Genomic DNA, 55,447 nt, shown 5'->3' on the forward strand with positions numbered 1-55,447 from the left:
CTTCGCCGAGGAGCCCTGCGCCTGCGGCTCGCCGCTCCGGGCCGTGCGGGCCATCCACGGGCGTCAGGACGACATCTTCGACCTCGGCGCGCTCGTCACGCCGGACATTTTGCGCAACGCCGTCGTCGACGCCGACCGCCGCATTACGGATTTCCGCATCCTCCAGACCGGGCCGGGCGAGGTTGAAGTCGAACTGGACGCCGCCCTGGCCGAGGCGGCGCCTCGCGTGGCCCGGGCGCTGATCGAGGCGATCGTCCGGGCGGGCGGCGAGGCGGTCGTCCAGACGCGCCTCACACCCGCCTTCGGGCTGCCGACTGACCGAAAGCTGCGCCGCGTCGAGCGCCTCTGGCGACCCTAGCCGATCGTCCCGGCCCGGATGTCGTAAACGATCGCGCGGTCCTCGCGGGACAGCCGCTCCGACAGGGCCGTGTCGACTCGGGCCGCCTCAGGCGGCGGCAGGGGATTGAGCAGCACCCGTTCGCACCAGCGCGCGCCCGGCGCCGCGGCGCCCAGCACCGACCGCCAGATGGCGGCATAGAGCTCCGGCCCGGTGTAGGACCCGAAGTCCGACAGCGAGAAGGCGGTAAAGCCGTGGTCCGCCGGCAGGTCATCCAGGCCGCCCTGGCGCACCTCGATGCGGTCCAGCCGCGTTCGGATAGTGTCGAAGGCCTGTGGTTCCAGATGCAGTGGAAGGGCCTCGGTCGAATGCCGCCCTCGCAGCATCAGCCAGGCGAAGTCGCTCTGCGAGAACAGGAAGGTCTGGGACGCCCTGACAAACCGCTCGCGCAAGATCCGCTCGCACTCCGCCGCAGACGGCAGGAGTTCGCCGCCCGGTTCGCCGACCCATCGCCACAGGGGCTTGGCGGCCAGCAGCTGCAGCGCCGGCGGCCAGATGCCCCGGTCCCAGCGCTCGGCCCAGAAGCGCGCCTGGTCCTCGACCGTGGCGCAGGCGAACAGCTCACGGATGAGCGCGCCGCGCGCCAGCCCCGCGCCGCGCGCCAGGGTTCGCAGCGTCTGCTCCCACAGGCCGGCTCGCCAGACCCCGTGGCCGATCACGCCGCTGCGCCGCCACCCGTCCCGGTCCTCGTCCGACAGTCGCGGTTCGACCCGGGCATGCAGGGCCAGCCGGTCGGGTCCGTCCGTCACGCCCAGCCAGTCGAGCATCTCCCCATGGTCGAGCGCGCGCCAGGCGGCGATCTTCAGCCGCATCAGGCGGCACTGGGCCGGATTGACGTCCAGCGCCACGACGTGGCCCGGATCCCCCAGCAACAGGTCGAACACCCGCGCGCCACTACCGGTCAGGCACAGGACGCGGTCTTCGGGCCCCAGACGCAGCGCCGCCAGTTCTGTGCGGCCGTCCTCGTTGGCCGAGGTGAAGGCCAGTCGGGAAAAGAAGCGGCTTTCGCTCATGGCGCCCCGTCAACGGGGCGCGGCGCCCCCGCGCCCTGTGTCCCGCACTGGCGGCCGTCTGGCTAGTGCGCCAGAAGCAGGGAAGGACCGTCCTCCGCCTCAAGCAGGGCGCGCGTCACCCCGCCCAGGACGAACTCGCGGAGTCGGGAGTGCCCGTAGGCCCCGGCCACCAGAAGTCCGGCCTGTTTGGTCTGGCAGGCGGTCAATATGGCCGTCGCGGGGTCGTCGCCTGCGAGCGCTAGGATGTCCGCCGACCCGACCCCATGCAGCTTCAGGAAGTCCGACAGCTGGTCCATCGAGGGTCGCGCCGGATCGCCGTTGTCCCCATGCCCGACGATGTCGATGTCGGAGCAGCCGCCCAGCAGCGGCAGGGCTGCCCGCACGGCGCGGGCCGCCTCGATCCGGCCGTTCCAGGCGATCACCGCCCGGCCGCTTAACTGGTCGGGCGAGCCTCGCGCGATCAGCAGCGGCAGCCGCTGGCGCATCAGCACCTCCTCGACGAACTGGACCGTCCGTTCGTGCTCCTTGCCCAGGATTTCGCCGGACACGACCGCCAGGTCGGCGAGGACGCAGGCCCGCTCAAGGCTCGCCCAGACGCGGCGCTCGTAGGGGTGAGAAATGAGGCGGGGGCTTTCTTCGCCGGCCCCCAGCACGATGTCGGCGCCGGCCGCCGCGGCGAAACAGGCCGCGTCGATGCGGGACTGGTTCTCCTCGGCGATCTCGGCGGCGGCGTCGAAGGCTCCCGGAGGAGCCGCCCCCCCGAAGGCGGTGGCCGTGGCGGCGAAGTCGGCCGCGAGGTCGGGATAGACCGGCAGGACGTGGGCGACCGCGTCGTGCTCGGCGGCCAGCCAGGCACCGGCGTGGATGGCCGGCTCGTCATGGCGCCCGAGCGCCAGGACCAGGATGGACTTGTAGCTCATCGGACCCTCCTTGAGGGCCCCAACCTGCGCCGGTCCGCGCGGGTTGCGCCTTGATTTGCCTCAAGCCGCGGCCACACCGGGGGGGAGAATCCGGTGGCGCCCGCGTCGAGGTCTGAAATCCTGAACGAAACCGCCCCGGAGGGCCCGCTTCCGATGATCTGGCTGACGAGCCTGGGATTGGCCGCCACGGCTGCCTTCACGGTCGCCCACGATCCGCACGGCTGTCCGGAGGTTCCTCACGACTATCGCGTGCCGTGCCGCTGCGAGCGGCTGCCGCCCTACTACTATCCGCGGCCCTTCTACTATCACCCCGGCGACTATCCACGCCGGGACTACGAGGTGCGCGGCTATGAGCGTCGCGACTATGTGGTCCGGGGCCGGCCGGTGCGCCGGCCGAGCCCGCCGGTCTACATCGAAGGCCCGCGCATCTACGTCGACGCCCCGCCGGTTTATGTGGAGCCGGCGCAGATCTACGTGGAGCGACCGGAGATCATCGTGCGGCCTTCGGAGGTGATCGTCGCGCCGCCGGAGGTGCATTTCGAGCCCTGTCCGCAAGGCGCACAATGCGTCCAGGAGCCGGCGACGCCGCCTCACTGAGTCCGGCAGAAGCCCTGGGATTCGCGAGCGAGCGCCAGATAGCCGCCACTCAGCGCATGCGCGGTCGCCGCCTGGCACTGGCCCTGGCTGATCAGTTCGCCCACACGCTGCCGCGCCGCCTCATAGGCGCGGGCCTCATCCCTCAGCCGGCGCGCCTCGACGCGCTGGGACGGAAAGCACAATGAGATCCAGCGCGCCTCGGCGCAGCGGGCGACGAGTTCGGATTCCGACTCGGACAGCACGCCGGGGTCAGTGCTGGTCGTCGGCGCCGAGGGCAGGGGAACCGGCAGGGTGACCGGCGCGTCCGGCGGTTCGCTCAGCAGTTGAATGTCCGGAAGCCGGTAGCGGCACACCCAACGCTCGTCGACGAACTCACAGCTTTCCAGCGTGGCGGCTTGCGGCTGGGCCACCAGGGCGGCCGCGAGAATCAGGCCTGCGTCCCACATGTCAGCCGTCCGGCGGTGGTTGGGATCTCACCCTAACAGGCGGAGGCGGAACGAAGAACAGGCATGCGACCTTAACCCTTGCATTCGCGCGGCAGGAGAAACCTGTCGGCTTCCGTCGCCGAGGCGCTTCATGTAGCGTTGCTATTCGTTAACCATAACGAGCTGGGGAGTTTCGTGCATGTTCTGGCTATCTAGCCTTGTCCTGACGACGGCCCTGTCCGCGACCGCGATGCAGGACGCCCACGGTTGCCAGGAGCGGCCGCACCATCCCGATGATCCGTGCATCTGCACGATCGAAGTGGACTTCTACCGGCCCGGCCCGCCGCCGCCGCCCGTGCGCATCCAGGCGCCAGGCTATCGCGTCATCGGCCGCCCGATCCACGTTCAGGGCCCGGTCGTGCACATCAGCGGCCCGCCGATCTATGTCGACGCCCCGCCCGTCTATGTGTCACCGGCCCAGATCTATCTGGAGCGGCCGGAGGTGCACGTCCGTCCGTCGGACGTGATCGTGGCTCCGCCGGAAGTTCACGTGCAGCCCTGCCCCAACGGCGGCAGCTGCCCGCGCTAAGGCCGGTTCTGGTCTGATATTCCCCGGGGGGCGGGCCCGCGGCGACGCGGTCCCGCCCCTTGGCATGTGCGATGCACCGCGCCCGGTGAGCCATCCGGCTCTGTCTCGGATTGGTACGGGCGTTTAGCTCAGACGCGCAGAGCGGCGGCCCCTTAAGCCGCAGGTCCGTGGTTCAAGTCCACGAACGCCCCCCAGTCCGAGACGGCCGGATCGCCGGCGCGTCGGAGTAGGAGGCGGCTGTGTTGGACGGATCTTTGGAAAACCCACTGGCGGCGGCCGTCTTGGTCGCCGCATTTCTCGTCCTAGCGCCGTTGTCGCTGACCGTGCTGCGCGAAGGCCGTTCGGGAGACCCCTTTACCTGGCTCGAAGTGCTCGGCCGCTATGGCCTGATCGTGACCTGGGCCTTCGTGGCGCCGCTCGCGGTCGCCAACCACTTGCGTCCCGAGACCCTGCTCTGGCTGTTCGGTCCGGAGGTCGGGGACGGCGGGCTGGCCGAATATGCGACCGTGGCCGCCTGGGCCTGCGCCGCCATTCTCGCCGCCCGGCTGGCGCTCGTCACCCAAGGTTGGGAGCGGGCGCTTTACGCGCTGGCCGCCGCCGGCGCCTTCGTCCTGTTCGGAGAGGAGATCAGCTGGGGCCAGTGGCTGTTCAACTGGGGTTCGCCCGCGTTCTTCGCCGAAAACAACCTGCAGTCCGAAACCAACGCCCATAATTTCTTCCCTCCCGAGGTCTTCGACGCGGCCTATGCGATTGCAGGCCTGATCATCGCCGGCCTAGTCGGGATGCTGCGCTTCGGGCGTGGGCTCGGCCCGATCGTCACGGCGCTGCGACAATGGCCTCCGGCGCGCTGGATCGGCCACAGTCGGCACGGCGTGCCCCTGGCCTTCAGCGCCGCGGTGCTGATGCAGCACCACATGTTCCAGGAGGTGGCCGAGATGGCCCTGTCGCTGGCGGTGCTCTACGCCCTGTGGTGGACGGTCTCGCGCGCCGCGCTAGGGCGCCCGGTCGAGTTCGCGCCAGCCTAGCACCAGAGCCGCGCCCATGGTGACGAACAGGGTCCATTCCCCGTCGTGATAGTCGAAGGTCGGCACCTCGGTGAGGCTGCGCAGGCTGATCATGACCAGCAGCGGCAGCGCCAGATAGGCCCCGGGATGCCGATAGGCCGCCCCGATCGCCTGGCCCATGACGACCAGCCAGTAGAGGCTCCATAGCGCCAACCCGACCCAGCCCAGCGCGAGCCACACCTCGATCCAGCTGTTGTGGGCGTGTCCCGCGATGAAGCCAGACTGGTGCGCGATCCACGCGCCGGGATAGAAGCCGCGCATGTGATCCCAGAGCACGCCATAGCCATAGCCCCACATCGGCTTGAGCTCGCCCTGACGGATCGCCGCCTCCCAGATTTCGGTCCGGCCCGTCAGGGTGGCGTCCTTGCCGAGCAGGTCGAAGAAGAATTCGGGCGCCAGCACGATCGCGCCCGCCAGACCGAACACGCCGACCGCCGCAATCCAGGTGAAGGCCACCGCGCTGACCGGCCCGCGCCGCACGATCCACACCCAGCCCATGGCGGCCAGTCCCAGGGCCATGGCCACGAGTGCGGTCTTCGACGTCGAAAGCAGGACCAGCAGCAGGCAGAGCAATACCGAGGCGATCCAAAGCAGCCGCCGCCGTGGCGCCAGAATAGCCGAGGCCACGGAGACGCAGACGCCCAGCGCCATGATGCCGCCCAGCGCATTCTTCTCGGTGTAGACGCCTCGCCACGAGCCGGGGAACAGTTCCTCCATACGGCCGTAGGCGGGCAGCAGGGCTCCGATCAGGAAGCTGAGCACGGCGAGCAGGGCGATGTTGCCGGCGATGAGCTCGGCCACGGTCCGCCAACGCCAGCGCGCCGCGATCACGAATCCGGCGAGGCAGGTGAAAAGAAGGGCCACGGATCGGCGGAAGGTGGCTTCCGAGTCGATCGACCAGAAGGTCGATGCGAAGGCCAACCCCACGAGGACCAGCAGGGGCGCCGACTTCATCAGCGCGCGCAGGGTCTCGCGCCAGCTCTGGGCCAGCAGGACGAGTGTGAAGCCGTAAGCCGGCCAGAAGGCGTTGCGCAGCAGGGCAGAGTTCTCGGCCGTGAGCGACCATCCGGTGAGCGGCGCGCTCCAGCCCTGCAGAAGGATGAACAGGGTCATGAAGCCCGTTGCGAGCGCCACACCCTCGCTGAGCGTCAGCCGTGCGTCCTCGCGCCGCGAGGTGCGGGCGACGTCAGGGTGCAGAGCGGGCGAGAGGCTGGACATGAGCCGAATGACCGGACGGACCCATCCTTGTGGACCGCAAGAGTGCGAACATGCCCTTAAGACGGCTTGGCCGGGGCAAGCTGATAGCTCCCGCACGTCAAGCTTCCTTAGGGATTGAGGCATATCCCGGAACCATGTTCGACGGCTCGATTGAGAACCTTCCGGTCCTGGTGGCCTTCGTGCTCGCCTGCCTACTGGCGGCGCCCGTTTCGGCGGCGGCGCTGTTCCGGCCGGGGCGTTCTGTCCTCGCACCCAGCAAGGGCGCAGACCTGGCCGGCGCCGGTGTGCTGGTCCTGCTGTGGGTCGGGCTGATTCCGCTGAACGCCTGGGCGCACCTGTCGGGCCAGCCATTCGAATGGGTTTTCGGCTCCGAGACCTTCGACGGCGGCTTCGTCGAGACCCTGACCTTCGTCGGCCTGATGTTTGTCGCCTGGCTGTCGGTGCGCCTGGCGCTGCGGCGCGAGGCGCCGCTCGCGGTCCGGGTCCTGGCCGTGCTGTTCGCCGTGGGCCTGGTTTTCGTGGCGCTTGAGGAGGTGAGCTACGGCCAGCACTGGTTCCACTGGCGCGCCACCGGCGCCTTCGCTGAGGCCAATCTCCAGCACGAGACCAACCTGCATAACTTCGTCGATCCGCGCCTCTACGACTGGCTCTACGAAATCATCGGCGGTGCGGCCCTGGTGGCCGCGCTTCTGGTTCGGGTTGGCCTGATGCGCGGCCTCCTGGACCGGCTCGGCCCGCTCGGCGAAACCGTGTCGCGGAGCCGTTACGCCCTGGCCCTGACGATGACCGCGTCGGCCTTGCTGCTGCACGAAGTGTTCGAGGAGCTGTCCGAATTCGCGGCCGTCTCCGCCCTCGTCTATGTCGCCATCGTCAGCTTCGAGCTCTGGCGGACCCGGCTGGCCCCGGCCGACGATGCATCATCACCGGGCTACGCGCCCCACCGCGCCTGATCCCACAGCACCCGGGCTTGGAGCCCTTCGGCCTCCGTGCGAGACATTCCGCTAGGGAAGCGGGAGAGGGTTAGCATGCTGGGCTGGACGGGGCACGTCGACACCTTCGCGCGGGACAGCCTCCCGCCCGCCGACCAGTGGCCCGACATTCGGCTGGGCGGCTTCGACTATCCGGAGCGGCTGAATGCGGCCGTCGAACTGACCGACCGGCAGGTGGAGCGGGGCTTCGGCGACCGCACCGCCCTGATCGGCAATGGGCGCCGGCGGACCTACAAGGAGCTTGCCGACTGGACCAACCGGCTGGCCCGGGCGCTGGTCGAGACCTATGGCGTCAAGCCCGGGAACCGGGTGTTGATCCGCTCGGCGAACAATCCGGCCATGGTGGCCTGTTGGCTGGCGGCGACCAAGGCCGGCGCGGTGGTGGTCAACACCATGCCGATGCTGCGCGCGGGCGAACTGTCCCAGATCGTCGACAAGGCCGAGATCGGCCTGGCGCTGTGCGACACCCGGCTGATGGACGAACTGGTCGCCTGCGCCAAGGACAGCCGCTTCCTCAAGCAGGTCGTCGGCTTCGACGGCACCGCCAATCACGACGCCGAGCTGGATCGCGTCGCCCTGAACCAGCCGGTGACGCCGCTCGCGGTCCAGACGGGCCGCGACGACGTGGCCCTGCTCAGCTTCACCTCGGGCACGACCGGCTCGCCCAAGGCGACCATGCACTTCCACCGCGACCTCCTGATCATCGCCGACGGCTACGCCAGGGAGGTGCTGCAGGTCACGCCAGACGACGTCTTCGTCGGCTCGCCGCCGCTGGCCTTCACCTTCGGCCTGGGCGGACTGGCGGTCTTTCCGCTCCGCTTCGGGGCGGCCGGCATCCTGCTGGAGAGCGCCACTCCGCCGAACATGATGGAGATCATCGAGACCTATCGCGCCACGGTGGTCTTCACCGCGCCGACCGCCTACCGCGCCATGCTGGCCGGGCTGGAGGAGGGGGCCGATCTGTCGTCGCTCAGGGCCGCGGTCTCGGCCGGCGAGACCCTGCCGGCGCCCATCTTCGAGGCCTGGACGCAGAAGACCGGCAAGCCGATCCTGGACGGCATCGGGGCGACCGAGCTGCTGCACATCTTCATCTCCAACCGGCTGGACGACGCGCGGCCCGGCTGCACCGGCCGGGCGGTGAGCGGCTACGAGGCCCGCATTGTCGGCGAGGACATGGCCGAGCTTCCGCGCGGGGAGGTGGGGCGGCTGGCGGTGCGCGGGCCGACGGGCTGTCGTTATCTCTCCGACGACCGCCAGAGGTCCTACGTCCGCGACGGCTGGAATCTGACGGGCGACACCTTCGTGCAGGACGAGGACGGCTATTTCCACTTCGTCGCCCGGTCGGACGACATGATCATTTCCGGCGGCTACAACATCGCCGGGCCCGAGGTGGAGGCCGCCCTGCTCGCCCATCCCCACGTCGCCGAATGCGCCGTCGTCGGCGCCCCGGACGAGGCCCGCGGCCAGATCGTCGAGGCCCATGTCGTGCTGGCCGAGGGCGTCGAGGCCTGCGACGCCGAGCGCCAGATCCTTCAGGACCACGTCAAGGCGACCATCGCCCCCTACAAGTACCCCCGCTCGGTCCGCTTCACCGACGCCCTGCCCAAGACCCAGACCGGCAAGATCCAGCGCTTCCGCCTGCGGGGTTGAGCGATTTCCTCGCCCGCGCAGCGGGAGAGGAGGGCCCCGCCCCGCTGAGCGGCACGCGAAGCGATTGGGTGGGAGGTGAGGGTTATGTCACCGGCCTGAGCCACAACCCTCATCTTCCGCGCGGACCTTCGGCGCGAGGCGCCTCCGGTGCGCGGAGCCTTCTTCTCCCCTGACGGGGCGAAGAAATCACTCCGCCTTCGACGGCACGAAGGGCGAGAACGTGATGATGGTGAAGGTGTCGCGGATGTGCGGCCGCGTCTGGACGTGCTTGGTCACGAAGCTGCCGATGTCGGCCCCGCGCGCCAGGTTGAACTTGGCCAGGAGGTCGTACTGGCCCGAGGTCGAATAGACCTCCGAGACGTTCTCGACATTGTCGACGATATCCGCCGCCACGTCGTTGGCGTGGCCCAGCTCGCATTTGATGAGGACGAAGATGGGGGTCATCATGGCGGCGGTTCCCGGGGCTCTAGGCGCCTCTGACTAACGGAGGACGGCGTGGCGCAAAAGGGCGAAGCGGGCTTGGACCTCGAAGCCGAGTACAACAACCGCGCCCGCTGTCCCGATCATCCCGCCGTCATGGCGCGCTGGAAGGCCTCGGCCGAGGCCGCGCGGGCGGCGCATCCGCCGGTCGAGATCGCCTATGGCGACGGCCCGCGCGAGCGAATGGACCTGTTCCTGGCGGGCGAAGGACGGCCGATCGCCGTCTTCCTGCACGGGGGCTACTGGCAGGCGCTCGACAAGAACTGGTTCTCCGGGATCGCGCCGGCGCTCCTGGCCAACGGCGTGGGGCTCGCCGTGCCGAGCTACGACCTGGCGCCGCAGGTCAGGCTCGGGCGCATCCTCGACCAGGTGCGGACTGCGCTTGACCGGCTGCGGGAAGAGACCGGCGCCCTGCCGGTGGTGTTCGGCCACTCCGCCGGCGGCCACATGGCCGCGGCCATGCTTTCGGAAGGTCGGGCGAGCGCTGGCGTGGCGATCTCGGGCGTGTTTGACCTGCGGCCGCTGATTCCGACGAGCCTCAACGCTGCCCTGGGGCTCGAAGAGGTCGAGGCCGCGGCGCTCTCCCCCATCGACTGGCCGGTCCCGGCCGGGGCAGTGCTGGACTGCGTCGTGGGCGGAGCCGAAAGCCCGGAGTTCATCCGCCAGAGCCGCGACATGGCCGATCGCTGGGGCAAGGCGGGAGCCGAGACCCGGTTCGAAGCGCTGCAGGCCCTGGACCACTTCACGGTGCTCGATCCGCTGTTCGACGCCGACAGCGCCCTGATCCGCAGGATCGCCAGCTTGGCCGACGGGTTGAACGCACGCATTCTCGCGAACGAAAACGTGCTAGATCAGGGTCTTGGCCAAATCTGACCGCAGGTTCCGCAGCGCTGGCCTCAGCGGCCGTAAGCTGCGCCCTCGGTCTTTGACATCGATATAGGCAGGCCTTGAACGTCGCGGGGGTGTCGCTGTGTCGCGGTGTCGCTCTTCCATCAGCGACACACCTGAGTCCGCGAGATGTCGCTCTGTCGCTGTGTCGCTCCTTCCGGAGCGACAGCCCGATCAGTCTGGCACCACCGCCGTCGCCTGGATCTCCACCAGCGCCTCGTCCTCGATCAGACCCGAGACCTCGACCACGGCCATGGCCGGGAAGTTTCGGCCCATGGCGGCCTTCCAGGCGGCTCCGATCTCCTTCAGCGAGGCTGAGTAGGCTTTTCGATCAGTGACGTACCAGGTCATGGTCGTGATGTGCTCGGGCCCGGCGCCAGCCTCGGCCAGCACGGCCAGCACGTTTTCCAGCGTCTGGCGCACCTGTCCGGGCAGGTCGTGGATCTCGAAGCGGCACTGGCTGTTCCAGCCGATCTGCCCGCCCACGAAGACGGTCCGCCCGCGCGCCTCGATCCCGTTGGCGTAGCCGACCGGCCGGGCCCAGCCTTCGGGCTGCAGGATGCGGTGGGGACTGTCGCTCATCGGGCCTTCCCCTCCGCCGCCTTCATCAGCTCTCGCCCGATGATCAGCTTCTGCACCTCGGTCGCTCCCTCGTAGATCCGCAGGGCCCGGATCTCGCGATAGAGCCGCTCGGTGATCTCGCCCGAGCGCACGCCGCGGCCGCCGAACATCTGCAGGGCCTGGTCGATGACCCACTGGGCGTTCTCGGTGGCGGTCATCTTGGCCATGGCCGCCTCCTTCGTCGCGTTCAGCTTCTGCACGTCGCGCCGCCAGGCCGTGCGCATGACCAGCAGGGAGGCCGCGTCGATGGCCGTGGCCATTTCGCCGAGCGTGCTCTGGGCGGTCGGCAGGTCCGCCAGGGTCGCCCCGAACATCCGCCGCGAGCGGGCGTGCGCCACGGCCTCATCCAGCGCCCTGCGGGCGAAGCCCAGCGCTGCCGCCGCCACTGACGGCCGGAAGATGTCGAGGGTCCGCATCGCGATCTTGAAGCCCTCGCCCGGCTCGCCCAGCAGCTGACTGGCCGGCACGCGGCAGCCGTCGAAGCGGATGTGCGCCAGGGGATGCGGGGCCAGGGTCTCGATACGCTCGACCACCTCGAAGCCCGGCGTGTCGGCGAAGACCACGAAGGCCGATATGCCGCGCGTGCCCGGCGCCTCTCCGGTCCGGGCGAAGACCGTATAGACGTCCGCGATCCCGCCGTTGGAGATGAAGATCTTCTCGCCGTCGAGCACATAGGCGTCGCCGTCGCGCCGGGCCGAGGTCGACATGGCCGCGACGTCCGAACCGGCCTCCGGTTCGGTCAGGGCGAAGGCGGAGATCAACTCGCCTGCGGCCACCTTCGGCAGGACGCGCGCCTTCATCTCGTCGGAACCCGACAGGCTGATCGCTCCCGTGCCCAGCCCCTGCATGGCGAAGGCGAAGTCGGCCAGGCCGTCATGCCAGGCCAGCGTCTCGCGGATCACGCACAGCGCCCGGCTGTCGATCGCCTCCGAGGCGCCGCCGTGGGCCGCAGGCACGCAATGACGCAGGACGCCCGCGTCCCCCAGCCTGCGGACCAGCGCCTTGCAGGCCGCGTCCGCGTCGTGGTGATCGATCTCGCCCAGGCCGCCGCCCGCGATGAAGGCGTCCAGATCGCGCGCCAGCGCGCGGTGCTCCTCGCCCAGGAACGGCCAGTCCAGATGCTCGCGCGAGGGGCCGGTCAGCATCGGCTCAGTTCCCCTCGAACCGGGGCTTCTCCTTGGCCGCGAAGGCCTCGAAGGCGCGGCGGAAGTCGCCGGTGGCCATGCAGATGGCCTGGGCCTGGGCCTCGGACTCGATCATCTCCTCGATGCCCATGGACCATTCCTGGTCGAGCATCTTCTTTGTCATGGCGTGGGCGAACCACGGGCCGTCGGCGAGGTTGCGGGCGTAGGCCCGGGCGGCCTCCAGCAGGCTCTCGCGCGGATGCAGCGCATTGTAGAAGCCCCAGGCGTGGCCCTCCGCCGCCGTCATGGCCCGGCCGGTGAACAGCAGGTCCGCGGCCCGGCCCTGGCCGATGATGCGCGGCAGGATCCCGCAGGCGCCCATGTCCGCGCCGGCCAGGCCCACCCGAGTGAACAGGAAGGCGGTCTTCGCCTCCGGCGTCGCCATCCGGTGGTCCGACGCCATGGCGAGGATGGCGCCCGCGCCCGCGCAGACCCCGTCCACCGCCGCGATCACCGGCTGCGGGCAGGCGCGGATCTGGCGCACCAGGTCGCCCGTCATCCGGGTGAAGGCGATCAGGTCCGGCATGGCCATGCGGGTCAGGGGCTCGATGATCTCGAACACGTCCCCGCCCGAACAGAAGTTGTCTCCGGCCCCGGTCAGGACCACGGCCCGCACGTCGCTGGCCTGACCGAGCGCCCGGAACAGGTCGGTCAGCTCCTGATAGCTGTCGAAGGTCAGGGGGTTCTTCTTGTCGGGCCGGTCGAGCGTGATGGTCGCGACCCGCCCGTCCTCACTCGTCTCGAAGCGGAAGTGCTCGGCTCGGTGGTCCTTGAAGGCGCGGCGCTTGGCCTGCATCGGATTGGTCATCTTCGTTCCTCAGCCCGCCATGACTTCGCCGCCGGCGACCACGATCGCCTGGCCGGTGATCGCCGAGGCGCCCGGCCCCGCCAGCCACAGCACTGTGTCGGCCACTTCCTCGGGCGTGACCAGCCGGCCCTGCGGATTGCTCCGCGCCAGCCCGGCCCGCGCCTCGTCCGCCGAACGGCCCGTCCTGGACGTGATCGTCTCGACCGCCCCGTCCAGCAGCGGCGTGTCCGTGAAGCCCGGGCAGACCGCGTTCACGGTCACATCCGTCTTCGCCAGCTCCAGCGCCAGCGCGCGGGTCAGGCCCACTAGCCCGTGCTTGGCCGCGCAATAGGCGGTGACATAGGCGTAGCCGGTCAGGCCCGCCGTCGAGGCGATGTTGATGATCCGTGCCTCGCCCGCCCGCCGGAGCGAGGGCAGGGCGGCCTGGGTCGTCAGAAAGGCGCCGGTCAGGTTCACGCCCAGCGCCCGGTCCCACGTCGCCCGGTCCGTCCGTTCGAACGGCGCCGAGGGCGCCTCGCCCGCGCAGTTCACCAGCACCGCGATGTCCCCGAACCGCTCGATCGCGGCTGCGATGCCGGCCTCCACGGACCCCGCATCCGTCACGTCGAAGCCGGGGGCGACGAGGCAGTGCTCAGCGCCGATCTCGCCTGCGACCGCCTCCAGCGGTTCAGCCCTGCGACCGGCGAGCGTCACGGCGTGGCCCGCGCCGGCCAGCGCCAGCGCGATGGCCCGGCCGATGCCGGTGCCGGCGCCCGTGACGAGGGCGTGGCGTCGTGTTGCGGTCATGAGCGCGCTCCCTCTCCCAATGGGAGAGGGCTTGAGCCCCCGAGAGCGCGCAGCGCGATCGGTCGGGCGAAAGGGTGAGGGTCGAACGGCGCCAGGTTCGGATAGGGTCGACCCTCATCCGGCCCTTCGGGCCACCTTCTCCCAATGGGAGAAGGGAACTTGGTTGCGTCTCGGCTCATCGCGTTCCCTCGGCGGCCCGCACCAGGTTGGTCTCGTACTGCCGCCGCGCCGACAGGTACTGCTTCGGCCAGGCCACGCCTCGATAGCCGATCCGCGCCGCCTCGTGCAGCACCCAGGAAGGATCGGCGAGGTGCGGCCGGGCGATGGCGCAAAGGTCCGCCCGGCCCGCCGCGATGATCGAGTTGGCGTGGTCCGCCTCGGAAATGGCGCCGACCGCGATGGTGGCCACATCGACCTCGTTGCGGATCCGGTCCGAGAACGGCGTCTGGTACATCCGGCCATATACCGGCTGGGCCTCCTCCACGACCTGGCCCGAGGAGCAGTCGATCAGGTCGGCGCCCGCCGCCTTGAACAGCTCGGCGAAGATCGCGGCGTCCTCGGCCGTGTTGCCGCCCTCGGCCCAGTCGTGCGCCGAGATGCGCACCGAGATCGGCCGGTCGTCCGGCCAGACCTCGCGGATGGCCCGGAACACCTCCAGCGGGTAGCGCGCCCGGCCCGCGTGATCGCCGCCATATTCGTCCTCGCGGACATTGGTCAGGGGCGAGAGGAAGCTCGACAGCAGATAGCCGTGCGCCGCGTGCAGCTCGAGCATGTCGAAGCCGGCCTCGGCCGCCCGGCGCGTCGCCGAAACGAAGTCGGCGGTGACCCGGTCCATGTCCTCGCGCGTCATGGCCCGCGGCGTCTGAAGCCGCGGCAGATAGGGCAGGGCGGAGGCGGAGATGAGCGGCCAGTTTCCCTCATCCAGCGGCTCGTCGTCGCCCTCCCATGGGACCCTGGTCGAGCCCTTGCGGCCCGCGTGACCCAGCTGCATGCCGATCTTCGCGTCCGTCTCGCGGTGGACGAAGTCGACCATCCGGCGGAAAGCCTCGGCCTGGTCGTCGTTCCACAGTCCTAGGCAGCCCGGCGTGATCCGCGCATCGGGCGAGACGCAGGTCATCTCCGGGAAGACCAGCGCCGCCCCGCCCATGGCGCGCGCGCCGATGTGGACGAGGTGGAAGTCGTCGGGCACGCCGTCCGTCGCCGAATACATGGCCATGGGCGAGACCACGATGCGGTTGGCCAGCTCCATCCCGCGCACGCGGTACGGCGTGAACATCGGGGGCGGCGGCTTTTCGCCGGGAGCGACCTCGACGCCCGCCCGCCGGGCGAACCAGCGCTCATAGCCTTCCAGCCAGACCGGATCACGCGGCCGCAGGTTCTCGTGGCTGATCCGCTGCGAGCGGGTCAGCATGGAGTACATGAACTGCTCCGGCTCGAACTGGTCGGCGTAGCGCCGCCCGACTACCTCGAACCACTCCATGGCGTTGCGCGCCGCGTTCTGGATGCGCACCACGCCGATGCGCCGCTCGGCCTCGTAGGCCTCCAGCACTTCGGGAATCCGCGCCGCCTCGTGGCCGAAGGCGTCGAACTGGCGGGTCAGTTCGATGGCGTCGTCGATGGCCAGCTTGGTGCCCGAGCCGATGGCGAAGTGGGCCGTGTGCGCGCTGTCGCCCATCAGGACGACATGGCTGCGGCCGTTGAAACAGCTCCACCGCTCGCAGACCAGCCGCTGGAAGTTCAGCCAGGCCGAGCCGCGCAGGTGCCGTGCATTGGTCATCAGCCGATGGCCGTCCAGCGTCTCGGCGAACAGCCCCTCGCAGAAGGCGATCGACTGGTCCTGGTCGGCTGTGTCCAGCCCGTGGGCGAGGAAGGCCTCTTCCGTCGTCTCGACGATGAAGGTCGAGGTGGTTTCGTCAAAGCGGTAGATGTGCGCCTGGAACCAGCCGTGCGCGGTGCGGCGGAAGTCGAAGGTGAAGGCGTCGAACGCCTTGTCGGTGCCCAGCCAGATGTAGCGGTTCGGCCGGATCAGCATGTCCGGCTGGAACACCTCCGGATAGCGCGCGCGGATCACCGAGTTCACCCCATCGGCGGCGATGATCAGGTCGGCGTCCGGAAACTCCTCGTCGCTCCTGACCTCGCGCTCGAAGACCAGCTCGACGCCAAGCTCCAGGCAGCGGTCCTGCAGGATGTTGAGCATCTTCTTGCGGCCGATGCCGACGAAGCCGTGGCCGGTGGTGCGCTGGCGCGTGCCCTTGAAGACCAGCTCGATGTCGTCCCAGTGGTTGAAGGCGTCCTCGATGGTGGAGGCCGTCTCCGGGTCCCACTGGCGCATCGATTCCATCGTCTGGTCGGAGAAAACGATGCCCCAGCCGAAGGTGTCATACGGCCGGTTGCGCTCGACGACAGTGATCTGGTGGGCCGGATGCCGGCGTTTCATAAGCAGGGCGAAGTAGAGGCCGGCGGGGCCTCCGCCGATGCAGACGATGCGCATGGGCTCCCTCTCGCTGACCGGCCGGGACAGTGGACGCGCCTGCGCCAAGGTTCAAGCTGGCATGGCCGCGACGGTCATGGGATGACCGGACATGGCCGCCTTCACCACCACGCGCACCCTGACCTTCGGCGACTGCGACCCGTCCGGCATCGCCTACTTCCCCTCCTACCTGCACCTGATGGTGGGGGTGATGGAGGCCTTCTTCGCCGACATCGGTCACCCCTGGCCGGCCCTGGTCTCCGAGCGCCGCATCGGCACGCCGACCGTCACCCTCAACCTGCATTTCGAGCGCCCGGGCTTCCACGGCGACGTGCTCGATTTTCACCTGGAGGTCGTGAAGGTCGGCCGCTCCTCGCTGGACCTGCGGCATCGCGTCGAGCGCGCGGGCGAAGTCCTGTGGCGCGCCGAGCAGCGCATCGTCGCGACCTCGCTGGAGACTCACAAGGCCATCGCTTGGCCCGAGGACATCCGCGCCGCGCTCCTGCGGGCCCTCGAGGCTTCAGGAGGCTCGCAAGCCTAGCCGTCGCGCAGGCGGGCCCAGACGCCGAGCACGAGCAACAGGATCGCATCGACCGCCGCGGCCGCCACAAAGAGGATCAGCACCAGCGCGATCAGACCCTCCTCGCGGGCGGCCTGCCCGCCGTGCCAGGCGCCTCGCGCCACAATGGCCACGAAGGCGGCGGCGATCAGCAGCGGCGGGACCGAAGCGATCAGCAGCGCCAGACCGGGCAGCAGGGGCCCCCGGCGCGCCATGTCAGGCGGGCTCCACCGGGCGCACGCTCGTCACCTTGAAGGTGTGGACGCGACCGTCGGTCATCCGAACCGAGACATATTCGCCGGACGAGAACCGCTCGTCCTCAAGGCGGACGCCGCGCTCGTCGTCGCAGTCGTCCTCGCCGAAGTCGAACACCCAGCGCCCGCCCGACACGTGGGACAGGCCGCCGACGGCCTCGGTGTGACCGTCGCGAAAGCGGCGGACGCGCGAGCGCGCCGGGTCCGCCTTCCACCGGGCGCCGTCCAGTCGCCCCTCGGCGTCCAGCGGCGCCACGAGGTCGTAGCCCAACCCGCGGTCGCCCGAGGGCGCGCCCGGCTCGCGCGCCAGCTCAAGGTGGATGTGATGGAAGCCGGCCACGGCTCAGCTGTCCTCGCCGCCGCGCCGGGAGAGGGCGAAACCGATCAGGGCCGCGGCCGATGCGATCACCGCGGCGGTGGCGATCGGATGCGCCTTCACCCCTTCGACGGCGTCCTGGCCGGTTTCCTTGAGCTCCTCGCCCAGGCGCTTGGCGGCCTTGCGCAGCGCCTTGGACGAGCGGCGCATGGCCTCGGCCGCCTCGTCTCCCGTCTTGTCGGCGGCGTGGCGCAGGTCCTCGGTGATCTCCGAGACCAGCATGTGGATGTCGCGGTTCAGTTTTTCGGCGTTCTTGGACATGGCGTTCTCCCTTATTGGCGACATGCTTGGCTGGGTACGCCGGCCGCGGCCATGATCTGGATCAAGCTCTCTCCGCCCGACCGAGCCGGATGTGCCGCAGGGCGGCGCGGATCTCGTCCGCGGTTTCGGAGCAACGGTCCGCGGCTTCGGAGCCCTGGACGCGCTTCGCCAGGGCGCCGGACAGGGCCGCGCGCAGGCCGCCGAGCGCCCGCGGCGCTGCGATCAAGACAGCCTCTTCAAAACGCCCGTGGGCGACCACGGCGTCGAGCCGGCCCGCCAGGCGGCTGACAAACGCAGCCTCGTCGCGCACCTTCGGAGAGTCTCCGCCGGTTGTGTGCGATCCGGATCCGAAACGGTCGAACACCCGCCCCGAGTGACCGCTACCGCGCGGCCCGGACGCCGACAGATCGCCCAGCCGATCCGAGATTTCCGTGAGGGGCCCGCCTCTCACACGTTCTTCGAACAGGCGCGCCCGGGCGCCGTCGGCGACGACGACCAGAGTCGATCCATGCAGTTCCATCAGGACACCTCGCTGCTGAGGCGCGCGGTCAGTCCGGCGCCGATCCATGTGATCCGCAGAGTGCAACGCCGCCGTGCGCGCGCCGTGATCTCGATCAAATCCGCGCGGACGCCGGGGACTTGATTCAGATCATGGGCGAAGTCGGTCGAGCGGTGTTCGATGGGGCATGGAGGTGCTGATGGCGCTGATTCTCATCGTGCTCGCGATGCTCGCGGGACTGGACGACCCGCCGCCGTCGGCCGACCTGTTGGCGGAGGTGCGAGGCCACGAGATCGCTCAGGCCCGGTGCGCGACCTGTCACGCCGTCGGGCGTGACGGCGGTAGTCCGGACGGCGAGGCGCCGGCGTTTCGGGACCTGCCCGCCACCTCACGGCTGCTTTTCGAGGACGCAGATCTTCGCTCGCGCATGACCACCGGCCATCCCGTCATGCCGGACGTCGAACTGAGCGAGGCCGAACTCGCCGATCTCACCGCCTATCTCCGAAGCCTCGAACGGGAGACTGACGGAGTGGTCTACTAGGTCACTCCAGGGCGCTGGCGTCCTGCTCGGCTGGCTCGTGCGGCTGGTGGGTGAATCCGCCCAGGCCTCCGATGCGCTCGGCGTCGCGCGGGATTTCGATGGGGCTCGCCACATAGGCGGTCACCAACTCGGCCACCGACCTCAAGGCGTGCAGGTGGATACGCTCGTAGCCGTGCGAGGCGTCGATGCCGAAGGTGATCAAGGCCGTGCGGATGTCCGCCCCGGCCTCGATCGCGGAGGCCGCGTCGGAGCGGTAGTAGCGGAACACGTCCTTCTGGAAGGCGATGTCGTTGTCCTGGCAGAGGCGCACGAGCTTGCGTGTCAGGTGCCAGTCGAACGGCCCCGTCTGGTCGGCCATGCTGACGGTGACTCCGAACTCGCGCGAGTTCTGGCCCGGCGCGGTGGTTCCGTTGTCGATGCTGACCAGCGAAGCGATGTCTGGCGTCATCACCGATGATGCACCCACGCCGACCTCTTCATTCACGGTGAAAAGGAAGTAGGTGTCGACTTCGGGTTTGAGTCCGGCGCGCGACATGGCCTCCATCGCCGCCAGCAAGCAGGCCACGCCCGCCTTGTTGTCGAGATGCCGCGACACCACGAAGCCGTTCTCGAGAAACTCCGGCTGCGGGTCGATCCCGATGATGTCGCCGATGGCTATGCCCAGGGCACCGAGGTCGTCGGCCGTCTCGGCCAGGGCGTCGATCCTGAGTTCGACGTAGGGCCAGCCAGTCGGCTGGGTATCGACCTCCTCGTTGAAGGTGTGGCCCGAAGCCTTGAGCGGAAGGATCGTGCCGCGATAGCTGCCGGCGTCGGAATATACAGTGCAGCGCGCGCCCTCCGCGAAGCGCGACGACCAGTGCCCGATGGGGACGACCTCCAGACGGCCGTTGGGCTTGAGCGACTTCACCTGGGCGCCCAAGGTGTCGAGGTGGGCGACGATCGACCGGGCCGGTCGCCGCTTTTCGCCGCGCAGGACCGCCCGTATCGCCCCGCGGCGGGTCAGCTCGAAGCCGTAGCCCAGCCGGTCGATCTCCCGGCAAGCCAGCCAGACCACCTCGTCGGTATAGCCCGAGGGGCTGTCGACACTGAGCAGCCGCTTGAGCTCGCCGGATAGATAGTCGACGTCGATGTCCAGCTTGGTCATGCGCCGACCTCCAGCCGGCCCGGCGACCTCAGGGCCGGAGGCACCGTCATCGGAAACAGCAGATCGACGAAACGCTCGGCGGTGGGCTGGGGTTCATGGTTGGCCAGCCCCGGGCGCTCGTTCGCCTCGATGAAGGCGTAGTCCGGCTCGGACGGCGAGGTCACCATGAAGTCGATGCCGGTCACCGGTATCTCGATGGCGCGCGCGGCGGTCACGGCGGCTTCGACCAGCACGGGATGAACGTCGGCGGTGACGTCGTGGATCGTCCCGCCCGTGTGCAGGTTGGCGGCCTTGCGGACCGCGATCTCGACCCCCTCCGGCGCCACGTCGTCGAGGCTGTAGCCGGCGCGGGCCACGCAGCGCTCGGTTTCGGCGTCGAGCGGAATCGAGGATTCGCCGCCGGTCGCCGCCTGACGCCGCCGGCTCTGGTGTTCGATCAGGCCTCGGATGGCGGTCACGCCGTCCCCGATGACACGCGCCGGGCGGCGCACCGCGGCGGCGACCAGCTGATAGTCGATCACGATCAGCCTCAGGTCCTCGCCCGTGACCTGCTCCTCCACCAGCACACGATCCGAGAACCGCCGGGCGTAGGCGACGGCCTCCTCGACCTCCTCGAGGGTGTCCAGGCCCACGGCGACGCCACGGCCCTGCTCGCCGCGAGCCGGCTTGACCACCACCGACCCGTGCCGCGCGACGAAGGCGGCCAGTTGCTCCGGGTCGCCGGCCGTGATCTGCTCGGGCACACGCACGCCGGCGCGCTGGACCATGCGCCGGGTGACCGCCTTGTCATCGCAGATTGAGACCGCAACGCCCGACGTCAGTTCCGAGAGACTTTCGCGACAATGCACCGACCGGCCGCCGTGGGTCAGGCGGAAGAAGCCGCCTTCCGCATCGGTGACCTCAGCGAAGATGCCGCGCCGACGCGCCTCGTTGACGATGATCCGAGCATAGGGGTTGAGGCCCTCATCGTCGGCGGGCCCCGTGAAGAGGCGCTCGTTGATCGGATTCTTCCGCTTGATGGCGAAGACAGGCTCGCGATCGAAGCCGAGCTTCTCGTAGAGGGCGATGGCCTGGACGTTGTCGTGGATCACCGACAGATCCATCCACGAACGGCCCCGATCGCGATAGTGCTCGGCCAGACCCCGGACCAGCGCCTCGCCGATCCCGGGCTGGCTGGCCTGTGGATCGACCGCCAGGCACCACAGCGACGAACCGTTTTCCGGATCGCCGAAGGCCTGGCAGTGGTCCACGCCCATGACGACCCCCAGCACCCGCCCTTCGCCGTCAATGGCCAGCAGATAGGTCAGCGAGGCGTCGTCGCGGTGCTCCCAGACGAAGTCGGCCGGCGCCGGGACCATCTGGCGCGCCGCCCAGACCCTGACCATGGCCTCGGCCTCGTCCGGCGAGGCGAGCGCGCGGACCTCGAAGCCGGACAAGGGGCGGTCGTCGGGGCGGTAGCTGTCGAGGTCCAACCGGAAGGTGTGGGACGGGTCCAGGAACAGCTCCTGCGGAGCCAGCGCCACCAGCACGTGCGGGTCGGCCACATAGAGGGCGATGTCCCGGCAATCGGGCGCCTCGGCCCGCAGAGCCTCGATCAGGTCGCCGGGGCGGGAGAAGGTCTGGCCAAACAGCAGCCTGCCCCAGCCGCACTCGAACACGACGTTCGTCCGGGGCGTCGCGCCGCAAGCCCTGCCCAACGGCTCTTGCGCCCGCGCGGGCGTGTCGGTGCTCATCATGTCGGCCTCCCTCAGACGCCGTGGGTCTGCAGCCACAGCTCGAGCGCCGCGACCTGCCAAAGCTCTGAACCCCTCAGGGGCGTGATGTGTCCGGTGGGATCGGCGAAGAGCCGGTCCAGATAGTCCTGGCGGAACAGTCCGCGTTCCCTCGCCGCCTGCGACGACAGGGCGTCGCGCACCATGTCGAAGTACGGCCCCTGGATGTATTTCAGCGCCGGCACGGGGAAGTAGCCCTTCTTCCGGTCGATCACCTCGTGCGGGATCACCAGCCGCGCGGCGTCCTTGAGCACGCCCTTGCCCCCATCGCGCAGCTTGTGCTCGGGCGGGGTGCGGGCGGCGAGTTCGACCAGGTCGTGGTCCAGAAAGGGCACGCGCGCCTCCAGGCCCCAGGCCATGGTCATGTTGTCGACGCGCTTGACCGGGTCCTCGACCAGCATGACCTGGGAGTCGAGCCTCAGCGCCTTGTCGACGGGATCGCTCGCCCCCGGCTGGGCGAAATGCTCTTCGACGAATGCCCGGCTGACGTCGGCGTCGATCACCCAGTCGTCCGCCAGCTGATCGCGCAGGGTCAGGTGATCGCGGTCAAAGAAAGCCCGGGAATAGGCCGCCAGGGGATCGTCCGACCCGACCAGCGGCGGGTACCAGTGATAGCCGCCGAACACCTCGTCCGCGCCCTGGCCGGACTGGACCACCTTGATGTGCTGCGAGACCTCCTGCGACAGCAGGTAGAAGCCGACGTTGTCGTAGGAGACCATCGGCTCGCTCATGGCCGCGAAGGTGCCGGGCAGCGCCTCCATCAGCCGGTCCGACCGCACGAAGATCTTGTGGTGGTCCGTGCCGAAGTGACGCGCGATGAGGTCAGAATAAACGAACTCGTCGCCCTCCTCGCCGTTGGCGGACTCGAAACCAACCGAGAAGGTCATCAGGTCCTTCTGGCCCATCTCGGCCAACAGGCCGACGATGACGCTGGAATCGACACCGCCGGACAGCAGGACGCCGACCGGCACGTCCGACACCATGCGCCGACGCACCGCTTCGCGCAGGCTTTCGAGCACGCGGTCACGCCACTCTTGCGCCGACAGGCCGGCCTCGGAGGGGGCGCGGTCGTACGGCGGGTTCCAGTAGCGTCGGTCCGTGGACGTCCCGTCCGGCTCGATCACCCGGATGGTGGCGGCGGGGAACTTGCTCACGCCCTTCAGGATGGTGCGGGGGGCCGGCACGACCGCATGGAAGGTCATGTAGCTGTGCAGGGCGACCGGATCGATTGTGGTGTCGACATCGCCGCCGCGCAGCAGCGCCGGCAGCGATGAGGCGAACCTCAGCCGCCCCGGCGCCTCGGACAGATAGAGCGGCTTGATGCCGAAGCGATCCCTGGCCATCACGACCCGGTCGGTGTCCCGCTCATGCAGGACAAAGGCGAACATGCCCTTCAGGCGGTCGACGCAGTCGACGCCCCAGGCGTGCCACGCCTTGAGGATGACCTCGGTGTCGCCGTGCGAGAAGAAGCGGTAGCCCTTGGCTTCCAGCTCGGCGCGCAGCTCGGGATAGTTGTAGATGCAGCCGTTGAAGACGAGCGTCAGGCCGAGGTCTGCGTCGACCATCGGTTGTTCGGACCTGGGCGACAGATCGATGATCCGGAGCCGTCTGTGGCCGAACCCGATGCGCCCCCTGACCACCTGTCCGGACGAGTCCGGCCCACGTCTGGAGAGCGCATCCGTGATACGCGCAACCACCCCTGGATCGACGGCCTGGCCGTCGAACCGCACCTCACCTGCTATTCCACACACGATCCCGTAAACGTGGCGCCTCGAGGTCGGTTCCGCAAACTTGCTTAGAAAAATGATCAAATTCAGAAACTTGACAAATGTTCTGAAAGTCTAGGGGATTCGCGGCGCAGAAAAGTTGTTTTGGGCGCCCGCGGCGCGGATTGAGTTCGCGGCAGGGCGTTCCGCGCAGTTGACTCGCCTCTTGAGCTTTGCAGAAGTCGGCGGGGGGGAGCGGCGCGTCGACCGGCGTGTCAGGCGGCCCGACCGGGGGGCTGCCGATGCCAGGAGCCGACGCCTTCGACGAGGAGATGGAAGAGCTCAGGCGTGAGCTCGGCCATTTCGTGCTCGAGCTGCTGAAGACCGGCGAATCCGATCGCATCGTGGGCCAACTCGGCAAGGAGCTGGCGTCGGAGGTTTCGCGCAGGAGCCTGACCGTCACCCTCGCGGCCCAGGACCGGCAGCTTCTCGAGGCCCTGCTCCGGGAAGCCCGCCAGGCCCGCTCGGGCGCGATGCGGCGCGACGATGCGGGCGCAGCCGACGGGGAGCCCCGCGGTCGGAACCTTGTCCCGGAGCAAGCGTCCGACGGACCCGGCTTCGCCGTGGCGCCGGACCCGCGAGGCCCGGGGCCGGCGATGCCCTGGCTGGGCAGGCCCGACATGCTGCCGTGGGCACTCTGTGTGGTGTTCCTGGTCCTGCTGATCGCGGTCAGCGCCTACACGCTCTTCCGGCCGGCGCCGGCGGCCGAAGGACAGCCGCCGCCCGTGCAGACGCAGTCGCTCGATCCTGAGACCGCCTGGAGCGACGTGGTGCAGACGGTCGAAACCTGGCCGGCCGAGGAGAGGCTGGCCGCGCGTCGCACACTCTGCGGCGAGATCGGCGCGGAAGAGGACTGCCCCAGCTGGGCCGAACGGTCCGAAGATCTCCTGGACGATCCTGCGGGCAGGGCGGCGGTCGCCGACGTCATCGCCCGCGCCCGGTGCGCCGAGGCGACGACTGAGGCGGAGGGCGCCGAGCCGGGACTCGACCCCTCCTGCATTCTGATGGCCGCGCCCTGACCGATATGGCCGCGCCTTCCTCCGTCACGGTTCGTCACGCCGCCTACGGCACCCTCGCCAACGGGGCGGACGTTCGCCTGCTGGCCGAGCCGGATGACGGCGGACTGTCCGAGGAGGCGCGCGCGGCGATCGAAAAGGTCTTCTACATGGCCTGGCGCGCCGAGAGACGCCGCTCGGCGCCCTATTTCGTGTTCGTCCCTCTGGACTACCGGCCGGACGGAGGGGCCGCCCACTGGGGTTTGATCCGCATCAGCCATCTGGGGCGCGGCTCGATGGGCGCGGTCATTGTGGCCTGGGCGGCGATCCTCTCGGTGGAGGACCTGGACGCCATTGACTGGGCCACGCACCGCCTCCTGCAGACGGCCTTCCCGTCGGCGCATCTCCCGGAGACCGGCGACCGGCTTCCGGCGCGCCTTTGCCGGCTGGCTCCCGCGGAATCGAGCGCCGAGGCCCTCACCGACTACGTCGAGGCGTTCGACCGCGCCGCGTACCGGATGTGGCCGGATCAGGAGAGGTTCAATCGATCGCAGATCGCGGTCGAGGCGCCCGGCGAGGCGTACCTCTCGCCGCTTTCGCCGGAGGGGGCGCTATTCGGCCTGTGGGAGCGGGTCGGCCGATGGCGGGCGGACGTCAGCTATTGCACCTGGAGCGGCCTCGCCAGCGAGGGTTCGGGGCCTCCCCGCCGGGACTTTGACCTTCTACTTGGCAAGGCCGGACGCGACCCGCTGGGGCCAGAGGCCATTCCCATCGGAGCGACCGCCAACGGCGAGGGGCTCTCCGAACCGACGGTCGCCTGGCACAGCCTGCGCGAATACCGGACGGGCGTCGTGCCCGCGGGCAAGGTCAAGGCCGCAACCGAGGCGGACGTGGCCGAAGTGGTCCGGGGAATGCTGCAGTCCCTGCGGCCTTCGCTTGAGCTGGGCCAGACTTCGGCGCTCTCGAGGTTCTTCGACTATGCGCTCAAGCCAAACGCCCCGTCGGTGCTGCGGCTGGCCCTGCCTCGTTTGCTCGAAGGCGCGGTGGCGTCTGTCCCGGCGAGGACCGGCGCTGAGCTGATCCGCCTCTATGTCGAGAACGTCCTTCCGCGTCTGCGCGCGAGCCGGCTGGAGGCTGATCCAGCCTACACGCCGGCACGCCTCGCCGTGGAACACGGCGCGCTTCACGCCCTGTCCAAAGACGCCATCGCGGCCCTGACCCCGGTTTATCTGGTCGCGCCCTCGGCCCAGCCGGACCTCCTTGCACCCTTCCTGACCGCGCTCGCCGGCGCCCCGCCTCGCGAGGTCGACTGGACCGCGTTCATCGACGTGACGCTTCGCTCGACCGACGTCGAGCCCGGCCGGCTGAGACAGGCGCTGGCGCGCCTCGCCGGACTCGCCTGGCGGGCGCCGGATCATCGCGACGCCGCCTTGGAGGTGGTGGCCCAGGCCGCGGCCGTAGATGTCCGCGACGCGCTACCGATCGTGAGCGCCGCTCGCGCCCAGGACCGCCGCGAGGTGTTCGCCGCCGTGTGCAGGAGACGCGCCCGAGGAGCCGCCGAGCGGGCCTGGCGTCGCCGGGACGCTTCCGCGCTCGCCCGCGAGGCCACCGTGCTGCTGCAACTCCATCGGCGCGGTCGCGAACTGCTCCAGTCCGCCGAGGCCCGGTCATGAGCCGGGGTCCGCGTCGCACAGGATCGACCCGGGGCTCAGCCAAATCGGCGGTCGTCGCGCCTCCGCCGACGCGCGACGACGCCCGGGTCGCGGCCGTGTACGATCGCCTGCGTCCCGAACTGGTGGAGACCATGCGGTTCGAGGCGCTGGGCCTGGAAGCGCATAGGCAGCTCGGCCCGGATGTCTCAAGCGCGCAAGCCGCCGCGGCGGCAGACGTCCTGTTCGCGGTCGTGGCCACCGCCGCCGAGGACCTGCGCGAACGCAGCCCGGAGGCCGCCGCCGAACTCCTGACCGCCTATGTTCGCGACGTCCTTCCCCTGGTCCGTTCCGCCGGCCTGCCGGCCCGCGACGTTCGCCAGCTGGCCAGTTCGCTCAACGTCATGCGGCACCTGTCCCCCGCGGTGCTGCCCGAACTCGACCCTGCCGGCGCCCCGCCTGCGCCGCCGGCCCCGAAGCGCTCCCGGTCCCGCCCGTCCGCTCCAGCGGAACCCGCCCCGCTCGAAGAGGCGGAGACCGAGTTCGTGCCTCTGATCGAGACCGACGAACCCGAGGCTGAGCCGGGCCCCTCGACCCACCGCTTCGAAACGACCGAACCCCTCAAGCGCGAGATCTCTGACGATCCCGAGATCGAGGACGAGGAAGAGGCCGACGACACGCCTGCCACCGTCGTCGATCCCAGCGACATCGTCCGGCGCTGCCTGTCGGCGCGCCGCAACGGCCGCAAGGTGATCCTGATCGTGGGCCTGGCGACAACGGGCAAGAGTTTCCTCGCCCGTCGGCTGAAGACGATCCTGCAGCGCGACTACACCTGCACGGCCTTCGAGGGGTTCGTCAGCGAAGACGCCCGTGTCGTAGGCCGGACCAAGGACGTCCTGCTCTACCAATTCCACTACGGGACCAAAGGTTCGCCTCGGGATTTCGACCTCTACGACATCCCTGGGGACTGGTTTCGGCCGCTGATGCAGAAGGGGTTCGTCGGCGGATCGGACGACTTCTTCCGGCGCGTCTACACGATCTTCGCCTTCGCCGACGCGATCCTGTTCGTCGCGCCGGCCTTCCACGTGCTCCAGCCCAAGCTCTACGTCGAGCACGGCGACGACGACCCTCGCTCGGAACGGGAGCTCCGCCGCGAGCGCAAGGAGGACATGGACCGGTTCATCGACAGCCTCGAGCCGATGACCATCGCCATCAGCCTGTTGCGCAAGGAGGTGGCCCGCCGGCTTCGCAGCCCAGGTCGCCGCGGCGCGGCCACGGACGAGGCCCGCGCCCAGGCGGCGGCCGAGGCGGTCGAGACCGTAGGGGCGCTCAGCTTTTCCCAGATCATGGAGCGTCGCTCCGAGGCCGGCCGCCTGCCGATTCCCGGCGCGCTCCTGCTGTCACGCGCCGACGAACTGCTGCGGCGCGTGCCGCCGTCCCAGCTCAACACCTTCGACCGTGATCCGGCCCTGACCATGCTGGAATACGGGCTGGGCGGTCGCTACTTCGCGCACCTGTCGCGCCGCTTCGCCGCCTTCACCGCCGACTTCCTGACCGCCCAGCGCAACGACACCTTCACTCGGGTCTTCCACGAGGAGCGCGAAAGCGCGGGCGTCGGCAGTCTCCTTCGCGACTGGCTCCTGCCCGCCATCGATCACTGCCGCAGGCCCTGGCTGCTGCGCGCGCTGGAGACGCCAACCATCGCCATGGCGGTCAGGCGGTTGTTTGATCCCGCCTATGCGCGGGCCTGGCGTCGGAACTGAGGCGCGCGATGGACCGGATGCGCGCCCTGCTCCTCAGGTTGCTGACCAACCGCCGCAGCGCGATCGTGCTCTGGACGGCGGTCGGACTTCTGGTCGCCGGCGTCCACTTCTGGCCGGTGGCCTTTCCTACGGCGAACGCCGCGCGCCACTCGGTCACACTGGGCGCGGCGGAACGCGCCGAACTGAGGGCGCCCACGCGGTCGGAACTCGAGATGCTGCGCAGCCTGCCGCTCCTGCGCGATCCTCTCGCGCCGGCCTTTCCGCCGGCCCAGGCCGCGCCGCCGATCGCCAGCGGCCAGGTTTTCGGCATGCGCGACGAGCTGCGCGCCCCCTTCATCAGGGCGACCCAGGCGCTTCGGACCGCGGCGCCCGCGTGTGCGGCCTGGATTCAGGGCGACGCCGACAGCGTCCCGGCCGAGATCGCCGACGCGCAGGCGGCGATGGGCGAGCTAGCGAATGGCTCCAGCCAGGACCGCGGCCTGTTCCTCTACCATCAGGGGCTGGTCGACCTGTGCGGTCCAAATCCCGGATCAGCGGCCCAGGCCTTCGAGCGGGCGCTCGCCGAATACGCCGCCTATGCGGAATCGGCGCCAGAACGCGAGCCTTTGGTTGAGCGGCGGCTCGCTCAATACCAGGCGGTGACACACTATGGCCTGGGCTTGGCGCTGGTGGCCTCGGACGACGACCTCCGCCGCGCCGACGCCGAGTTCGCAAGCGCGCTGGAGGCGGCGACGCGCGCGAAGTCGCACCGGCAGCTGGGCCCCTTCGTCAATCTCGCCGCCTGCCAGGATGGTCCGAACTGCGACCTCTTCGATTTCAGCACGGCCCACATCCATAACGCCCGTCTGTTTGCGCGGATGCGGGAGGGGCAGGGGTCCGACGCCTATGAGGACGCCGATCCGGCGCTGGCGTCGTCGCCAGGCTATGTGCTGGCCTATCCGGAGCTGGCGGCCAATCTGGCCGCAGCGGCTGCCGCGCAAGGCGACTTCGAGACGGTCGCCCGGCTGTACCAGACCCTGAAGGCCCGGCAGGGCGACGAGGAAGCGGATCCGGAAGACCCACCGTCGGAAACCTGGGCGCGTATCGCGGGCCTGGCCGTCGTGTCGCCGAGACCGATCTACGCGGAGGGGGACCCGTGGCCGCTCGGCGCGTCCTCCCCGACGCGCGAGATGTTCGAGTCGCGCATCCGGGCGCGTGACGAGGCGTCCTGGTTCCCGGCGGTTTCGCTGGGCGCGGAGGACCGGGAGATCCTTGATCTCTGGCTCTGGGTCAGGCGCGAACGGCAACTCCTGGAAACCGGTCAGTTTCGCGCCTTCCGCAGCGACGGTTCGACCATCGCCAACCTGGGTCCCGAGACACGGGATTTCCTTGAGACCTGGCGCAGTGAGGTGTCCGGACGGCTTGCCGACGCCCTGCTGGAGCGCGCCGAGACAACCCGCCGCCGTAACGGCCTGGCCGAGGCGCGTCCGCTGCTGGCCCTCGTCGACAGCGACGGCTTCCCCTGGTTCTGGGAACGGCCGCTTGCGCGGATAGGCTATTACAACGACCGCCCGCCGCTGTGGGTGGCCGGATGGGGCCTGTTCTGGCTGGCCGTAACCGGGCTCGCCTTCTGGCTTCATCTGCAGGTGGCGGCCGGCTATCGCCGCACCTTCGGTGCGCGGCACCACTCGGATCGCATGGCGCACGGCACGGAAAGCGCGTCCGGCAGGCCATGATGCTGCTGCTGATCCTCTGCGTCGGCCTGTCGCTCGTCCTGGCGGCGTCCGGCCTTCAGTCTCGAGGATGGCGTCGCTGGGCCCCGGTCTGGACCTCGCTGCTCACGATCGCCCTTCTCATTGCGGGACGCATCGCGGCGCCCAACGCCGTGGATGGGCCGCATGGTCAGCTGCGCGTGGCGCTCGGCTCGATGTCCCTCGAGCTGGATCCGGGCCGTATCTACACCCTGGGCGGAGACCCGGCCGTCGATGACATCGTCATTGCGCCGCCCGGCGCGGCACGGCTGGGGCGCGGCGTCCTGCCGCCGACGGCCCTGGCCCTCGAAGCGACCGACGATGGTGTGGCCCTGCGCCTGCTGCGCCAGACGGGTCCGGGAAGCCGCGCGCTCTTTCGCGTGTCGCAAGGCGGGGAGGCGACCTGGCTCGGCGCGAGCCCGGCGGCGGGCGATCAGGCCTGCCTCGCCGCCTGCGGGCAGGCGGCGCAAGTGCTGGAGGAGACGCGGCCGTCCCGCGCCTATTTCGACGCCGCCACTCCGATCACTGGGCCGGGCGCCGCACAGTCCGCAGACGCCGATGGCTTCGCCTTCACAGACGCGGAGGGGCGTCTTTATCGCGCCGGGGCCGCAGCGACCGTCCGCCTAGCCGCGGGCGAGCGCCTGCGGCTCGACGTCTTCGAGGCCGACGCGGGCCAGGCTCCGCTCGGCGCGGCCCAAGGCCGGGCGGGCCGGCTGTCGCTCAGGCGTTCGTTCGATCTCGCCATCGCGGACGGTCGGCTGGCGATCGCGCCCGAGACGCCCCAGACCGTCACACTAGATCTCGCGGGCGACACCGGCGAACGGCCGACTTTGCGTTTCGCGTCCGGCGGGGAGGCGGTCCGTCCGGCCCGCGCCAATGAGCGCGTGGTGGGGTTCAGTCTGCTGGGTCAGAATTTCGAGGCCGATCTCGCGGGGGTCTCGATCGATGCGGCGCGCACAAGCCGCGAGGCGTCCGTGCTTCACCGGGGCGGCGGCGGGGACGAGTCCTTCGCCGGCGGGATCGTGATCGGCGGCGACCGGCAGGTCGGGCTGGGCCTGCAGCCGCTCGATTTCCGTTCGGGCCTCTATCCGGCCCTGTGGTGGCTGGCCGGCCTGAGCCTGGTCGCATTCCTTTGCGTCAGCTGGCGGCTGAGGGTCGAGGACCCCTTGGCGGGGATTGCATTCGCCGCGGTCGAGTTCCTGCTCGCGATGCGCCTTCTGGTCGCCGTCGAAGGCGCCTTCGTCGATGCCGCGTCGAAGGCGCAACAGGCGGTTCCGGCCGCGCTGGTCGCCCTTCCGCTCGGCGCCTTCGTGCTGCTCGCCGCCCATCCGAGCCGGAGAGCTCTTTGGCCGGGCGCCGCCGCCATGGCTGTCATCACCCTGGCCTGTCTGTGGGCCGGTCGCGCCATGGGCGCGCCGCTGCAAGAGACCATCGTCGTCGCGGTCCTGTTGCTGGTCGGCGGCGGAATCTGGATCGCCTGGGACTTCCTTCGTCCTCTGGTGACAAAGTTCGACGTGTTCACCGCCGACCGACCCTTGGCGGTGGCCATGGTCGGTGCGGTCATCCTGCTCGGACTGCGCGCCGCCCTGACTTTCGCCGGCTGGCAGGAAAGCTTGCCGATCGGCCCGTTCCGCCTCGCGCTCAGCCTGTTCTTCGTGCCCGCCACGCTGCTGATCTTCGCGCCCCTGATCGCGCGCGGCTGGCGTGCCTGGGACGGACACTGGCGGAATCCGCCCGAATGGCCGCCGTTCCGGAGGGACTGGTCGCCGGTCCTGGCGGGTCTGACGCTCGCGGCGGCGCTTGCGCTCGGCGTCGGGGCGGCCAGCTACATCGCCCGCGACGTCGGTTTTTCGGTGCACGCCCTGCCGGTGATCGCTGCGGCCGTCATCGTCACAGCCGCCGGCGCGCAATCGCTCAGGTCGTTCGGCCTCGACGGCGCCTGGGCGCTTGGCGCGGGCGTCGCCGTGGTCGGAGCGCTCGTGTTCGCGCTCGGCCGGCCGTTCGGCCTGGCGTATGTCATCGTCGTGGCGCTGGCTGTGGGCATGGCCCTCATCGCCTGGCGTCCCCGCGCCCTGTGGATCGCGCCGGCGGGCGCCGTCGCGGCCCTGATCCTGGCGGCCAATCTGCAGCCCGTCCTCGACACCCGCGCCCAGGCGGAGATCGACCTGGAGGCGGCGGTGGCCCAGTCCGACCAGAACCTGCGGCTTCTGGCCGCCTTTGATCCAGATCGCCTGGCGCAGGTCGGGACGCGAAGCTCCGAGGGGCTTCAGGACACCCTCACCCATCTGCGGTCCTACGGCGACACCTTCCTAGGCCGGGGGTATTTCAACCTTCCCGAAGTCACCGTGCTGCGCGCCTTCCACCTGACCGATAACGCGGCCGCGGTGCACCTGGTGTCTCCGTTCGGAAGGCTCGGGGCCGCGGCCTTCCTGCTCGTGCCCGGAGCCTTGGCCTTGGCCGGCTGCTGGGCGGCCAGTCAGGCCGCCGCGCGGCCATCCGCGTGGTTGGGGGCGCTGGCCGGCCTGACGCTGGCGACCGTCTCGACCTACATCGTGCTGGCCAACCTCCTCGCAGCGCCGTTCACGGGTCGGAACGTCTATTTCCTCGCGCCCTGGTCCATGGCGGACCTTATCGAGGGCCTGATGCTCGCCGCCCTGCTGCTGGCGACACTTTGCTCAGTCCGGGAGCCCGCCCATGACTGAGCTGCGGAACGGCGCTGCAAGGGCCCTGATGGCGGCGGCGGGGTTGCTCCTGCTTCTTCTGCTGCCGGTGCTCACCGGCGGGTCTGCAGGCCGGGGGCTGGCGGCGTCGCAGGAGGAGGACGCCTATTCGCGGTTCGTCCGGGTTCATTTCATCGCGCCGCGCCGGCTCGTCTTCAACGAACGCGCGGGGGACGGCGCGCCGATCGTGGACCTCGCCCCGGCGGTCTATGCCGACCCCGACACCCGGTACCTGGAATACGCCCTGGCGTCGTTCCTGCTACAGGACATTCGGCGCAACGATCCCGGCCTGTGGGAGATCGACAACGGGGTGGTGACCGGCGTCACGCCCTTCCTGCATTTCACCCCGCCGCCCTTTCCGGTCGAGCGTCGCGCCTGGCGAGGCGCGTTGCGCTATCGCGAGGCCGCGGAGGCGCCCGTCCAGGACGTGATCGTGCTTGAGGGAGGCTCGGGCACGCCCCGGCTGCGTCTCACCCCCTCTTCGGCGCCGATCGGCACGGGCGATCCAGACATCCGCACGCTCGACCTTTCGCGGTCCGCTGGAGCGCACGAGATCGCAGGCCGCGCCGTGGATGTGTTCTGCGACGGCCCCTCCGAGCGGCCGAGCCTGCGCATCCGGCGCATCGGCGATCAGGTCGGCGTGTTCGCCGATGACCTCGGGGCCTGTGTCGTCGACGTGGGGCCGACGCAGCTGGGCCAAGGCGCCCGCTTCGAGGTTCTGGCCGAGGGCGAGCGGCTGAGCGTCCGGTCGGAGAGCGGCCGGCGCCTCGTGCTTGTGCGCGGCGGGGGCAGGGTGGACGACGGCGTCGTCTCGGCGCCGGGAGCGGCGGGCGGGCGTTATCACGCGTCCGAGATCGCCCAGTGGAGCCAGGCCGTCGAACGCGACGTCATCAGCGCCTTCTCCGCAGGCCCGCCGTCGGCGGACATCGTCACCACGCTCGACCGCGACCTCCAGCAGCTCGCCCAGTCGGTGCTCGACGAACACCTCTCAGGCCAGGCCGGTGGGACAGACGAGGGAACCGGCGCCATCACCATCATGGACGCCCTCACCGGCGAGGTATTGGCCATGGCCAGCGCGCCGCGAGGCGGCGCCCAGGGTCGTCCCTGGATCGATCAGGATGACGTCCTCGGCCGGGCCCGGGCGGTGAATCAGAACCTGCAGCTCCTGCCGGTCGGATCGGCGGCCAAGCCCTTGATGGCCGCCGCCATCCTGCACCGGAGCCCGTCCTTGCTAGGCCTCGAGATTCAGGGCCAGCAGGAGGCCGATAATCTGCTCGGACTGCCCCTGTCGTCGCCGATCTCCAACCACCTAAGTCCCGACTGGATCGGCTTCGACGCCTTCCTGCGGGACTCCGACAACCTTTACGCCGCCTCGCTCCTGCTGCTCGGATCTCCCGACACGGGGGGGCAGCGCTGTCCGCTCGCGCCGGGGCAGGTCTACAGGCTGGGGGGCGAGACTCTCACCTCGCGCCCCAAGTCGGTGTTCGAACGTCTGGGACGTGACGGGCGCTGCCAGGCGGCGCCGACCGGCCACGACCGCCAGATGCGTTGGGCCGATACGCTCGAGGACCTGTTCGATATCGACGCCGGCCTCCGGTCCGCGAGTGGAGGCGTCAGCCGGTGCGCCTCGGAAGACGGCGGCGGCCAGCCGTCTCCCTGGGCGCGGCTGGTGAGCCAGTACGACGGCGTCGACGCCTGCCGCTTTGTCGCCTCCACGCCCCAACCCGAGGCGCTGGGCCTGATCGGAGCCCGGGACTTCCGCAGCCAGGTCGTGCCGTCGGCGCTGGGCAACGGCGACGGAGTCTGGTCGGCGGTGAAGCTGGCCGAGGCCTACGCCCGCTTGGTGACCGGCGTGCGCGTCAGCGCCTCCTTCCACGGGACATCGTCGACCTCCGGGCCGCTGGGACTGAACGCCGAGGTCAGGCGCCGCATCACTCACGCCCTCACGCTTGTGCCCGCCGGGACCGCCGCGTCCACCGAGCTGCCGGGGAGCCTCGCGGCTCTTCAGGAAGCCTTGGCCGCCCAGGGACAGGTGTTGGGCGCCTTCGCCAAGACCGGGACGCCGGTGGTGGTCAGCCGCCGCTATCGGCCCGTGGACCGCGCCATCAACATGCTGATCCGCCGAGACCGCCTCAGGGTGTCGGCACGCGGCGCGCTCCAGCTGGGCGCACAGTCCGGTAGCCGCATCGAGATACGGCCCGGGATGAGCCGCGCGGATCGCGAGCGGGCGCTCGGGCTTCTCAGCCGTGACGCGGTGGCGCGCGAGAGCCTGCGGGACGTGGCGGGGGTCACCCCCGCCGGAGTCATCCGGACCCTGGAGCGCTATGCAGGGCAGATGGCCGAGGGCGGGACGCCCTTCCTGATCCGGCAGGGCGAGCAGGCGCCGCTGCTGGTGCGCGTGGCGTCCCGTGCGGAGATCATCGGCGACACGGGCGATCCGGACACCCCCACCGGCAAGGTCATCGCCCTGGTCGTGGCGGCCTACGGTCGCGAGGGGCTGGCGCTGGGCGACGACGGCCGCGCCTATGATGGCCGGGCACGGCCGCTGCGGGCCTATGTGGTGGTGGTCAATCTGCAGCATGAGAGCCGGGGGTCGAATGATGCGGCGAACCTGGCCGCGCGGATCGTCAGCCGTGGCCTGCGAGACCGGCTCGCCGACGGGCGGAGGCGCTGATGTCGGACGACTGGAACCTCAGCGGCCGCCCGGATCCGAACGCCCCGGTCTTTCCAGGATCGCGCGACGCGCCCGCCTGGAAGGAGCCCGCGCCTGCGCCGGATGTGCGGCCGCCCCGACGGGCTCCGGCGCTGCTGAGGTTCTGGCCAAGGATTGTGCTGGCGCTCGCAGTGCTGGGCGCGGTCGGGCTCGGACTGGTGACCGGTGTCCCGCGAGAGCCCGAGCCGGTCGAGACCGCCTCGGGCGGCTCCGTCATCGTCGCGCGAACTCCTGTCGCGGGGGAGGGTTCCACCATCCAGGACATCTGCGCCAGTCACGGACTGCCTCGCGACCTGTGCGATCTCAGCGAACGCTGCGTGTCATCCGGCGACCATGCGCGCTGGGCGCCATTGATCCTGCGCGCGCCTGACGGCACCTGCCCGAGCGGCAGCGAATCGGGTGGCTAGCAGACAACCTGCTCCGCCGGCTCGACGACGGCCGGCCCCATCCGGACGACATCGGCGACCAGCCGGAGCGCATCCTTGCGGTGGGTGATGAGGATCAGTCCTTGGCCCGTCGCGGCGAGGCGGCGCTCCAGATTGTCGATCACTTTGTTCGCGATGACTTCGTCCAGGCCCTCGGTCGGTTCGTCCAGGACGAGCCAGGGCGCGGGCTTGAGATAGGCGCGGGCCAGGGCGAGCCGCCGGCGCTCGCCACCGGAGAGCTCCCGGGCGTTGTCCGCAAGTCGGGTCTCGAGCCCCTGCGCCGCCCGGAACCGCTCCGCCAGTCCAGCGTCCTGAAGCGCGCGCCACAGATCGGAATCGGCGGCGGGCGGCGCGGCCAGGCAGAGGTTCTCCCGCACCGTGCCCCCAATGAAGCGTGGCTCCTGGGCGGCATAGGCGAAGAACGGCCGAAGCGATTGTGGCGACAGGTCCACGATGTCGGACCCGCCGGCACGCCATTCGCCGGCCCGGGCCGCCCGCAGCGCCATCAGGCGCTCGATGAGGCTCGTCTTGCCGCAGGCCGATGGGCCGACGATGGCCAGTCGATGGCCGGAGGCTAGGACGGCGCGGCCGTTCAGTTCGAGCCCGTGCCCGGAGGGGAGGTTCCGGCCAATTTCGTCAGGCGCGCCGCCAAGGCTGTCAAGGCGTTCGACGGCCGCAGTCACGGTTCCGGCCTGGCGCGCCGCCTCGGCATAGGCGCCCGCGCCCTCGACAGCGGCGATGGCGGCGAGGACCGCCAGGGTCGTGGCTGCCGGATCTGATCCAGGCGACACGCTCAGGATGACCGCGACGGCGATGCCGGCCACCCCGAGCTGGGCGAAGGCGATCCAGCCGGCCGCGCGAGCGAGCCGAAGCCGGGCCGCGTCGAGCTCGGCCGCACGTGACGCCACTCGTCCCTGGGCCCAGCCGGCCGCCCCGTAGGCGCGAAGTTCCGGCGCGGCTTGTTCCAGCGCCGAGACCTGGGACTTGAGCCGGCCCAGGGCCTCCTGGGATTCCCGTCCGGCCGCATCGGCCAGTCTCCGACCGAGGAAGCGCGCCAGCAGCAGGCTGGCGAGGACGGCGCTCAGGGTGATCAGGGCGGACGGCCACCCGGCCACCGACGCCAGGGCGACGCCTGCGGCCATGCCTCCGACCGCCGCCCAGGGCGCGGATCGACGCACGAAAGCAGACTGGACTGTGTCCACGTCCTGGACCAGCCGGGAAGAGACCTCGCCGCTCGCCGCGGCGAGCAGCTGTTCGGGCGCCTTCGCCGCAGTCCGGCGGAAGAGTTCGGGGCGCAGTTCAGCCAAGGCGTCGAGCGCGGCCTGGTGGCCGCTGACCCGTTCCACATAGCGCAGTCCCGTGCGCAGTATGGCCAGCAGCCGGATGACCGCGCTGGGCACAAGATAGTTGAACGCCTGCGCAGCAGCGGGGCCGGCAAGCCCCGCCAGGGCTGCGCCAGTGAGAAACCAGCCCGAGACGCCGAGGAGGGCCGCCGCCGCCATCGAAACCGCGGCGGCGGTGAGGGACGACAGCAGCAGCGTCGCCCGTTGCGCCCGAACCTGGGCCTGGATCAGGTCGGCGACGCCCTGCCCCTTCATAGCCGCACCTGCCTGTCGGCGATGGCGGCCAAGGCCGCCGAGTGGGTGGCGATCAGGCAGGTTCTGCCTTGGCAGGCGCGTCTCAGAGCGGGCAGCAAGGCGGCCTCGGACTCCGCGTCGAGGTTGGCGGTCGGCTCGTCCAACAGGAAGATCGGCGCGTCCTTGAGGAGCGCGCGCGCCAGGCCGAGGCGCCGCCGCTCGCCGCCCGACAGGCCTCCACCGCGCTCGTCCAACCGCCGGTCCAGGTCAAGGGCCAGGCCTGCCGTAGCCGCGGCGGCCGCGATCGCGTCCCGGCTCGCGCCGGTCCGCCCGAGGTCGATGTTCTCCGCGAGCGTGCCGGCCATGACGACCGGGTCCTGCCCCGCCCAGCCTATGGAGGCCGAAAGGTCGCCGAACCGGACGAGGTCGCAACCGTCGATGTCGATGCGGCCGCCCGTCAGCGGCGCCAGGCCGAGCAACAGCTTCAGGATCGTGGTCTTGCCCGAGCCGCTGGCGCCGACCAGGGCCACCGTCTCGCCGGGCCGCAAAGTCAGATCGAAGCCGTCGAGCACGGGGCGACCGCCGTAGACGACCCGGGCTTGGGCGAAGGCGATCGACGGAGGATAGCGCAGGGCCGCGGCGCGTGGCCGGTCGACGGCCTCTTCGCGTCCGGCTCCCAGCGACGGCGCGGCGGCCTCGGCGGCCTGCCGGTCATGGTAGGCGGCGGCCAGCCGTCGGATCGGCGCATACACCTCCGGCGCCAGCGCCAGCGCGAAGAAGGCGCGAGCCAGATCGAGCTGCTCCGGCGCCGGGAAGGGAAGCAGGCGCAGCAGGTTGAAGCCGCAATAGACGGCGACCAGAGCCACGGACAGCGCCGAGAAGAACTCCAGGACGCCCGATGACAGGAAGGCGATCCGCAGGACCTTCTGCGTGCGCACCGCTAGCTCGTGCGAGGCCGTGGCCACTTCGTGGACGGTGCGCTCTTCGGCCTGAAACGAGAGAATCGCGGGCAGGGCGCGGATGCGGTCGAGGAACAGGCCCGACAGGCGTTCCATGGCCTCGAACTGGCGACGGCTCTCTGCGGCGGCGGCCGTTCCGGCGAGCGCCATCCCGGCCACAAAGGGGATCAAGGTCGCGGCGAGGATTCCAGCGGCGACCGGGCTCGCCAAGGCGACCGTGGCGATGACGATCAAGGGGCTCGCGCTCGCCGCCGCGCGCGCGGCCGCATAGCGGGACCAGTAGCCGTCGAGCGCCTCGACGCCCTCGATCGCCTGGGTGACATTCGCCGCGCCGGCCTGCCCCGATGACACCAGGGCGGAGATCAGCCCGGTCCGCAGGTGGTTCTTTGCCCCGGCCGCAGCCTGAGCGCCAAGGCCGAGCGCGACCGGTTGAAGCAGGCCCCGCCCCAGGAAACCGGCGAGGGCCAGCGCCGCACCGAGCGCCACGCCTGCCGCATCCCCTCCGGCTAGCGCCGACACGCCGAGGGCGAGGCCCGCTGCCAGGGCGATGGCCGGCAAGACGTCCGCCACGGCCACGGCGGCGACCAGGGCCAGACGCCGCCGGTGCGGGCGAGACGCCTCGCGCAGCCATGCGCGGGCGGCGTCGGGATCAGGAGGAGCAAGCGACATGCTGCGCTCTTGCCAGACGCCACGGCCGCAACCTTGATCGAAATCAAAGCGGCCAGGCGTCGGCCGCCCTAGCGGAGGCGCAGTCGGTATCCGACCGAACGGAGCCTCCCCATGATCGACCTGGCGGTCGTAGACCTCTCGCGCCTGCAGTTCGCGCTGACAGCGCTCTATCACTTCCTCTTCGTGCCCCTGACGTTGGGGCTCAGTTTCATGCTGGTCATCATGGAGTCGATCTATGTGATGACCCGCCGGCCGATCTGGCGAACCATCACCCGTTTCTGGGGGACGCTGTTCGGCATCAACTTCGTGCTCGGCGTCGCGACCGGCATCACCATGGAATTCCAGTTCGGGATGAACTGGAGCTATTACAGCCACTACGTCGGAGACATTTTCGGAGCGCCCCTGGCGATCGAGGGCCTGATGGCCTTCTTCCTGGAGGCGACCTTCGTCGGACTGATGTTCTTCGGCTGGGACAAGCTGTCCAAGGTGGGCCACCTGGCGGTGACTTTCCTGGTGGCGTTGGGCACCAACCTGTCGGCGCTGTGGATCCTGATCGCCAACGGCTGGATGCAGAACCCGGTCGGCTCGGCCTTCAATCCGGACACGATGCGGATGGAGGTGACCGACTTCGCCGCGGTGCTGTTCAATCCGGTCGCTCAGGCCAAGTTCGTTCACACCGTCTCGGCCGGCTACGTGATCGCCGCGGCCTTCGTGCTCGGCGTCTCGGCCTTCTATCTGCTGAAGGGCCGCCACAAGGCCTTCGCCAAACGCTCGATGACAGTCGCGGCCGCCTTCGGCCTGGCGTCCTCCCTGTCGGTCGTCGTGCTAGGCGACGAGAGCGGATACGCGCTGACCGACAACCAGCAGATGAAGCTCGCAGCCATCGAGGCCATGTGGGAGACCGAAGAAGCGCCCGCCGGCCTGACGGCTATCGGCTTCCCGAGCCTCGAAGAGCGCCGCACCGACTACGAGATCCGCATTCCCTATGTGCTGGGCCTGATCGCAACGCGCAGCCTCGATGGCGAGGTGCAGGGCATTCTCGAGCTGGTCGCAGTGGCCCAGGACCGGATCGAGTCCGGGGTGCTCGCCTATGACGCCCTCGAGCGGGTCAAGGCCGATCCGGCGGACACCGCGGCCCGCGCGGCCTTCGAGGAGCGGCGCAACGACCTCGGTTATGGCCTGCTTCTGCAGCAGTACGTCGCCGATCCGCGCCAGGCGACTCCCGAACAGATCGAGCTGGCCGCCTGGAGCACCGTGCCGAACGTACCAGTGATGTTCTGGACCTTCCGCATCATGGCCGGGATCGGCTTCCTGATGATCGGGCTGTTCGCCACGGCCTTCGTCCTGGCCACGCTGCGCAAGCACGAGACGAAGTGGTTCCTGCGGCTGGCCGTCCTGGCCATCCCGCTGCCCTGGATCGCGGCGGAACTCGGCTGGGTCGTCGCCGAGGTCGGCCGTCAGCCCTGGGCCGTGGACGGGGTGCTCCCGACCTTCCTGGGCGCCTCCAGCCTGACCGTACCCCAGCTGTGGGCCACGATCATCGGCTTCACCGTCTTCTACGGCGCCCTGGCCGTCGTCGAGGTCGGCCTCATCCTCAAGACCATCAAGAAGGGCCCCGGCGCCATTCCCGACGTGCTTGAGCCTCCCGTGGCCGAGACGCCGCAAGCTCCGCAACCGGCCGTCGCCTGAGCAACAAGGACATCCAACGATGGAACTCCCTCTCGACTACGGAACCCTCAGGCTGATCTGGTGGGCCCTGCTCGGCATCCTCCTGATCGGTTTCGCCCTGACGGACGGCTTCGACCTTGGCGTCGGCGCTCTCCTTCCCTTCGTCGGCAAGACCGATGAAGAGCGGCGGGCGGTCATCAACACCGTCGGCCCGACGTGGGAAGGCAACCAGGTGTGGTTCATCCTGGGCGGCGGCGCGATCTTCGCGGCCTGGCCCTTCGTCTACGCCGTCAGCTTCTCCGGCTTCTATCTGGCCATGTTTCTGGTGCTGTCGGCGCTGATCCTCAGGCCGGTCGCCTTCAAGTACCGGTCCAAGCGGGATGATCCGCGCTGGCGGTCCTTCTGGGACTGGGCGCTGTTCGTCGGTGGCTTCGTGCCGGCCCTGGTGTTCGGCGTCGCCGTCGGCAACGTCCTGATCGGCGCTCCCTTCCGGCTCGATGACACCCTGCGCTCGACCTACGAGGGATCGCTGCTGGGCCTGTTCACGCCCTTCAGCCTGGTTTGCGGCCTGCTGTCGGTGACCATGCTGGTGCTTCACGGCGCCGCCTGGCTCGGAGTGAAGGTCGAGCGCGGTCCGATCCAGGACCGCGCACGTCGGATCGGCATCGTCGCGGCGCTCCTCAGCGTGGTGCTGTTCGCGGTGGGGGGACTGTTCGTGGCCTTTGGCGACCTCGGCTTCCGCATCGAGGGCGCCGCGGACATGGGCGGGGCTTCCAACCCCTTGCGCACCACCGTCGCGGCCGCGCCCGGAGCGTGGATGGACAACTATGGCGCCTATCCCTGGATGATCGCCGCCCCGGTCCTGGGCTTCGTGGGCGCGCTCGCCGCGCTCCTGGGTCTGCGGCTCAAATCCGAGCCCCTTGCCCTCACCGGATCGTCGGTGTCGGCGCTCGGGATCATCTCGACAGTGGGCCTGTCGATGTTCCCCTTCATCCTGCCCAGCTCGGTCGATCCGCAGTCCAGCCTGACGGTCTGGAACGCGTCGTCCAGCCACCTGACCCTGTTCATCATGCTGGTCTGCACGATCATCTTCCTGCCCATCGTGTTGGCCTACACGGCCTGGGTCTATCGCGTGCTCTGGGGCCGTTCGACGGTCGCCGCGGTGCGCACCAACCCCGACCTCTACTGACCGAGGAGTTCAAGACGATGTGGTACTTCACCTGGATTCTCGGCCTCGGCGTGGCCGTCGGCTTCGGTATCCTCAACGGCCTGTGGCACGAGTTCCACATGACCGACGAGGGCGTGGACGGCGCGGACTGACGACGTGACCGCCCAGCCCGTCTCGGCTCCGGCCTCCGATGCAAACCTGGCGAGGCTGGACCGGAACGCGCCGCGCTACACCAGCTTTCCCACCGCCGCCCAGTTCACGCCGGCGGTGGGGGAGGCCGAGGCCCGCCGCTGGCTCGCCGCCCTCCCAGACGGCGAGCCGGTTTCCCTCTATGTGCACCTGCCCTTCTGCAAGCGCCTCTGCTGGTACTGCGGCTGCAACACCCGGGCGGTGAACCGTCGGGAAGTCATCTCCAGCTATGTCGAGCTGATCGGCGCCGAAGCGCGCATGACTGCAGAGGCGGCGGGCCGTCGACTCAGGGTCGCCTGCCTGCACCTGGGCGGCGGCACGCCCAACATGCTGTCGCCTGAGGATCTCAATCGGCTCTTCGATCTCTTGGGCTCGGCGTTCGACCTCGACGCGGCGGACGAGATCGCCGCTGAACTCGATCCGGCCACCCTGACCGAGGCGTGGGTCCAGGCCGCCACGGATCGCGGGCTCACCCGCGCCAGCCTCGGCGTTCAGGATCTGTCTCCGGTCGTCCAGCAGGCCGTCAATCGGATCGAGCCGTTCGGGGTCGTCGAGCGCGCCGCTGGCTGGCTGCGCGCGGCTGGTGTTCGTTCGCTAAACCTCGACCTGATGTACGGACTGCCGGAGCAGGGCGTGCGCGATGTCTTGCGGACCCTGGATCAGGTCCTCACCCTCCGGCCGGACCGGATCGCCCTGTTCGGCTACGCCCACGTGCCGTGGATGAAGCCGCACCAGCGTCTTATCGACGAGACACGGTTGCCCGACACGGCCCAGCGTCTGGCGCAGAGCCAGGCGGCGGCGGACAAGCTCTGGGACGCGGGCTACGCCGCGATCGGCATCGACCATTTCGCCCTTCCCTCTGACAGCCTCGCCCGCGCGGCCCGCGCCGGGCGTCTTCATCGGAATTTCCAGGGCTATACGGACGACGGATCGGAGGCCCTGATCGGGCTGGGAGCCTCGTCTATCAGCCGCACCGCCGAAGGCTATTGGCAGAATCACACCGCAGAACTGGCGTGGCGTACGACCGTGGCCGAGAAATGCCTGCCCGTGGCGCGCGGCGTCCAGCTTACGCAAGGCGATCGCCTGCGCGCCGAGATCATCGAGCGACTCATGTGCGACTTCGCGGTCGACCTCCTGGCCGTCTGCGCGTCGCATGGGGCTGGCCTCGAGATGCTGCGCCCGGATCTCCTGAGGCTTGCGGTCTGCGAGGCCGAAGGCCTGGCCGCCTCGGATCATGGCCGGGTTCAGGCCACGCCGGCGGGACGCCGTTTCGTCCGGCTGATCGCGGCCGCCTTCGATCCGTATTTCGACGCCGCCGCGAACCGGCACGCCCGCGTATCCTGATCAGCCCTAAATTCCTTGTGGTCTTTTGAGATGGATCAAGGGCGGCGGCTAAGGCCAAGCTTATCACCGCTCCAGGCGTCGGAGCCGGCCGATCGAGCCGGCGGCGCCGGGGACCTGATCATGAAGAACTCGCTGCTTGCCCTCGCTCTCGCCGGGAGCGCCATGGCCTATGCCGGAACCGCCGCCGCCCAGACCGCGCCGGAGCCGATCGGGCAGGGAACTTTGATCGTGACCGGGCGGGTGACGTCCGTCTCCTCGTCCGCCGACGACCCCATTCTGACTTCCGGCGGCGCAGCGACCGGCCTGCACGTCGACGTGGGCGAGTCGGTGATGCCCACCCTGGGCTTCACCTATTTCGTGTCCGACCACTGGGCGGTGGAGGCGATCCTCGGCGCCACCCAACACGAAATCCGCGCCCAGGGGCCGGGAACGGACGTCGCGGTGCATGAGACGTGGGTCCTGCCGCCGGTTGTGACCCTTCAGTACCGACCGACCCCTAACGCCCAGGTCAGCCCCTACGTCGGGGCCGGGGTCAACGCCATGATCTTCTTCAGCGGCGACGACATGAATGGCTTCACCGTCGATCTCGACAACGGTGTCGGCCTCGCGCTTCAGGCGGGCGCCGATGTCCAGCTGACCGGGCCGTGGAGCCTGAACTTCGACGTCAAGAAGGTCTGGTTCGACACCGACGCCACGATCAACGGCGGCGCGCTGCAGAGCGATGTCAGCCTCGACCCCTGGGTCGTCTCCATCGGCCTGGCCCGCCGCTTCTAGGCCCAGCCGCAGGTCGCGCTCCGCGGGTCGGGGATCCCTCTCCCACCTCGGTCCGCGGAGCCGACCGATCAGAGTGCGCCGTCGCTCGCCGCCTGCCTGGAGCGCAACTCCGAGACGATGTGCTGCAGCCCGAGCTCGCGCGCCCTGAGCAGCACGATCAGGTGGTAGATGAGGTCGGCGGCTTCCTCCCGGAGCTGATCCGGTGACCCGGCCGCGCCCGCGAGCGCGACCTCCACGCCCTCTTCCCCGACCTTCTGGCCGAGGCGCATGGGGCCTGCGGCGAGTAGCCGTGCGGTGTAGCTCGTCTCGGGATCGGCCGCCGCGCGAGTGGCGATGGTCTGTTCCAGCCGGGCCAGCCAGCCGACGCCCGGCGCGTCGCCGAGGCCGAAACAGCTGACGCTGCCCTCGTGGCAGACGGGCCCGGTCGGTTCCACCCGCAGCAGCAGGCTGTCGGCGTCGCAGTCGGTCAGGACCTGGACGACGCGCAGGCGGTTGCCGGAGGTCTCGCCCTTGCGCCAACGCGCCTCGCGGCTGCGCGACCAGAACGTGGCCTCGCCGCTTTCCAGCGTCTCCGCGAGCGCGTCGCGGTTCATCCACGCCTGCATCAGCACCTGGAGCGTCGCGGCGTCCTGCACGACGGCGGGCAGCAGACCGTCGGAACCCTTGGACCAGTCCAGCCGGTCGAGATCGGCCAGGGTCAGAGGCGTACGGGGATGTCCCATCGGGCCAGCCTTTGCTTGAGGTCGGGAATGGTTAGCTTGCTGGAATGGAAGACGCTGGCGGCCAGGGCGCCGGAGACGTCGGCCTGATCGAAGACGTCGCGAAAATGATCGGCCGAGCCCGCGCCGCCGGATGCGATCAGCGGGATGCTCAGCCGGCTTCGGGCGGCCTGGAGCTGTTCGATGTCATAGCCCTGCCGCACGCCGTCGCGGTCCATGCAGTTGAGGACGATCTCTCCGGCGCCGCGGGCTTGCGCCTCAGCGATCCAGTCGAGCGTCAGCCGCCCCGCATCTTTCTGGCGCGACGGGTCCCCCGTGTACTGGCGCACGCGCCACTGGCTGTCCACGCGCTCGCTGTCGACGCCGACGACGACGCATTGGGAGCCCGCAACCTGGGAGATCTCCTCGATGAGTTCGGGACGCTCCAGGGCCGGGGAGTTGATGGAGACCTTGTCGGCGCCCGCTGACAGGCAGGCCAGCGCCTGGTCAAGCGTGCGGATGCCGCCGGCAACGCAGAAGGGAATGTCGATAACGCGGGCCACCGCCTCGATCCAGCCGAGCTCGGGGCCGCGGCCCTCAGGGCTGGCGGTGATGTCGTAGAAGACCAGTTCGTCCGCCCCGTCGGCGGAATAGGCGCGCGCCATCTCCACGGGGTCGCCCACGTCGACGTGGTCCCGGAACCGCACGCCCTTCACGACGCGTCCGTCGCGCACGTCCAGGCAGGGGATGATCCGCCTAGCCAGCACCGAGCGCCTCTTCCAGTGTGAAGCGGCCTTCGTAGAGCGCGCGCCCGACGATCGCGCTGGTGGCCCCGGCGGCCTTAAGGGCGGCGAGGTCGGCGAGCGAGGCCACGCCGCCGGAGGCCTGGTAGGCGAGGCGCGGTTGGCGGCGCACGATTTCGGCGGCGAGGTCGAGGTTGGGGCCCTCCAGCGCGCCGTCGCGCGAAATCTCGGTGACCAGAACGTGCCGGGGCCGGCCCGCCGACAGACGGTGCAGCGCCTGCCACAGCGACAGGCCCGAGCCCTTGGTCCAGCCGTCGGTGGCGACCATCGGCCCGCCGTCGATCATCCGCACGTCCAGCGCCAGCGTCACACGATCGGCGCCGAAGCGGTCCAGCCATTCGATGACCGTGTCGGGCCGCCGCACCGCCAGACTCCCGACCACCACGCGCTCGGCGCCGGCGTCGAGCAGGCGGGCGACGTCCTCTTCCTTGCGGACGCCACCGCCGGTCTGGATGCGCACCCCGGTCGCCGCGGCCATGCGGCCGATCAGCTCGTGTTGGCGGGGCTCCCCGGCCTCGGCCCCGTCGAGGTCCACGATGTGGACCCACTCGGCGCCCGCGGCCTCGAAGGCGGCCAGGCGGGCGAGGGGATCGGCGTCATAGCGGGTCACGGCGTCGAAGCGGCCGTGCAGAAGCCGCACGCACTCGCCCGCGCGCAGGTCGATGGCCGGGTAGATCAGCATGGCAGGTCCAGGAAGTTGCGCAGGACGCGCGCCCCGACGGGGCCGGACCGCTCCGGGTGGAACTGGCAGCCCCAGGCCCGCCCCTGACGCACGACCGCGGAGAAGTCCCCGCCATAGGCGCAGGCGGCGAGCGTCTCGGGCGTGACCGGCGCGGCGTAGCCGTGCACGAAATAGGCATAGGCCCCATCCTCGATCCCCTCCAGCAGCGGATCGTCCGTCAGCTTTGACAGCCGGTTCCAGCCCATGTGGGGCGAGGGCCGTTCGGGCGAGGGCTCGAGGCGCCTCACCATGCCCGCCAGGCGTCCAAGCCCCGGCGCGTCCCCTTCCTCGCTGCCTTGGAAGAGCATCTGCATGCCGAGGCAGACACCCAGCAGCGGCCGGTCGAACGCACGCAGCGCCTCCGTCAGGCCCAGGGCCAAGATCCGCCCGGCGGCGAAGCCGGCCGCGCCGACGCCGGGAAAGACCAAGCGTTCCGCCTCGGCGATGCAGGCGGCGTCGCTCGACAGCCGCGGCTGGCCGCCGAGCCGCTCCAGCGCCCAGATCATGGAGGCCGTGTTGCCGACGCCGATGTCCACGACGACTAGGCTCACAGCACGCCCTTGGTTGACGGCACCTCGCCGCCCTCGATGCGAACGGCCTGACGCAGGGCGCGGCCGAAGGCCTTGAAGCAGGCCTCGGTCTTGTGGTGGTCGTCGTCGCCGGTGACGCGGACGTGGATGGCCGCGCCCAGGCTGTCGGCCAGCGAGCGGAACACGTGCGGCGTGAGCGCGGTGGGATAGTCGCCGAGGCGGTCGGTCGCGAACTCCCCCTCGAATCGGCAGAAGGGCCGCGCCGACAGGTCGAGGCTGATCGCGGCCTCGGCGTCATCCATGGGCGTGACGAATCCGTAGCGGCCGATGCCCTTCCGGTCCCCCAGCGCGGCTTTCAGGGCCGCGCCGAGCGCCAGCGCGCTGTCCTCGACCGTGTGGTGCGGGTCGGTCTCGAGGTCGCCCTCGCAGGCGAGGATGAGGGAGATGCCCGCGTGCGCGGCGATCTGATCGAGCATGTGGTCGTAGAAGCCCACGCCGGTGCGCACGCGACGCGGCGCCGGGGCGTCGAGGTCAACGGCCACAGCGATGCGGGTCTCGCGGGTGTCGCGGCTGAGCTCGGCGCGACGGGCGGGACGGTCGGGCGTCTCGACCCCGAAGGCGGCCAGGGCGAGGTCGTTCTCCTCCGGGGACCCGATGCTCAAGCGCACCGCGCCCGGAGACACCTGCGGTCGAAAGCGGGCCCGCACGCCGCGCTCGCGCAGTCGGACCGCGAGCGCCTCGGGCGCGTTGGTTTCGAGCAGCAGGAAGTTGCCGCCGCCCTCCTGCACGGACGTAAGCCACGGCGAGGCCGAGAGCCGCTCCGCCACCCGTCGCCGCTCGGTCTTCAGCAGCTCGATGCGAGCCTCGACGACGGGCCGGCGAGACGCCGAAAGCGCCAGCTCCGCCGCTGCGATCGAGGGGCCGGGCAGGGGATAGGGCGGCAGGGTCCGGCCGGCCATCTCCAGCACCTCGGGATCGCCGATCAGGCACCCGACGCGCGCGCTCGCCAGGCCGTAGGCCTTGGACAGGGTGCGCAGCACGAGCAGGTTTGGGATTTCGCCGGCCAGCGGGGCGACGCTCTCGCCGTCCGCGAACTCGACATAGGCCTCGTCCACGAGGACCAGGGTGTCGGACATGGCCTCGGCCAGGGCGCGGATGTCGGCGGCCGGCGTCAGGGTCCCCGTCGGGTTGTTGGGCGAGCAGACGAAGACCAGCTTGACCGCGCTGTCCTCGCGCGCCACGGCGACCGTCGACTCGACATCGAAGCGAAAGTCCTGGCCGAGCGGCCGCTCGATCACCCGCGCGCCGCTCATCCGGGCGAAGTGGGCGTAGGCGCCGAAGGTCGGGGGGCGGACCAGGACCGCATCCTCTCCAGGCCGGCAGAAGGCGCGAACCAGGATGTCGATCGCGTCGTCCCCGCCGCGCGTCAGGAGCAGACGGTCCGTCGGCACGCCGTAGAGCGCGGCCATGCGCGCGCGCAGGCTTTCGGGGCGCGGGTCCGGATAGCGGTTCAGGTCGCGCGCCAGCGGGCCGTCGACCAGGGGCGGAAACGGGTTCTCGTTGGCGTCCAGCTGGACGTCGTCCGCCGCGCCCCGCTCTGCGAGCTGGAACGGCGGCAGGTCGCGGATCTCCGGCCGGGCGAGGCGTTGGGCGAGTGTGGTCATGGCCTCAGGCGCTCCATCCGCAGATCGGCGGCCTGGGCGTGGGCCTCCAGACCCTCCAGCCGCGCCAGCCGTCCCGCCGCCTCGGCGAGGTGGGGCAGGCCGTCGCGCGAGACGCGCTGCACGGCGAAGCTCTTCATGAAGGCGGCGGTGGTCACGCCGGAGAAGGCCCGCGCCGCCCCGTCGGTCGGCAGCACGTGGCTGGGGCCGGCCAGATAGTCCCCGAAGGTTTCGGCCGCCGCGTCGCCGGCGAAGACGGTCCCGGCATGACGGACGTTGGCGATCAGGGCGTCCGGATCGCGCACCTGCAGCGACAGGTGCTCGGGCCCATAGGCGTTGGCGATGGCGACCGCCTCTGCCGGGTCGCGGCACAGGATGATTGCGGCGGCGTCCAGCGAGCGGCGGGCGATGTCGGCGCGCGGCAGGCCCTGCAGGCGCCGTTCGACGGCCTCGGCCGCCAGCCGCGCCAGGGCGGGGCTGGGCGTGACCAGCAGGACCTGGGCGTCGACGTCGTGCTCAGCCTGGCCGAGCAGGTCGGCGGCGACGAGGTCCGGATCGGCGCCTTCGTCGGCGATGACCAGGAGTTCGCTCGGCCCGGCCGGCAGGTCGATCGCGGGCCCGCCGGGCTCGGAGCTCACCTGCCGCTTGGCCTCGGCCACCCAGGCGTTGCCAGGGCCGAAGATCTTGTCGACCCGCGGCAGGCCCGCGCCATAGGCCAGGGCCCCGACGGCCTGGGCGCCGCCGACCAGCCAGATGGCTTCCAGCCCCGCCTCGCGCGCGGCGAGGATGATCATCGGATCGACCGAGCCGTCCCTGCGCGGCGGCGTCACAACGACCCGCTCGGCCACGCCTGCGACCTCCGCCGGGACGGCCAGCATCAGCAGGGTGGAGAACAGGAGCGCGGTGCCGCCCGGCACATAGAGCCCAACGCGGTCCAGCGGACGCCAGACGCGACGGCTGAACACCCCGGGCAGGGTCTCGATCTCGGGACCGTCCGCTGGCCGGTCCGCCTCGTGAAAGTGTCGGATCGCGCCCGCCGCCAGCTTCAGCGCGGCCCGGTCCTCCGGCGCGACGCGGGCGGCCGCCTCGGCCGCCCTCGCGTCGGTGATCGCGAGACGGCGGGCAGGGGCCCCGTCCAGACGGTTGGACCAGTCGTCCACGGCCTCGCCGCCGCGCTCGCGCACATCGGCGAGGATCTCGCTGACCCGGGCGCTGACCTCCGCGCTGCGGGTCTGCGTCGGGCGCAGCAGGGCTCTCTCACGGTCCGCCGCTGCGGCCGCGTTCCAGTCGATCAATCGCATGGGCCGTTACATCATCATCTTTTCGATGGGCAGGACGAGGATGGCCGAGGCGCCGGCCCCCTTCAGTCCCTCGAGCGTCTCCCAGAAGACGTTCTCCTGGCAGACGGCGTGCACCGCGACGGCGTCCTCCTTGCCGGCCAGCGGCGTGATGGTCGGCGACCCTGCGCCCGGCAGCAGCCGAGTGATCTCCTCCAGCGACGAGCGGGGGGCGTTCAGCATGATGTACTTGGTGCCCTGGGAGGCCACGACGCCTCTCAGCCGGTCCGTCAGGATGTCGGCGAGATGCGCATGGCGCTGAGGCACGCCGCCGGGCGCGCGGACGAGCACCGCCTCGCTCTCCAGCACCGTCTCGACCGGCTTCAGGCCGTTGGCCTCCAGAGTCGCCCCGGTGGAGACGAGGTCGCAGATGGCGTGCGCCACCTTCAGGCGAGGCGCCACCTCGACGGCGCCATGCAGCTCGACCACTTCGGCCTCGACCGCCTGGTCGCGCAGCCAGGCCTGCAGCACGCCGGGATAGGAGGTGGCGATCCGGCGCCCCGCCAGGGCCCCGGGGCCGGGCCAGCCGGCCTCGTTCGGCACGGCGATCTTCAGCGCGCACCGCCCGAATCCGAGCGGCATGACCACCTCCGGCCGCGGGCCGTTGCGGCGCGCCGCGTGCTCCTCGAGCACGTTCAGGCCGATGATCCCGAGGTCGCAGACGCCGTCGGCCACGAAGGTGGTGATGTCGTCGTCGCGCACGCGCAGCACATCGATCGGGTGGTTCTCGATCCTGTAGAGCAGGTCGTTGGCGCCCTTCATGACGCGCAGGCCCGCCTCGCGCATGAGTTCGAGGCTGCGCTCGGACAGGCGTCCGCTCTTCTGCAGGGCGATGCGCAGGCGGTCTTCGGTCCCGCTCACTGGCCGGTCTCCTTCATCCGGTCGAGCGCGCGGCGATAGCCCTTGAAGGGCATCTCCTTGAGGAAACGCGCCACGCGCACGACGGTGGTCGTGCTGGCGCCTGCTCGTTCGGCGATCTGCCGATAGGACAGGTCGCCCGCGTCCAGTAGGCGCGCCACTTCAAGCCGCTCGATGAAGGCGCGCACCTCCGCGGGCGTGCACAGGTCGGCCAGGAAGTCGCGCACTTCCTCGGGCGTCTTCAGCGCCAGGATGGCGGCGTAGAGCCGCGCTTCGGCGGGTGTCGGTCGCTCCGTCATGTGTGCCGCTGTATTACTACGCTGATACGCACGTCAAGCGGCGAGGAGCATTTTTGCGTGGAGCCTGGACGGTCGCGTCGCTACAGCCCGGTCATGTCGCCCGCAGATTTCGAGCCCTTCGCCCTGGACCTCGCCACCGCCGCGGCCGAGGTGACGCTGCCAGGGTTCCGCCAGGAGCTGGCCGTGGTCGACAAGGGCGCGGCTGGCGCCTTCGACCCCGTCACGGCTGCCGACCGCGACGCGGAGGCCGTGCTGCGCCGGGCCATCGCTGCCCGCTTTCCTGACCACGGGGTGATCGGCGAGGAGTACGGCGAGGACCGGCCCGACGCCGACTGGGTCTGGGTGCTGGACCCCATCGACGGCACACGCGCCTATGTCTCCGGCCTGCCGCTGTGGACCACCCTGATCGCCCTCCTGCACGCGGGCGAGCCGGTGCTCGGCGTCGTCGCCCAGCCCTATCTGCAGGAGGTCTTCATCGGCACGACGGTCGGATCGAGACTGGTTCGCCCCGATCATCCAGACCGCGCCTTGCAGACGCGCTCCTGCCCGTCGCTGGCCCACGCCACCGTATCCACCACCGACCCGGCTCTGTTCGCGGGCGAGGAGGCCGAGGCCTGGCGCCGTGTTCGAGCCGGCGCCCGCATGAGCCGCCTCGGCTGCGACGCCTACGCCTACGCCATGGTCGCCGCCGGCCAGATCGACGTCGTGCTGGAATCCGGCCTCAAGCTCTGGGACTGGGCCCCCCATAAGCCCCTGATCGAAGGGGCCGGGGGGCTCGTCTGCGGCTGGGATAGCCTTTCGAGCGCCGACGGCCGCGTGCTGGCGATGGGTGATCGCGGCTTGAGAACCGGTCTCTTGCCCTTGCTCCGCTCCTGACGTCGGCTACGCGGACGGTCGCGCCGACGGCGCCGGGGGCCAATCAGGGCGGCGCCGGCAGGTGTCGCCAACAGCTGGCGGTGAACCGGGGGGCGTTATGGCCCGGCCAGCCCTTTTCTCTTTCAGGCGGCGCTCGCGACCTCTCGTTCGGCCTGGGTGAAGCCGTAGGCGGGCACGATCGAGCCGGCGGGGTCCGAGGCGTCGTCCCAGCGGGCGATGAGTTGCTCGCCGGCGTCGGGGCCGCCACCGATGAAGACGCCCTCGGTGAGGGTGACGTAGGCGCGAGCGAAGTGTCCGGCGCCGGCGCAGACGATTGCCCGGGTAGGCGCGTCGTCCGAGACGAGGGGCAGCAGCGCGGGGCTGACCAGGGCCGGGTCCAGGCGAGACAGCTGCTCGGGCGTCAGCACGCCCTCGGTCATGCCCGTGGCCGCCGTCGGCGCAAGGCAGTTGACCCGGACGTTGTACTTTTCGCCTTCCAGAGCCAGCGTCTGCATCAGCCCGACCAGCGCCATCTTGGCCGCGCCGTAGTTCGACTGGCCGAAGTTGCCGTAAAGGCCGGACGAGGACGTCGTCATGACGATGCGGCCGAACTTCTGCTCGCGCATGGGCTCCCAAACCGCCTTGGAACAGATGGCCGCGCCCATCAGGTGGATGTCGACGACGAGGCGGAAGTCCTCGAGGCTCATCTTGGCGAAGGTCTTGTCGCGCAGGATCCCTGCATTGTTGATCAGGACGTCGACCCGGCCGCAGTCCGAAAGCGCGCGGCCGACCATGGCCTGGACCGCGTCGACGTCTGTGACCGAGCCGGCGCAGCCGCTCGCCGCGCCTCCGGCCGAGACGATCTCGGCCGCGACCCGGTCGGCGGTCGCCTGATCCAGATCGTTGACGATCACACGGGCGCCCTTGCGGGCGAGATACAGCGCGTGCTGGCGGCCGAGCCCGCCGCCTGCGCCCGTCACGATCGCGACGCGACCTTCCAGGGTCATGCCTGTCTCCGTTTGAGATTGAGTAGGGCTAGGCCTTGCCGGCCTTCGGCTTGCAGATGGACAGGAAGCCACCCGCCATGAAGGAGGCCATGCGGTCCTTGACCGCGACGAAGTCGTCGGAGTCGCACAACCCGCCCGACAGCTTGTCGATCCGGCCGGTGCGGGCCAGCGTCAGCATCAAGGCGCCGGTGACGAAGTGATAGCCCCAGAAGATGTCCTCCTCGGCGCAGTCCGGCAGGGCGCGCTTGAGCAGGCCGATGAGCTTGAGCACCACCGGATCGAAGTGCTGGTCCATCAGTTCGGCGCCCCACTCGGGCGTGTTGGCGACCTGGGCGCCTAGCGCGCCGTAATTCTTCCAGGGCTCTCCGCCCTGGATGTAGAGGTCCAGGTCGGTGTCGAGGAAGGCGCGCAGCGCGCCCTCGACGGTCGGGCGGCCGCCGCAGGCCGCGTCGTAGGCTTCCAGCGCCTCCATCCGCAGGGTGCTGGTCACCACCGCGCGACGGGCGAAGACCTCGTCGAAGAGCTTTTTCTTGTCCGTGAAATAGTAGTTCAGCAGCGTGTGGTGGACGCCCACCTGGGCGGCCACGTCCTTGAGCGTCACCCCGTTCAGCCCGTGCTTGGAGAACAGCCGCTCGGCCGCGTCGAGGATCTGCTCCATCATGTCGGCGCGCTGTTCGACCTTGGTCCGCCGCCGGGGCGGCCGACGCGGTTCCTCGCCACGCTCCTGCTCGAGCGTGTCGGAAGTCGCCGAGGACGATTTAACAGCCGCCATAGTCAACTCTCAGGCGCATCTTGTCGATCTTGCCGGTCGAAGCCAGGGGCATGCGCTCCAGCCGGATGACCTCATCGGGAATCCACCACGGCGCGACCCGGTCGCGCAATGGGGCAAGCAGGGCGTCGTCCGTCACCGAGCCGGTCTCGCGGGTCTGAACGACCAGGATGGGCCGCTCGCCCCATTTGGGATCGGGCCGGCCGATCACGGCGGCCAAGGAAACCTCGGGGTGCTCGCTGACGACGGCCTCGATCTCGGCGGGGTTGATCCACTCACCCCCGGATTTGATCAGATCCTTGGCCCGGCCGGTGATGATCAGGGCGCCGCGCGCGTCGATGCGGGCGAGGTCGCCGGTCGGGAACCAGCCGTCGGCGTCGGTCGCCGGGGCGGTCTCACCGAAATAGCGCTTCACCACCGCATCGCCCCGGACCCGCAGGTGACCCTCCGCGCCCCGCTGGTCGGGGAGAGGGCGGCCCTCGGCGTCGGTGAGCAGCAGGTCGATCCCGACCGCCGGGCGACCCGAGATGTGAGGCGCACGGTCCGGATCGTCCGGCGGCGCGAAGGAGCCGACGGGAGACAGCTCGGTCATGCCCCAGCTGGTCTGGACGGTGACGCCCAGCCCCTTTTCGATGCGCTCCATCAGCGCGGGCGCCAACGGTGCGCCGCCGACGGTCACGCGCCGCAGGGTGGGCGTCGTTTCGCCAGTGGCCTCGAGATGTTCGACCAAGCCGAGCCAGACGGTGGCCACCCCGACGGCCAGAGTCACACGCTCGCCGTTGATCAGGGACGCCAGATGCGCTCCATCCAGGCGCCGCCCGGGCAGCACCAGCCGCGCCCCGGCCGCGGGCGCTGCGAACGGCAGGCCCCAGGCGTTGGCGTGGAACATCGGGACCGCCGCAAGCACCGTGTCCGTAGACCTCAGCCCGAGCACATCCGCCTGGAGCAGCCGCAAGGTGTGCAGATAGCTGGACCGGTGGGTGTAGGTGACGCCCTTGGGAGCCCCGGTCGTGCCCGAGGTGAAGCAGAGGCCGGCGGGTGTCGTCTCGTCGAAACCGCCCCAGGCCACCGGATTGGAGGCGGCGTCCAGCATCGTCTCGAGGTCGTCGGGCTCTCCGGCCACCTCGTTGTCGATGACCAGCACCCGGTCGAGCGTCGGCGTGCGGGCGGCGATCCGGCGCGCGAGCGGCGCCAGGTCGCTGCTGGCGATCAGAAGCCGCGCCTGGGACTGGCCGACCATGGACGCCAGCTGCGCCTCGGTCAGCCGGGGGTTCAGCGTGTGGCAGACCGCGCCGATTCCGACGATCCCGTACCAGGCCTCAAGGTGGGCCTGGGAGTTCCACGCCAGCGTGGCGACACGGTCGCCCTTGCCGACGCCGAGCCCGGTGAGGACGGCCGAGACCTTGCGGCTCCGCTCGCGTAGCGCGGCGTAGCCGATGCGGAGGGGCTCCGCGTCCGCCCTGCCCGTAACGACCTCGGCCTCCCCGCTCCACTTGGCGGCATGATCGAGGAACTTGTCGAGGGTCAGGGGATAGGCCTGCATCTCCCCGTCGGTCATGGGCACGCCGGGGACGCGGGCGGCAACGGCGGCGAGATGACGCCGAAGTTCCAGTTCCAGGGCGTGCCGCCGGCGTGGCGGCGACGGCACACCAGGGACTCCTGCAGATCGAACATGCCCGGCATCAGCCGCTCTCGTGGCGTGGGCGTCTGCTCGAACGCCATGTAGGCGCGGGTCTCCCCATAGGCTGGCCAGGCGGGCTGGCCCTCGGCGGACGGCGTCTCGCCCCGGGCGAAGCTGGCCCAGTAGTCCTGCATGGCCTCGGTGAAGGCCCGTTCCTCGGGCGTATCCGGCGCGGTCGGCCAACGCGGGGCGGTGCGTCCGTGCGTGCCGAAGACGTAGGGGATTTCGGCGGCGTGGAAGGCGTGAAGGCCCGCCTCGTCCGTGGCCGGATAGCCATGATCGAAGAGGTACAGGTATGCCGGCTGGCCGAGCGCGGTCTGGCGGCGCGCGAGACGCTCCGCGGTCCAGCCGTAGAGGCCGTCGCGCTGGGTGGCCAGCAGGCTCTCGGGGATGTCAGCCGACGGATAGAGCGCCAGGAAGGCGTCGGCCAGATCGCCGTAACGATCCCGGATGGCCTGCTCATAGGCCGCCGCCTCGGCGGGCGGCGAGGGCGGCAGCAGCATCCGCAGCGAGCGGATCTCGCCCTGATTGAAACCGGCCAGAAGCGGCACGGGCGCCTGCTCGCCGCGATCGAAGATCGTGACCAGCTGCTCGGGCAGGTAATGCCCGTCGAT

Annotated in this window: 53 protein-coding genes and 1 tRNA gene (1 of these 54 cut by a window edge); 23 read left to right on the top strand and 31 right to left on the bottom strand. The window is 70.2% G+C overall.

Features of this window, described 5'->3' with window-relative positions:
• A partial coding sequence (locus Q0M60_RS04770) for a hypothetical protein (protein WP_296816613.1) occupies window positions 1-358 on the top strand: 358 nt, incomplete at its 5' end.
• Here Q0M60_RS04770 and Q0M60_RS04775 read toward each other — a convergent pair.
• Complete coding sequence (locus tag Q0M60_RS04775; protein WP_296816615.1) at window positions 355-1,410, bottom strand: DUF3419 family protein; 1,056 nt, start codon at window positions 1,408-1,410, stop codon at window positions 355-357. The genes Q0M60_RS04770 and Q0M60_RS04775 overlap by 4 nt on opposite strands.
• 62 nt (window positions 1,411-1,472) lie before the next feature.
• Entirely contained in the window at window positions 1,473-2,330 is an 858-nt protein-coding gene (locus Q0M60_RS04780) for a universal stress protein (RefSeq protein WP_296816618.1), read from the bottom strand.
• A gap of 153 nt (window positions 2,331-2,483) precedes the next feature.
• On the opposite strand from Q0M60_RS04780, the gene Q0M60_RS04785 reads away from it, so the two are divergent.
• On the top strand, window positions 2,484-2,927 hold the full coding sequence (locus Q0M60_RS04785) for a hypothetical protein (protein ID WP_296816621.1): 444 nt from the start codon (window positions 2,484-2,486) through the stop codon (window positions 2,925-2,927).
• Here Q0M60_RS04785 and Q0M60_RS04790 read toward each other — a convergent pair.
• Window positions 2,921-3,373: a hypothetical protein gene (locus Q0M60_RS04790; RefSeq protein ID WP_296816624.1), complete on the bottom strand. Its 453-nt coding sequence runs from the start codon at window positions 3,371-3,373 to the stop codon at window positions 2,921-2,923. The two genes, Q0M60_RS04785 and Q0M60_RS04790, sit on opposite strands and share 7 nt — an antisense overlap.
• Window positions 3,374-3,551: 178 nt before the next feature.
• On the opposite strand from Q0M60_RS04790, the gene Q0M60_RS04795 reads away from it, so the two are divergent.
• The 3 genes from Q0M60_RS04795 to Q0M60_RS04805 all read left to right on the top strand — a co-directional run bounded on the left by Q0M60_RS04795 (window position 3,552) and on the right by Q0M60_RS04805 (window position 4,966).
• A complete protein-coding gene (locus Q0M60_RS04795; RefSeq protein WP_296816627.1) occupies window positions 3,552-3,941 on the top strand; it encodes a hypothetical protein in 390 nt (129 codons plus the stop codon).
• Window positions 3,942-4,058: 117 nt separating this feature from the next.
• A tRNA-Lys gene (locus Q0M60_RS04800) sits at window positions 4,059-4,135 on the top strand.
• 48 nt (window positions 4,136-4,183) lie between these two features.
• Window positions 4,184-4,966: a hypothetical protein gene (locus Q0M60_RS04805; RefSeq protein WP_296816630.1), complete on the top strand. Its 783-nt coding sequence runs from the start codon at window positions 4,184-4,186 to the stop codon at window positions 4,964-4,966.
• On the opposite strand, the gene Q0M60_RS04810 is transcribed toward Q0M60_RS04805, so the two are convergent.
• Window positions 4,934-6,223 carry an O-antigen ligase gene (locus Q0M60_RS04810; protein ID WP_296816633.1) on the bottom strand — a complete coding sequence of 430 codons (1,290 nt, stop codon included), beginning with the start codon at window positions 6,221-6,223 and terminating at the stop codon, window positions 4,934-4,936. The genes Q0M60_RS04805 and Q0M60_RS04810 overlap by 33 nt on opposite strands.
• Window positions 6,224-6,357: 134 nt before the next feature.
• Here Q0M60_RS04810 and Q0M60_RS04815 point away from each other — a divergent pair, with 134 nt between their 5' ends.
• Together Q0M60_RS04815 and Q0M60_RS04820 are read left to right on the top strand one after the other, a co-directional pair.
• Window positions 6,358-7,173, top strand: coding sequence for a hypothetical protein (locus Q0M60_RS04815; RefSeq protein ID WP_296816635.1), 816 nt, complete (start codon window positions 6,358-6,360; stop codon window positions 7,171-7,173).
• Window positions 7,174-7,248: 75 nt separating this feature from the next.
• On the top strand, window positions 7,249-8,862 hold the full coding sequence (locus Q0M60_RS04820; RefSeq protein ID WP_296816638.1) for an AMP-binding protein: 1,614 nt from the start codon (window positions 7,249-7,251) through the stop codon (window positions 8,860-8,862).
• Between the two features lie 186 nt (window positions 8,863-9,048).
• Here Q0M60_RS04820 and Q0M60_RS04825 read toward each other — a convergent pair whose 3' ends face one another.
• Window positions 9,049-9,309, bottom strand: coding sequence for an Lrp/AsnC ligand binding domain-containing protein (locus Q0M60_RS04825; protein ID WP_296816640.1), 261 nt, complete (start codon window positions 9,307-9,309; stop codon window positions 9,049-9,051).
• Window positions 9,310-9,381: 72 nt separating this feature from the next.
• Between Q0M60_RS04825 and Q0M60_RS04830 the strand changes: the two genes are divergently transcribed.
• The gene (locus Q0M60_RS04830; protein WP_296816643.1) at window positions 9,382-10,215 is read left to right on the top strand and encodes an alpha/beta hydrolase; all 834 of its coding nucleotides are present in this window, start codon (window positions 9,382-9,384) and stop codon (window positions 10,213-10,215) included.
• Between the two features lie 189 nt (window positions 10,216-10,404).
• Here the strand turns inward: Q0M60_RS04830 and Q0M60_RS04835 are convergent, their stop codons facing one another.
• The 5 genes from Q0M60_RS04835 to Q0M60_RS04855 all read right to left on the bottom strand — a co-directional run bounded on the left by Q0M60_RS04835 (window position 10,405) and on the right by Q0M60_RS04855 (window position 16,120).
• Window positions 10,405-10,812, bottom strand: a complete 408-nt coding sequence (locus Q0M60_RS04835) for a RidA family protein (RefSeq protein WP_296816645.1) — start codon at window positions 10,810-10,812, stop codon at window positions 10,405-10,407.
• A complete protein-coding gene (locus Q0M60_RS04840; protein WP_296816647.1) occupies window positions 10,809-11,996 on the bottom strand; it encodes an acyl-CoA dehydrogenase family protein in 1,188 nt (395 codons plus the stop codon). The genes Q0M60_RS04835 and Q0M60_RS04840 overlap by 4 nt, the downstream gene beginning before the upstream one ends.
• 4 nt (window positions 11,997-12,000) lie before the next feature.
• A complete protein-coding gene (locus Q0M60_RS04845; protein ID WP_296816649.1) occupies window positions 12,001-12,843 on the bottom strand; it encodes an enoyl-CoA hydratase family protein in 843 nt (280 codons plus the stop codon).
• Window positions 12,844-12,852: 9 nt separating this feature from the next.
• Entirely contained in the window at window positions 12,853-13,629 is a 777-nt protein-coding gene (locus Q0M60_RS04850) for an SDR family NAD(P)-dependent oxidoreductase (RefSeq protein ID WP_296816652.1), read from the bottom strand.
• 175 nt (window positions 13,630-13,804) lie between these two features.
• The gene (locus Q0M60_RS04855; RefSeq protein ID WP_296816654.1) at window positions 13,805-16,120 is read right to left on the bottom strand and encodes a bifunctional salicylyl-CoA 5-hydroxylase/oxidoreductase; all 2,316 of its coding nucleotides are present in this window, start codon (window positions 16,118-16,120) and stop codon (window positions 13,805-13,807) included.
• A gap of 91 nt (window positions 16,121-16,211) precedes the next feature.
• Here Q0M60_RS04855 and Q0M60_RS04860 point away from each other — a divergent pair, with 91 nt between their 5' ends.
• Window positions 16,212-16,640, top strand: coding sequence for a thioesterase family protein (locus Q0M60_RS04860; RefSeq protein WP_296816655.1), 429 nt, complete (start codon window positions 16,212-16,214; stop codon window positions 16,638-16,640).
• On the opposite strand, the gene Q0M60_RS04865 is transcribed toward Q0M60_RS04860, so the two are convergent.
• The 4 genes from Q0M60_RS04865 to Q0M60_RS04880 all read right to left on the bottom strand — a co-directional run bounded on the left by Q0M60_RS04865 (window position 16,637) and on the right by Q0M60_RS04880 (window position 18,069).
• The gene (locus Q0M60_RS04865; protein ID WP_296816657.1) at window positions 16,637-16,873 is read right to left on the bottom strand and encodes a hypothetical protein; all 237 of its coding nucleotides are present in this window, start codon (window positions 16,871-16,873) and stop codon (window positions 16,637-16,639) included. The two genes, Q0M60_RS04860 and Q0M60_RS04865, sit on opposite strands and share 4 nt — an antisense overlap.
• Before the next feature lies 1 nt (window position 16,874).
• Complete coding sequence (locus tag Q0M60_RS04870) at window positions 16,875-17,252, bottom strand: hypothetical protein (RefSeq protein ID WP_296816659.1); 378 nt, start codon at window positions 17,250-17,252, stop codon at window positions 16,875-16,877.
• Between the two features lie 3 nt (window positions 17,253-17,255).
• Window positions 17,256-17,549, bottom strand: coding sequence for a hypothetical protein (locus tag Q0M60_RS04875; RefSeq protein ID WP_296816661.1), 294 nt, complete (start codon window positions 17,547-17,549; stop codon window positions 17,256-17,258).
• Between the two features lie 61 nt (window positions 17,550-17,610).
• On the bottom strand, window positions 17,611-18,069 hold the full coding sequence (locus Q0M60_RS04880; protein WP_296816663.1) for a host attachment protein: 459 nt from the start codon (window positions 18,067-18,069) through the stop codon (window positions 17,611-17,613).
• Window positions 18,070-18,247: 178 nt separating this feature from the next.
• Between Q0M60_RS04880 and Q0M60_RS04885 the strand changes: the two genes are divergently transcribed.
• Window positions 18,248-18,589, top strand: a complete 342-nt coding sequence (locus Q0M60_RS04885; RefSeq protein WP_296816666.1) for a cytochrome c — start codon at window positions 18,248-18,250, stop codon at window positions 18,587-18,589.
• Window position 18,590: 1 nt separating this feature from the next.
• Here Q0M60_RS04885 and Q0M60_RS04890 read toward each other — a convergent pair whose 3' ends face one another.
• From Q0M60_RS04890 to Q0M60_RS04900, 3 genes are read right to left on the bottom strand one after another with little or no spacing between them, the layout of a single operon-like run.
• Window positions 18,591-19,733, bottom strand: coding sequence for an osmoprotectant NAGGN system M42 family peptidase (locus Q0M60_RS04890; RefSeq protein ID WP_296816669.1), 1,143 nt, complete (start codon window positions 19,731-19,733; stop codon window positions 18,591-18,593).
• Window positions 19,730-21,469, bottom strand: coding sequence for an N-acetylglutaminylglutamine synthetase (gene ngg / locus Q0M60_RS04895; RefSeq protein WP_296816672.1), 1,740 nt, complete (start codon window positions 21,467-21,469; stop codon window positions 19,730-19,732). Before ngg ends, Q0M60_RS04890 begins: the two co-directional genes overlap by 4 nt.
• Window positions 21,470-21,480: 11 nt before the next feature.
• Entirely contained in the window at window positions 21,481-23,256 is a 1,776-nt protein-coding gene (locus tag Q0M60_RS04900; RefSeq protein ID WP_296816676.1) for an N-acetylglutaminylglutamine amidotransferase, read from the bottom strand.
• Between the two features lie 257 nt (window positions 23,257-23,513).
• Between Q0M60_RS04900 and Q0M60_RS04905 the strand changes: the two genes are divergently transcribed.
• The 7 genes from Q0M60_RS04905 to Q0M60_RS04935 are packed head-to-tail and all read left to right on the top strand — an operon-like array spanning window position 23,514 to window position 35,248.
• Window positions 23,514-24,290, top strand: a complete 777-nt coding sequence (locus tag Q0M60_RS04905; RefSeq protein ID WP_296816679.1) for a hypothetical protein — start codon at window positions 23,514-23,516, stop codon at window positions 24,288-24,290.
• Window positions 24,291-24,295: 5 nt separating this feature from the next.
• Entirely contained in the window at window positions 24,296-25,939 is a 1,644-nt protein-coding gene (locus Q0M60_RS04910; protein ID WP_296816681.1) for a hypothetical protein, read from the top strand.
• A complete protein-coding gene (locus Q0M60_RS04915; protein WP_296816685.1) occupies window positions 25,936-27,678 on the top strand; it encodes a hypothetical protein in 1,743 nt (580 codons plus the stop codon). Before Q0M60_RS04910 ends, Q0M60_RS04915 begins: the two co-directional genes overlap by 4 nt.
• A gap of 17 nt (window positions 27,679-27,695) precedes the next feature.
• Window positions 27,696-29,393 carry a hypothetical protein gene (locus Q0M60_RS04920; protein WP_296816688.1) on the top strand — a complete coding sequence of 566 codons (1,698 nt, stop codon included), beginning with the start codon at window positions 27,696-27,698 and terminating at the stop codon, window positions 29,391-29,393.
• Window positions 29,390-32,110 (top strand): hypothetical protein, encoded by a 2,721-nt coding sequence (locus Q0M60_RS04925; protein WP_296816691.1) that lies wholly within the window; start codon window positions 29,390-29,392, stop codon window positions 32,108-32,110. Before Q0M60_RS04920 ends, Q0M60_RS04925 begins: the two co-directional genes overlap by 4 nt.
• On the top strand, window positions 32,103-34,802 hold the full coding sequence (locus Q0M60_RS04930) for a hypothetical protein (RefSeq protein ID WP_296816694.1): 2,700 nt from the start codon (window positions 32,103-32,105) through the stop codon (window positions 34,800-34,802). Before Q0M60_RS04925 ends, Q0M60_RS04930 begins: the two co-directional genes overlap by 8 nt.
• Window positions 34,802-35,248, top strand: coding sequence for a hypothetical protein (locus tag Q0M60_RS04935; RefSeq protein ID WP_296816697.1), 447 nt, complete (start codon window positions 34,802-34,804; stop codon window positions 35,246-35,248). The genes Q0M60_RS04930 and Q0M60_RS04935 overlap by 1 nt, the downstream gene beginning before the upstream one ends.
• On the opposite strand, the gene Q0M60_RS04940 is transcribed toward Q0M60_RS04935, so the two are convergent.
• Both Q0M60_RS04940 and cydD read right to left on the bottom strand, forming a co-directional pair.
• Entirely contained in the window at window positions 35,245-36,864 is a 1,620-nt protein-coding gene (locus tag Q0M60_RS04940; RefSeq protein WP_296816700.1) for an ATP-binding cassette domain-containing protein, read from the bottom strand. The two genes, Q0M60_RS04935 and Q0M60_RS04940, sit on opposite strands and share 4 nt — an antisense overlap.
• Window positions 36,861-38,471, bottom strand: coding sequence for a thiol reductant ABC exporter subunit CydD (gene cydD, locus Q0M60_RS04945; RefSeq protein ID WP_296816702.1), 1,611 nt, complete (start codon window positions 38,469-38,471; stop codon window positions 36,861-36,863). The genes Q0M60_RS04940 and cydD overlap by 4 nt, the downstream gene beginning before the upstream one ends.
• A 114-nt stretch (window positions 38,472-38,585) precedes the next feature.
• Here cydD and Q0M60_RS04950 point away from each other — a divergent pair, with 114 nt between their 5' ends.
• From Q0M60_RS04950 to Q0M60_RS04970, 5 genes are all read left to right on the top strand, one after another.
• On the top strand, window positions 38,586-40,160 hold the full coding sequence (locus Q0M60_RS04950) for a cytochrome ubiquinol oxidase subunit I (protein WP_296816758.1): 1,575 nt from the start codon (window positions 38,586-38,588) through the stop codon (window positions 40,158-40,160).
• Between the two features lie 19 nt (window positions 40,161-40,179).
• Window positions 40,180-41,328, top strand: coding sequence for a cytochrome d ubiquinol oxidase subunit II (gene cydB, locus Q0M60_RS04955; protein WP_296816705.1), 1,149 nt, complete (start codon window positions 40,180-40,182; stop codon window positions 41,326-41,328).
• Window positions 41,329-41,345: 17 nt separating this feature from the next.
• Window positions 41,346-41,459, top strand: a complete 114-nt coding sequence (cydX, locus tag Q0M60_RS04960; protein WP_296816707.1) for a cytochrome bd-I oxidase subunit CydX — start codon at window positions 41,346-41,348, stop codon at window positions 41,457-41,459.
• A 4-nt stretch (window positions 41,460-41,463) separates the two neighbouring features.
• Window positions 41,464-42,840 (top strand): oxygen-independent coproporphyrinogen III oxidase, encoded by a 1,377-nt coding sequence (gene hemN, locus Q0M60_RS04965; RefSeq protein ID WP_296816710.1) that lies wholly within the window; start codon window positions 41,464-41,466, stop codon window positions 42,838-42,840.
• A 120-nt stretch (window positions 42,841-42,960) separates the two neighbouring features.
• Window positions 42,961-43,614 carry an OmpW family outer membrane protein gene (locus tag Q0M60_RS04970; protein WP_296816712.1) on the top strand — a complete coding sequence of 218 codons (654 nt, stop codon included), beginning with the start codon at window positions 42,961-42,963 and terminating at the stop codon, window positions 43,612-43,614.
• A gap of 68 nt (window positions 43,615-43,682) precedes the next feature.
• On the opposite strand, the gene hisIE is transcribed toward Q0M60_RS04970, so the two are convergent.
• From hisIE to Q0M60_RS05010, 8 genes are read right to left on the bottom strand one after another with little or no spacing between them, the layout of a single operon-like run.
• A complete protein-coding gene (hisIE, locus tag Q0M60_RS04975) occupies window positions 43,683-44,336 on the bottom strand; it encodes a bifunctional phosphoribosyl-AMP cyclohydrolase/phosphoribosyl-ATP diphosphatase HisIE (protein ID WP_296816715.1) in 654 nt (217 codons plus the stop codon).
• Window positions 44,312-45,079, bottom strand: a complete 768-nt coding sequence (hisF, locus tag Q0M60_RS04980; protein ID WP_296816718.1) for an imidazole glycerol phosphate synthase subunit HisF — start codon at window positions 45,077-45,079, stop codon at window positions 44,312-44,314. The genes hisIE and hisF overlap by 25 nt, the downstream gene beginning before the upstream one ends.
• The gene (gene hisA / locus Q0M60_RS04985; protein WP_296816720.1) at window positions 45,069-45,797 is read right to left on the bottom strand and encodes a 1-(5-phosphoribosyl)-5-[(5-phosphoribosylamino)methylideneamino]imidazole-4-carboxamide isomerase; all 729 of its coding nucleotides are present in this window, start codon (window positions 45,795-45,797) and stop codon (window positions 45,069-45,071) included. The genes hisF and hisA overlap by 11 nt, the downstream gene beginning before the upstream one ends.
• Window positions 45,791-46,387 (bottom strand): imidazole glycerol phosphate synthase subunit HisH, encoded by a 597-nt coding sequence (gene hisH, locus Q0M60_RS04990; RefSeq protein WP_296816723.1) that lies wholly within the window; start codon window positions 46,385-46,387, stop codon window positions 45,791-45,793. Before hisH ends, hisA begins: the two co-directional genes overlap by 7 nt.
• Window positions 46,384-48,030: a histidinol-phosphate transaminase gene (gene hisC, locus Q0M60_RS04995; RefSeq protein ID WP_296816726.1), complete on the bottom strand. Its 1,647-nt coding sequence runs from the start codon at window positions 48,028-48,030 to the stop codon at window positions 46,384-46,386. The genes hisH and hisC overlap by 4 nt, the downstream gene beginning before the upstream one ends.
• Window positions 48,027-49,328 (bottom strand): histidinol dehydrogenase, encoded by a 1,302-nt coding sequence (gene hisD / locus Q0M60_RS05000; RefSeq protein WP_296816729.1) that lies wholly within the window; start codon window positions 49,326-49,328, stop codon window positions 48,027-48,029. Before hisD ends, hisC begins: the two co-directional genes overlap by 4 nt.
• A gap of 6 nt (window positions 49,329-49,334) precedes the next feature.
• Complete coding sequence (gene hisG, locus Q0M60_RS05005) at window positions 49,335-50,225, bottom strand: ATP phosphoribosyltransferase (RefSeq protein ID WP_296816731.1); 891 nt, start codon at window positions 50,223-50,225, stop codon at window positions 49,335-49,337.
• Window positions 50,222-50,521 (bottom strand): YerC/YecD family TrpR-related protein, encoded by a 300-nt coding sequence (locus Q0M60_RS05010; protein ID WP_296816734.1) that lies wholly within the window; start codon window positions 50,519-50,521, stop codon window positions 50,222-50,224. The genes hisG and Q0M60_RS05010 overlap by 4 nt, the downstream gene beginning before the upstream one ends.
• 93 nt (window positions 50,522-50,614) lie before the next feature.
• On the opposite strand from Q0M60_RS05010, the gene hisN reads away from it, so the two are divergent.
• Window positions 50,615-51,397, top strand: a complete 783-nt coding sequence (gene hisN / locus Q0M60_RS05015) for a histidinol-phosphatase (RefSeq protein WP_296816737.1) — start codon at window positions 50,615-50,617, stop codon at window positions 51,395-51,397.
• Between the two features lie 122 nt (window positions 51,398-51,519).
• On the opposite strand, the gene Q0M60_RS05020 is transcribed toward hisN, so the two are convergent.
• The 4 genes from Q0M60_RS05020 to Q0M60_RS05035 form a co-directional block, all read right to left on the bottom strand.
• A complete protein-coding gene (locus tag Q0M60_RS05020) occupies window positions 51,520-52,383 on the bottom strand; it encodes an SDR family NAD(P)-dependent oxidoreductase (RefSeq protein ID WP_296816740.1) in 864 nt (287 codons plus the stop codon).
• 28 nt (window positions 52,384-52,411) lie between these two features.
• Window positions 52,412-53,044, bottom strand: a complete 633-nt coding sequence (locus Q0M60_RS05025; protein WP_296816760.1) for a TetR/AcrR family transcriptional regulator — start codon at window positions 53,042-53,044, stop codon at window positions 52,412-52,414.
• Between the two features lie 97 nt (window positions 53,045-53,141).
• Window positions 53,142-54,710: an AMP-binding protein gene (locus tag Q0M60_RS05030; protein ID WP_296816743.1), complete on the bottom strand. Its 1,569-nt coding sequence runs from the start codon at window positions 54,708-54,710 to the stop codon at window positions 53,142-53,144.
• Window positions 54,707-55,447, bottom strand: the final stretch of a protein-coding gene (locus tag Q0M60_RS05035) for a carboxylesterase family protein (RefSeq protein ID WP_296816747.1). The gene runs 897 nt beyond the window's last position; only the last 741 of its 1,638 coding nucleotides appear in the window; its start codon lies beyond the right edge, outside the window — the gene reads right to left on this strand; the stop codon is at window positions 54,707-54,709. The genes Q0M60_RS05030 and Q0M60_RS05035 overlap by 4 nt, the downstream gene beginning before the upstream one ends.

The organism is Brevundimonas sp., assembly GCF_024711105.1.
Classification (GTDB): Bacteria; Pseudomonadota; Alphaproteobacteria; order Caulobacterales; family Caulobacteraceae; genus Brevundimonas.

Coding starts and splice junctions, on each gene's coding strand:
- Q0M60_RS04845 (WP_296816649.1), bottom strand. CDS start 12,843: ATGACCAATCCGATGCAGGCCAAGCGCCGCGCCTTCAAGGACCACCGA.
- Q0M60_RS04840 (WP_296816647.1), bottom strand. CDS start 11,996: ATGCTGACCGGCCCCTCGCGCGAGCATCTGGACTGGCCGTTCCTGGGC.
- Q0M60_RS04880 (WP_296816663.1), bottom strand. CDS start 18,069: ATGGAACTGCATGGATCGACTCTGGTCGTCGTCGCCGACGGCGCCCGG.
- Q0M60_RS04790 (WP_296816624.1), bottom strand. CDS start 3,373: ATGTGGGACGCAGGCCTGATTCTCGCGGCCGCCCTGGTGGCCCAGCCG.
- Q0M60_RS04885 (WP_296816666.1), top strand. CDS start 18,248: ATGGCGCTGATTCTCATCGTGCTCGCGATGCTCGCGGGACTGGACGAC.
- Q0M60_RS04925 (WP_296816691.1), top strand. CDS start 29,390: ATGATGCTGCTGCTGATCCTCTGCGTCGGCCTGTCGCTCGTCCTGGCG.
- Q0M60_RS04785 (WP_296816621.1), top strand. CDS start 2,484: ATGATCTGGCTGACGAGCCTGGGATTGGCCGCCACGGCTGCCTTCACG.
- Q0M60_RS04910 (WP_296816681.1), top strand. CDS start 24,296: ATGGCCGCGCCTTCCTCCGTCACGGTTCGTCACGCCGCCTACGGCACC.
- hisN (WP_296816737.1), top strand. CDS start 50,615: ATGTCGCCCGCAGATTTCGAGCCCTTCGCCCTGGACCTCGCCACCGCC.
- Q0M60_RS04835 (WP_296816645.1), bottom strand. CDS start 10,812: ATGAGCGACAGTCCCCACCGCATCCTGCAGCCCGAAGGCTGGGCCCGG.
- hisA (WP_296816720.1), bottom strand. CDS start 45,797: ATGCTGATCTACCCGGCCATCGACCTGCGCGCGGGCGAGTGCGTGCGG.
- Q0M60_RS04930 (WP_296816694.1), top strand. CDS start 32,103: ATGACTGAGCTGCGGAACGGCGCTGCAAGGGCCCTGATGGCGGCGGCG.
- Q0M60_RS04860 (WP_296816655.1), top strand. CDS start 16,212: ATGGCCGCCTTCACCACCACGCGCACCCTGACCTTCGGCGACTGCGAC.
- Q0M60_RS04915 (WP_296816685.1), top strand. CDS start 25,936: ATGAGCCGGGGTCCGCGTCGCACAGGATCGACCCGGGGCTCAGCCAAA.
- Q0M60_RS04935 (WP_296816697.1), top strand. CDS start 34,802: ATGTCGGACGACTGGAACCTCAGCGGCCGCCCGGATCCGAACGCCCCG.
- Q0M60_RS04970 (WP_296816712.1), top strand. CDS start 42,961: ATGAAGAACTCGCTGCTTGCCCTCGCTCTCGCCGGGAGCGCCATGGCC.
- Q0M60_RS04905 (WP_296816679.1), top strand. CDS start 23,514: ATGCCAGGAGCCGACGCCTTCGACGAGGAGATGGAAGAGCTCAGGCGT.
- Q0M60_RS04795 (WP_296816627.1), top strand. CDS start 3,552: ATGTTCTGGCTATCTAGCCTTGTCCTGACGACGGCCCTGTCCGCGACC.
- Q0M60_RS04850 (WP_296816652.1), bottom strand. CDS start 13,629: ATGACCGCAACACGACGCCACGCCCTCGTCACGGGCGCCGGCACCGGC.
- Q0M60_RS04810 (WP_296816633.1), bottom strand. CDS start 6,223: ATGTCCAGCCTCTCGCCCGCTCTGCACCCTGACGTCGCCCGCACCTCG.
- Q0M60_RS04875 (WP_296816661.1), bottom strand. CDS start 17,549: ATGTCCAAGAACGCCGAAAAACTGAACCGCGACATCCACATGCTGGTC.
- hisC (WP_296816726.1), bottom strand. CDS start 48,030: ATGACCACACTCGCCCAACGCCTCGCCCGGCCGGAGATCCGCGACCTG.
- Q0M60_RS05030 (WP_296816743.1), bottom strand. CDS start 54,710: ATGACCGACGGGGAGATGCAGGCCTATCCCCTGACCCTCGACAAGTTC.
- hisD (WP_296816729.1), bottom strand. CDS start 49,328: ATGCGATTGATCGACTGGAACGCGGCCGCAGCGGCGGACCGTGAGAGA.
- Q0M60_RS05020 (WP_296816740.1), bottom strand. CDS start 52,383: ATGACCCTGGAAGGTCGCGTCGCGATCGTGACGGGCGCAGGCGGCGGG.
- Q0M60_RS04890 (WP_296816669.1), bottom strand. CDS start 19,733: ATGACCAAGCTGGACATCGACGTCGACTATCTATCCGGCGAGCTCAAG.
- Q0M60_RS04920 (WP_296816688.1), top strand. CDS start 27,696: ATGCGCGCCCTGCTCCTCAGGTTGCTGACCAACCGCCGCAGCGCGATC.
- Q0M60_RS04865 (WP_296816657.1), bottom strand. CDS start 16,873: ATGGCGCGCCGGGGGCCCCTGCTGCCCGGTCTGGCGCTGCTGATCGCT.
- hisIE (WP_296816715.1), bottom strand. CDS start 44,336: ATGGGACATCCCCGTACGCCTCTGACCCTGGCCGATCTCGACCGGCTG.
- Q0M60_RS04855 (WP_296816654.1), bottom strand. CDS start 16,120: ATGCGCATCGTCTGCATCGGCGGAGGCCCCGCCGGCCTCTACTTCGCC.
- cydX (WP_296816707.1), top strand. CDS start 41,346: ATGTGGTACTTCACCTGGATTCTCGGCCTCGGCGTGGCCGTCGGCTTC.
- Q0M60_RS04815 (WP_296816635.1), top strand. CDS start 6,358: ATGTTCGACGGCTCGATTGAGAACCTTCCGGTCCTGGTGGCCTTCGTG.
- Q0M60_RS05025 (WP_296816760.1), bottom strand. CDS start 53,044: ATGATGGAGCAGATCCTCGACGCGGCCGAGCGGCTGTTCTCCAAGCAC.
- ngg (WP_296816672.1), bottom strand. CDS start 21,469: ATGATGAGCACCGACACGCCCGCGCGGGCGCAAGAGCCGTTGGGCAGG.
- Q0M60_RS05010 (WP_296816734.1), bottom strand. CDS start 50,521: ATGACGGAGCGACCGACACCCGCCGAAGCGCGGCTCTACGCCGCCATC.
- cydD (WP_296816702.1), bottom strand. CDS start 38,471: ATGTCGCTTGCTCCTCCTGATCCCGACGCCGCCCGCGCATGGCTGCGC.
- Q0M60_RS04825 (WP_296816640.1), bottom strand. CDS start 9,309: ATGATGACCCCCATCTTCGTCCTCATCAAATGCGAGCTGGGCCACGCC.
- Q0M60_RS04780 (WP_296816618.1), bottom strand. CDS start 2,330: ATGAGCTACAAGTCCATCCTGGTCCTGGCGCTCGGGCGCCATGACGAG.
- Q0M60_RS04940 (WP_296816700.1), bottom strand. CDS start 36,864: ATGAAGGGGCAGGGCGTCGCCGACCTGATCCAGGCCCAGGTTCGGGCG.
- Q0M60_RS04820 (WP_296816638.1), top strand. CDS start 7,249: ATGCTGGGCTGGACGGGGCACGTCGACACCTTCGCGCGGGACAGCCTC.
- Q0M60_RS04775 (WP_296816615.1), bottom strand. CDS start 1,410: ATGAGCGAAAGCCGCTTCTTTTCCCGACTGGCCTTCACCTCGGCCAAC.
- cydB (WP_296816705.1), top strand. CDS start 40,180: ATGGAACTCCCTCTCGACTACGGAACCCTCAGGCTGATCTGGTGGGCC.